Source organism: Paludisphaera mucosa, assembly GCF_029589435.1.
GTDB lineage: Bacteria > Planctomycetota > Planctomycetia > Isosphaerales > Isosphaeraceae > Paludisphaera > Paludisphaera mucosa.
The window spans coordinates 1-57,671 of sequence record NZ_JARRAG010000003.1 but is presented as its reverse complement, the minus strand read 5'-3'; the positions used below and the strand labels follow the sequence as shown (position 1 = coordinate 57,671).

The 57,671-nt window shown below is 70.6% G+C and carries 40 protein-coding genes; 22 read left to right on the top strand and 18 right to left on the bottom strand.

Translation table 11 applies throughout. From position 1 onward, the window contains the following. The first annotated feature begins 214 nt into the window (after positions 1-214). Positions 215-1,738 carry a replication initiator protein A gene (locus tag PZE19_RS30480; RefSeq protein WP_277864441.1) on the top strand — a complete coding sequence of 508 codons (1,524 nt, stop codon included), beginning with the start codon at positions 215-217 and terminating at the stop codon, positions 1,736-1,738. Between the two features lie 25 nt (positions 1,739-1,763). On the opposite strand, the gene PZE19_RS30475 is transcribed toward PZE19_RS30480, so the two are convergent. From PZE19_RS30475 to PZE19_RS30465, 3 genes are all read right to left on the bottom strand, one after another. After that, entirely contained in the window at positions 1,764-4,511 is a 2,748-nt protein-coding gene (locus tag PZE19_RS30475; protein ID WP_277864440.1) for a sigma-70 family RNA polymerase sigma factor, read from the bottom strand. Between the two features lie 402 nt (positions 4,512-4,913). After that, a complete protein-coding gene (locus tag PZE19_RS30470; protein ID WP_277864439.1) occupies positions 4,914-5,384 on the bottom strand; it encodes a hypothetical protein in 471 nt (156 codons plus the stop codon). 128 nt (positions 5,385-5,512) lie between these two features. Beyond that, positions 5,513-6,346 (bottom strand): ParA family protein, encoded by an 834-nt coding sequence (locus tag PZE19_RS30465; RefSeq protein WP_277864438.1) that lies wholly within the window; start codon positions 6,344-6,346, stop codon positions 5,513-5,515. Positions 6,347-8,117: 1,771 nt separating this feature from the next. On the opposite strand from PZE19_RS30465, the gene PZE19_RS30460 reads away from it, so the two are divergent. Next, positions 8,118-18,239: an Ig-like domain-containing protein gene (locus PZE19_RS30460; protein ID WP_277864437.1), complete on the top strand. Its 10,122-nt coding sequence runs from the start codon at positions 8,118-8,120 to the stop codon at positions 18,237-18,239. On the opposite strand, the gene PZE19_RS30455 is transcribed toward PZE19_RS30460, so the two are convergent. The 3 genes from PZE19_RS30455 to PZE19_RS30445 form a co-directional block, all read right to left on the bottom strand. Then, positions 18,175-19,596, bottom strand: a complete 1,422-nt coding sequence (locus tag PZE19_RS30455; RefSeq protein WP_277864436.1) for a hypothetical protein — start codon at positions 19,594-19,596, stop codon at positions 18,175-18,177. The two genes, PZE19_RS30460 and PZE19_RS30455, sit on opposite strands and share 65 nt — an antisense overlap. A gap of 133 nt (positions 19,597-19,729) precedes the next feature. Beyond that, positions 19,730-20,071, bottom strand: a complete 342-nt coding sequence (locus PZE19_RS30450) for a type II toxin-antitoxin system RelE/ParE family toxin (RefSeq protein WP_277864435.1) — start codon at positions 20,069-20,071, stop codon at positions 19,730-19,732. Next, positions 20,068-20,250, bottom strand: coding sequence for a ribbon-helix-helix domain-containing protein (locus PZE19_RS30445; RefSeq protein WP_277864434.1), 183 nt, complete (start codon positions 20,248-20,250; stop codon positions 20,068-20,070). The genes PZE19_RS30450 and PZE19_RS30445 overlap by 4 nt, the downstream gene beginning before the upstream one ends. A 291-nt stretch (positions 20,251-20,541) precedes the next feature. On the opposite strand from PZE19_RS30445, the gene PZE19_RS30440 reads away from it, so the two are divergent. The 4 genes from PZE19_RS30440 (at position 20,542) to PZE19_RS30425 (ending at position 22,649) form a co-directional block, all read left to right on the top strand. Beyond that, positions 20,542-20,781: a type II toxin-antitoxin system prevent-host-death family antitoxin gene (locus PZE19_RS30440; RefSeq protein ID WP_277864433.1), complete on the top strand. Its 240-nt coding sequence runs from the start codon at positions 20,542-20,544 to the stop codon at positions 20,779-20,781. Continuing rightward, entirely contained in the window at positions 20,778-21,218 is a 441-nt protein-coding gene (locus tag PZE19_RS30435) for a type II toxin-antitoxin system VapC family toxin (protein WP_277864432.1), read from the top strand. Before PZE19_RS30440 ends, PZE19_RS30435 begins: the two co-directional genes overlap by 4 nt. A gap of 3 nt (positions 21,219-21,221) precedes the next feature. Beyond that, positions 21,222-21,845 carry an alpha-ketoglutarate-dependent dioxygenase AlkB family protein gene (locus PZE19_RS30430; RefSeq protein ID WP_277864431.1) on the top strand — a complete coding sequence of 208 codons (624 nt, stop codon included), beginning with the start codon at positions 21,222-21,224 and terminating at the stop codon, positions 21,843-21,845. Between the two features lie 480 nt (positions 21,846-22,325). After that, positions 22,326-22,649 (top strand): hypothetical protein, encoded by a 324-nt coding sequence (locus tag PZE19_RS30425; protein WP_277864430.1) that lies wholly within the window; start codon positions 22,326-22,328, stop codon positions 22,647-22,649. 276 nt (positions 22,650-22,925) lie between these two features. On the opposite strand, the gene PZE19_RS30420 is transcribed toward PZE19_RS30425, so the two are convergent. The 3 genes from PZE19_RS30420 to PZE19_RS30410 form a co-directional block, all read right to left on the bottom strand. Next, positions 22,926-23,300, bottom strand: coding sequence for a tautomerase family protein (locus PZE19_RS30420; protein ID WP_277864429.1), 375 nt, complete (start codon positions 23,298-23,300; stop codon positions 22,926-22,928). Between the two features lie 264 nt (positions 23,301-23,564). Continuing rightward, on the bottom strand, positions 23,565-24,530 hold the full coding sequence (locus PZE19_RS30415; RefSeq protein ID WP_277864428.1) for a hypothetical protein: 966 nt from the start codon (positions 24,528-24,530) through the stop codon (positions 23,565-23,567). Positions 24,531-24,942: 412 nt separating this feature from the next. Then, complete coding sequence (locus PZE19_RS30410) at positions 24,943-26,604, bottom strand: hypothetical protein (RefSeq protein WP_277864427.1); 1,662 nt, start codon at positions 26,602-26,604, stop codon at positions 24,943-24,945. 190 nt (positions 26,605-26,794) lie between these two features. Between PZE19_RS30410 and PZE19_RS30405 the strand changes: the two genes are divergently transcribed. Both PZE19_RS30405 and PZE19_RS30400 read left to right on the top strand, forming a co-directional pair. Further along, on the top strand, positions 26,795-28,213 hold the full coding sequence (locus PZE19_RS30405; RefSeq protein ID WP_277858735.1) for an IS4 family transposase: 1,419 nt from the start codon (positions 26,795-26,797) through the stop codon (positions 28,211-28,213). 215 nt (positions 28,214-28,428) lie between these two features. Then, positions 28,429-29,043: a PEP-CTERM sorting domain-containing protein gene (locus PZE19_RS30400; protein WP_277864426.1), complete on the top strand. Its 615-nt coding sequence runs from the start codon at positions 28,429-28,431 to the stop codon at positions 29,041-29,043. A gap of 116 nt (positions 29,044-29,159) precedes the next feature. Here PZE19_RS30400 and PZE19_RS30395 read toward each other — a convergent pair whose 3' ends face one another. From PZE19_RS30395 to PZE19_RS30370, 6 genes are all read right to left on the bottom strand, one after another. Further along, complete coding sequence (locus PZE19_RS30395) at positions 29,160-29,609, bottom strand: phage holin family protein (protein WP_277864425.1); 450 nt, start codon at positions 29,607-29,609, stop codon at positions 29,160-29,162. Continuing rightward, positions 29,588-29,857, bottom strand: coding sequence for an ElaB/YgaM/YqjD family protein (locus PZE19_RS30390; protein ID WP_277864424.1), 270 nt, complete (start codon positions 29,855-29,857; stop codon positions 29,588-29,590). Before PZE19_RS30390 ends, PZE19_RS30395 begins: the two co-directional genes overlap by 22 nt. 39 nt (positions 29,858-29,896) lie before the next feature. Beyond that, positions 29,897-30,427, bottom strand: coding sequence for a hypothetical protein (locus PZE19_RS30385; protein WP_277864423.1), 531 nt, complete (start codon positions 30,425-30,427; stop codon positions 29,897-29,899). Continuing rightward, positions 30,424-30,900, bottom strand: coding sequence for a CBS domain-containing protein (locus tag PZE19_RS30380; protein ID WP_277864422.1), 477 nt, complete (start codon positions 30,898-30,900; stop codon positions 30,424-30,426). The genes PZE19_RS30385 and PZE19_RS30380 overlap by 4 nt, the downstream gene beginning before the upstream one ends. Before the next feature lie 97 nt (positions 30,901-30,997). Further along, positions 30,998-32,884: an AI-2E family transporter gene (locus tag PZE19_RS30375; protein ID WP_277864421.1), complete on the bottom strand. Its 1,887-nt coding sequence runs from the start codon at positions 32,882-32,884 to the stop codon at positions 30,998-31,000. 248 nt (positions 32,885-33,132) lie between these two features. Beyond that, on the bottom strand, positions 33,133-34,608 hold the full coding sequence (locus PZE19_RS30370; RefSeq protein WP_277864420.1) for a sigma-54-dependent transcriptional regulator: 1,476 nt from the start codon (positions 34,606-34,608) through the stop codon (positions 33,133-33,135). Positions 34,609-34,878: 270 nt separating this feature from the next. Between PZE19_RS30370 and PZE19_RS30365 the strand changes: the two genes are divergently transcribed. From PZE19_RS30365 to PZE19_RS30345, 5 genes are all read left to right on the top strand, one after another. After that, positions 34,879-36,015: a sensor histidine kinase gene (locus PZE19_RS30365; protein WP_277864419.1), complete on the top strand. Its 1,137-nt coding sequence runs from the start codon at positions 34,879-34,881 to the stop codon at positions 36,013-36,015. A gap of 90 nt (positions 36,016-36,105) precedes the next feature. Continuing rightward, positions 36,106-37,284 (top strand): hybrid sensor histidine kinase/response regulator, encoded by a 1,179-nt coding sequence (locus tag PZE19_RS30360; protein WP_277864418.1) that lies wholly within the window; start codon positions 36,106-36,108, stop codon positions 37,282-37,284. Positions 37,285-37,702: 418 nt separating this feature from the next. Beyond that, positions 37,703-38,143: an SMI1/KNR4 family protein gene (locus tag PZE19_RS30355; protein ID WP_277864417.1), complete on the top strand. Its 441-nt coding sequence runs from the start codon at positions 37,703-37,705 to the stop codon at positions 38,141-38,143. Positions 38,144-38,809: 666 nt separating this feature from the next. Next, on the top strand, positions 38,810-39,022 hold the full coding sequence (locus tag PZE19_RS30350) for a hypothetical protein (protein ID WP_277864416.1): 213 nt from the start codon (positions 38,810-38,812) through the stop codon (positions 39,020-39,022). A gap of 230 nt (positions 39,023-39,252) precedes the next feature. Next, complete coding sequence (locus tag PZE19_RS30345) at positions 39,253-40,185, top strand: leucine-rich repeat domain-containing protein (RefSeq protein WP_277864415.1); 933 nt, start codon at positions 39,253-39,255, stop codon at positions 40,183-40,185. A gap of 191 nt (positions 40,186-40,376) precedes the next feature. On the opposite strand, the gene PZE19_RS30340 is transcribed toward PZE19_RS30345, so the two are convergent. From PZE19_RS30340 to PZE19_RS30330, 3 genes are all read right to left on the bottom strand, one after another. Beyond that, positions 40,377-40,940: an SgcJ/EcaC family oxidoreductase gene (locus tag PZE19_RS30340; RefSeq protein WP_277864414.1), complete on the bottom strand. Its 564-nt coding sequence runs from the start codon at positions 40,938-40,940 to the stop codon at positions 40,377-40,379. 154 nt (positions 40,941-41,094) lie between these two features. Then, positions 41,095-41,454, bottom strand: a complete 360-nt coding sequence (locus tag PZE19_RS30335; protein ID WP_277864413.1) for a hypothetical protein — start codon at positions 41,452-41,454, stop codon at positions 41,095-41,097. 413 nt (positions 41,455-41,867) lie between these two features. Further along, positions 41,868-43,454 (bottom strand): PEP-CTERM sorting domain-containing protein, encoded by a 1,587-nt coding sequence (locus PZE19_RS30330; protein WP_277864412.1) that lies wholly within the window; start codon positions 43,452-43,454, stop codon positions 41,868-41,870. Between the two features lie 104 nt (positions 43,455-43,558). Here PZE19_RS30330 and PZE19_RS30325 point away from each other — a divergent pair, with 104 nt between their 5' ends. The 9 genes from PZE19_RS30325 to PZE19_RS30285 form a co-directional block, all read left to right on the top strand. Continuing rightward, entirely contained in the window at positions 43,559-44,377 is an 819-nt protein-coding gene (locus tag PZE19_RS30325; RefSeq protein WP_277864411.1) for a helix-turn-helix transcriptional regulator, read from the top strand. A 436-nt stretch (positions 44,378-44,813) separates the two neighbouring features. After that, on the top strand, positions 44,814-45,119 hold the full coding sequence (locus PZE19_RS30320; protein WP_277864410.1) for a type II secretion system protein: 306 nt from the start codon (positions 44,814-44,816) through the stop codon (positions 45,117-45,119). A gap of 320 nt (positions 45,120-45,439) precedes the next feature. Continuing rightward, positions 45,440-45,766, top strand: coding sequence for a hypothetical protein (locus PZE19_RS30315; protein ID WP_277864409.1), 327 nt, complete (start codon positions 45,440-45,442; stop codon positions 45,764-45,766). 232 nt (positions 45,767-45,998) lie between these two features. After that, positions 45,999-48,911 (top strand): protein kinase domain-containing protein, encoded by a 2,913-nt coding sequence (locus tag PZE19_RS30310; RefSeq protein WP_277864408.1) that lies wholly within the window; start codon positions 45,999-46,001, stop codon positions 48,909-48,911. Positions 48,912-48,950: 39 nt separating this feature from the next. Next, entirely contained in the window at positions 48,951-50,126 is a 1,176-nt protein-coding gene (locus PZE19_RS30305) for an HD-GYP domain-containing protein (protein ID WP_277864407.1), read from the top strand. Continuing rightward, positions 50,123-54,346, top strand: a complete 4,224-nt coding sequence (locus PZE19_RS30300) for a diguanylate cyclase (protein ID WP_277864406.1) — start codon at positions 50,123-50,125, stop codon at positions 54,344-54,346. The genes PZE19_RS30305 and PZE19_RS30300 overlap by 4 nt, the downstream gene beginning before the upstream one ends. A gap of 633 nt (positions 54,347-54,979) precedes the next feature. Further along, positions 54,980-55,642: a TetR/AcrR family transcriptional regulator gene (locus tag PZE19_RS30295; protein ID WP_277864405.1), complete on the top strand. Its 663-nt coding sequence runs from the start codon at positions 54,980-54,982 to the stop codon at positions 55,640-55,642. Positions 55,643-55,727: 85 nt separating this feature from the next. After that, positions 55,728-56,936 carry an FtsX-like permease family protein gene (locus tag PZE19_RS30290; protein ID WP_277864404.1) on the top strand — a complete coding sequence of 403 codons (1,209 nt, stop codon included), beginning with the start codon at positions 55,728-55,730 and terminating at the stop codon, positions 56,934-56,936. Positions 56,937-56,968: 32 nt separating this feature from the next. Further along, the coding region (locus PZE19_RS30285; RefSeq protein ID WP_277864403.1) for an ABC transporter ATP-binding protein at positions 56,969-57,671 on the top strand (703 nt) is incomplete at its 3' end.

Genomic DNA, 57,671 nt, shown 5'->3' with positions numbered 1-57,671 from the left:
ACCGATTAACCGGACATAGTTAGCCTCTGTAAGTTATTGATTGACAAGGTCTTGCAGCGCAGAGAATTTGTTTCTAGACTCTTGTAGAGACTAAAAGACAACACCACGGCGAAGCCGGCTTGATGTTGTGCTTCTCGATTTTCGACCAGGAAGACGGGGACCGGGACGGATCTCGATGCCAGAGCCTCTGGGGCCGAACGCCGGGAGCATCGGGATGAAAGAGCTGGAACTCTCGTTCGAGGACGCGGACGCCGCGGAGCCCCCGGCCGAGGAGGCGACGACGTCGGGCGACGCCGGCTGGAAGGACGAGCTGAACCTCGCCGAATTCCCGATCGCGGCCCTGACCGACCGGGTCCCCGACGGCCAGACGACCCTGGTCTTCGAGGATCGCCTGGAGCTGCGCGACAGCCCGCCGATCATCCGCCGGCTGACGATCATGGGGACGCACAAGCACGGCCTGCCGACCTCGCTCGACGACGAGGTCCTCGTCGGCCTGATCCAGGTCACCAAGCGTCGCAGCAACTTCACCGACGCCCGGGTGCCGTTCTCGCGGTACGAGCTGATCGAGCTGCTGGGCTGGCCCCAGAGCGGCCAGAGCTACCGCCGCATCGAGGAGGCGCTGCACCGCTGGGTCGGCGTCGTCCTGATGTACGAGAACGCCTGGTGGGACAACACGGCCAAGAGCTGGGTCGACGAGCAGTTCCACGTCCTGGACAACGTCACCCTCTACGACCGCGAGCGCTGGCGGAAGTCCTCGGCGCGGGCGAAGGTCGGCAAGGGGGGCGCGCGGGCGGAGAAGCCCCCCCTGCCCCTGTCGAGCTTCAAGTGGAACGAGGTCATGTTCCAGAGCTTCCAGAGCGGCAACCTCAAGCAGCTCGACCTGGAGCTGTACCTGAAGCTCCGGCTGCCGACGACCAAGCGGATGTACCGGTTCCTGGACAAGCGGTTCTACCGCCGCACCCGGCTCGACTTCGACCTGAGGACGCTCGCCTGCGAGCACATCGGCCTGAGCCGGTCCTACGCCCCGACCGAGCTGAAGCGGCGGCTCAAGCCGGCCCTCGAAGAGCTGGAGCAGCTCGGCTTTTTGGAGGTCCTCACGCCCGAGGAACGCTACTCGTACGTCAAGCGCGGGACCTGGCGGATCATCCTGATCCGGGGCCGTCGCGGCGGCCTGCCCGGGGCCGACGAGGAACTCGACCGCGAGCCGTCCGAGCTGGTCGACGCGCTGCGCAGCCGGGGGGTCACGGCCAAGGCCGCGCAGGAGCTGGTGGCCCAGCACCCGCCCGAGCGGATCCTCACCAAGATCGAGGTCTTCGACTGGCTGATCCGCAACGAGGACAAGCGGGTGGGCAAGAACGCCGCCGGCTACCTCGTGGCGTCGATCCGCTCCGACTACCAGGAGCCCAACGACTTCCGCTCGGCCGCCGCCACCGGGGCCGCCCGCCAGGCCGCCGAGGCCAGGCGCGAGGACGACGAGCGCAAGGCCGCCGCCACCCGCGCCGAGGCCGAGGCCGGCGTCCGCCACCAGGAGAACCTCAAGGCCGCTTGGGACCGGCTGCCGGCCGACCAGCGCGACGCGATCCTGGCGACCGTGAAGGCCGAGAACCCCGGCCTGAGCCGCTGGAAGAAGATGCTCGAGCCCCTCTGCCTGGCGGCGCTGGAGGCCCGCCTCCGCGACGGCAAGCTCGGGTCGAGCCAGTCCCTGCTCTTCCCCGCCGAGCCCGACCTCGCCTCCTAGGCCGCGCGACGCGGACGCCCGGCGGTCAATCCGGGCCGTCGGGAGGCCTGACGGACCGCGGGTCCCAGGCCAAGACGGTCGCGTCCCGGGTCCCGGAGAACAGCCGCCCGTCGGGGCCGACGGCCAGGGCGGTCGCACGTTCGCGCGGGCCCCGGATCTCCCCGAGCACCCGCCACGTCGCCGCGTCTCGGAGCTGGATCGCGCCGTCGGCGGTCGTGGTCGCGGCCGTCTTCCCGTCCGGGGCATACGCCGTCTCGTCGTCGTCGAACCAGCGGCCCGGCTCGCCGGGAAGCTCCCGGCCGCTCGCGACCTCCCAGAGCTTCACGGCCTGGCGCATTTCGAGGCCCCCCGCCGGCATCTGGTAAGCCACCGCCAGGACCTTGCCGTCGGGCGACGGGCGGGAACGCCAGACCCGCGCCCCCGGCTCCCCCGCCGCGGGGAACGACCGCACGACCCGACCCGTCGCCACGTCCCAGATGCGCACGCCCGCGTCCCGGCGATACCGATCGGCCGTCACCAGCGCCTTGCCGTCGGCGGTGAAGAACAGGTCCTGGGCTTCGCCTTCGAAGCCGCCGAATCGATCGACGAGCGTGCCGGCGGCCACGTCCAGCATCCGCAGCCGACTGCCGGCGCGCGCGCCGTTCGTCCGGCCGGCGTCGTGGAATACGACCGTCTCGTCGGTCATCGGCCACACCAGGAATCGCCCGTCCGGGCTGAGGGCGAAGCCGCGCCGCCAGCTCATCACCAGCCGATGCTGACGCTCTCCGGTCCGGGCGTCCCAGACGTGCCCGTCGCCCTCCTCCCCTCGCGAGACCACCCGCAGGCCGTCGGCCGTCACCGCGATCTGGGCGACCGGGCCGTCGCCGCCCTCCGGGACGAGCGACCGGCCCGTGGCGACGTCCCAGCGCCCGATCGCGCCGGCGACCGCCCCCGCGAGCGTCGTCCCGTCCGGTGCGAAGCGCAGGCCGATCGCCCCGCGATCGATCGCCAGCCGCTCCTCGCCGGTGGCGGCGTCGAACAGCCGGGTGGACGACCCGCCCGACGCGGCGAGCGTCTTGCCGTCCGGGGAGAAGGCCAGCGAACGGACGCTGGACGCGCCGGGGAACGGGACGTCCGGCCGCTCCTCGCCGGTGGCCGCCGCGATGCGTTTCACGAAGCCGTTCCTCGCCTCGACGCCGAAGGCGACGGTCGCGCCGTCGGGCGAGTACGCGACGCAGCGGACGGTCCCCTGACCCTTAGGCAGCGGGAGCGGGGCGAGTTCCCGGCCCGTGGCCACCTCCCATCGGCGGATGAACGGGTCGCCCTTCTCGTAATCGAACCCGCCCGCGACGAGGTGCCCGCCGTCCGGGGAGAGGGCCGCCGCGAACACCGCGCCGGGGGCCGGGAACGTGCGGACCACCTCGCGCCTGGCGAGGTCGATCAGGTGGAGCGCCTTGCCGTCGTCCGCCTTGACCACCACGTGGTTCCCGTCCGGGGCGAAGACAAGCAGGTCGCGGGAGGATCCGGAGAGGGCGGCGGGGTACGGGATGCGGGCCGACTCCTTGCCGTCGGCCATGTCATAGAAAGAGACCGATGGGCCGATCGCGACCGCGGCGGTCGTGGCCGCGAGCGTCTTCCCGTCGGGCGAGAACGCGACCGCTTCGACGTCGGTCACGCTCCGGTCGAAGGCCGATCGCACCCGACCCGTCGTCAGGTCGTAGGCGCGGACCGTGCCGTGGGCGAGAGTCCCGCTGGCGGCCACCGCCGTCTTGCCGTCGGGCGACGCCGCGAAGCTCGCGATCGTCGTCGTGTGGCGGAACCGAGGCGAGCCGAATCGCAGCGTCGCGCCGGCGGGGAGCGGGTCGTCGGGGGCGGGCGCCGCGACGGGGGCGGGTTGCACGGGGGTTGCTCCTCCAGTCCCGTCCGGCCGCCGGGCTGGGGGCGGGCCGATCGCAGGGAACGCGGCGTCGCCCGCAGCCGAGCGATGGACGAGGACGGTCGCCCCGGCGACGAACCCCAGGATCGAGGCCGCGGCGACGACCGCCCTGAGCTTGCTCACCAGCATGGCCCTCAGCACCCCCGCCGCGAGGGCGGCGACGCTCGGCGAGGCCGGACCCGCCGCCGACCGGGCCGCGAACGAGGTCGCGAGGCCCGCCGCCGCGGCGTCATCCGCGAGCGACGCGGCCAGGGTCCCCGCCGACAGGGCGACGCCCCGCCGGGCGAGCCGCCCTGCCAGGATCGCCCTGGCCCTCGACAGCCGTCCCGAGACCGTGCCGACGGGCCAGCCGAGGAGGCGCGCCGCCTCGTGATGGGCCTTGCCCTCCAGGTCGCAGAGGATGATCGGCATCCGGTACTTCTCGGGCAGGCGGCTCAGCTCGCGGTCCAGCACGGGCCCCAGCTCGTCCCGACCCTCGTCCGTCCTGGACTCGCGCTCGGGCATCACCGCCACCTGGCGTTCCCGGGCCCGCCGCCGACAGGCCGTCGCCTCGGCCCTCCGGGCGGTCTTGTACGCCACGGCGTAGAGCCAGCCGGCGACCCGCTCCCGATGGGCGATCGCGGCGGCCTTGCGGGCCAGGACGAGGAAGGTCGCCTGGAAGGCGTCCTCGGCGTCGTGGGCGTCGCGGAGGGTGCGGCGGCAGACGCCCCAGACCATCGGGCCGTGCCGCCCGACGAGCGCCTCGAACGCCGCCTCCTCACGATGGCAGGCGAACCGCTCCAGGAGACGCCCGTCCGAAAGCTCCCCCAGCGTCCCCGCGCCGAGGAGCATGAGGAGGTCGCGGCTGCCAGCCTTCATCGTCCCGGACTCCTTCGTCGTCGCCCGCCCCACCGACGTCATCGCCCTCTCAGTCTTCACTACGTCCTCGAAGTCCGCTCATACGAATTCCCGCGGAACCGCGAAAACGCGCACAGGCCCGAGGCGGTCGAGACGCGCCTGCCGGCCGACCGCAGGGCCGATCATGGATCGGAGGTCGTTCGCTCCCCCCTGCCCCGCCGGGTGATCCGGCGGCGGGCCCGTCGAGAATGCGGGCCGGAGATGGGGGTGCCGTGGGACGAGGAAGGGGGATGTCGAAGTTGCAACGAAAGGGAGGGTTGCGGCGGATGATCCCGCCGGGGGGCTCGGCGACGACGCGGGCGGCGATGGGGGAGCCGCCGTCGCGGAGCGACCCCCCTGCCCTTCCGGGGCGCAGAGCGGGCCTCAGGCGGCGTCGCCTTCCAGCTCGCGGTCGGCGACCGCCTCGACGCTCCGCCCCGATCGGCGGTCGCGCGAGTCGTACAGGACCATCGACGCGACGAGCGGGCGCAGCAGGTCGTTGACGACCTCCGAGCGGTCCTTGCCCATGTGGATCGCGTACAGCCAGAGCTTCTTGTCGACGTCTTCCTCGATGGCGAACATCCGCTGGACCCGCCGGGGCTTCACCGGCTTCGCCCGGCTGGCGCGCGCCCGCGCCGTCGAGGACGCCGGGGCGGGACGGCCCACCGGCTCCAGATCGCCCGCAGGGTCGGCGTCCATCGGCTCGGCCGCGGCCGACGCCGACGTCGGGGGTTCGGCCCCCGCGGCGGGGCCGCCGATCCGGCGTTCGAACTCGGCCTCGGTCATGCTGGGGCGGGTCAGCCCGGTCCGGTTCTCCGGTCCGGGGATGCCGCCGCGTCGCGTCGGGCTGCTCATGCTCCACCTCCCTCCCCCGTCGGGTCCGTCGAGCGCCGGGGTCGCCTGGAATCTCTCGGGCCTCCGCGGTCGCGCCGCGGACAACTACGGTCCATACATCGGTACCGGCCGCGCGCCGCGGCCGGCGGTCAGGAGGCTTCCCGGTACTCGGGCTCGCGGCCTTCGTCGCGATCGGCGGCCGTGTCGGCCCGGCCTTCGAGGAACGCCGAGGCCGCCGCGCGATAGGCGGTGGCCGCCGCGCCCAGGCGGTCGTAATGGATCAGCGGGACGCCCCGCGCGTAGGCCTCGCGGAACTTGACCGACGCCGGCACGACCAGGTCGTGCACGATCGGCCCGAAGTAGTTGCGGACCTCGGCCTCGATCTGCTTCGAGACCAGCGTGCGATCGACCCTCGTGATCAGCACCCCGGTGATCGCCAGCGGCCCGGCGTCGGTGAACTCCAGGCGGAACTCGCCGACCGTCCGCACCAGGTCCTCGAGCGCCCGCACGCCCGCGAGGGCGGCGACGCAGGGGTCGATGGGGATCAAGATCTCGGATACCGCATAAAGGATGGCGACGTTCAACGGCGTGAGCACCGGGCTGGTGTCGAAGATGACGACGTCGTAGCCGGCCAGGCCCTTGAGCAGCCGGCGGATCCGGAACTCGCGCCCCTGCCCCAGCCCCTGGACGCCCCCCATCTGATCCGAGCAGTTGCCCAGGCGCTGGCCCGGGGCCACCACGTCCAGGCCGGGGTACTCGGTGGCGACCGCGACGTCGGCGAGGCCCGAGCCCTCGAGCAGCGCGTCGGCCAGGCCGACCTCCGGGGCCCCTCGGGGGAAGAACCCGAGCGCCGCGTTCCCCGAGGGATCCGCGTCGACCAGCAGGACGCGGCGATCGAACTCGACGAGCGCCGCGGCCATGTTGATGGCCGTCGTGCTCTTGCCGACCCCGCCCTTGGCGTTGGTGACCGCGACGCTCCTCATGATCCCCCCTCCCCTGCCCCCGGACCGGCCGGGCGACGACGTCGCCAAAGCGGTGTCTTCCCTGGCTTTAACGGCGACGCCTTGCAACCTTGGTCCCTGGGTCGCTGGGATTCTATATCCCCAGCCGCCTGGACGCCTCGATCCCTTGGAGAATCGAAGCCTCGGCGACTCGACGTCTTGGTATATCGGCCGCTGGGAATGTCGACTTCTCGTTTCCTTGGGAACCTGACGCCTTGGCCCCTGCCCGACCCAGGTCCCCAGTCGCCAGGGTGGCTTGGCCCCGATGCGCCGAGGCGACTCGACGACGTTGGAACCCCGTCGCCCAGCATCCGAGTCGTCAAGCTCGAGGCGGAACCCAGCCTCCAAGAGACCGAGGCCCCCTCACGAACTTGAACCCTCGTCCGCTTGGTTCCTGGCGACCCTGGCGACGTGGCCCTGGCAGGACCTTGGAACCAGGGCGTCGAGGCCGTCGACGTCCCTTGGAGCCATGGTTTCGAGGGAGGCTCGAAACCCAGTCGCCGTCAGCTCCTCGTCGCCTTGGTCGCTTGGCTCCTTGACGGCCAGGCTTGCAAGCTCGCCAGGTTTATCGGTCTGTAGACGGCTTGTTCCCAAGGCGCTCTCGGGACCGAGGCGGCATCATCGCCTTGGTATCAAGAAGACCCCGCGAGCGAGGCGCCAGGTCCACCTTGGCGTCTGGGAAGCCTTGACGTCAGGGGGCCCAGGTCGTGGGGCGCCTTGGTTTCAATGTGCCAAGGCGCCCCCTGACGCTTGGCCGCTGGCGGGCCTCGGCGGCTTGAAGCCTTGAGACCGAGAAGCCTGGGGCGTCGTCCGGGTCTCGGGCCCGGGCGACGACGCGACGTCCAGGCCGCGCCGGGGCGTTCCATTCCAGACGACCCAGGGCCACCGGCGCCGAGGAGCCAAGGCGCCTGGTCGACCTGGGGACCTTGGCATCCAGGGGTCAAGCCATGTCGCGACCTGGGTCGATCGGTTCCTCGACACCCATTTCGCCAGGTCGCCAGGCGGCTGGGGATCAAGGGACCGGCGTCAGCTTGGCGCCTTGGTCCCTTGGTGAATGGTCGCTCGATGCGCCCTGGCGTATCGGCATCGAGCGAAATGGGCCGATCGACCGGATTGGTCCCAAGGATCCCGGGCGGCTGGGCGTCAAGGTGTGCAGGGAGCTGGGCGTCTTGGAAGAATCGCGACCTCGACCGAATTGGCGCCTTGAAACCTTGGCGCCTCGATGGCCAAGGTCATCGAGGAATCTTGATATCAAGTCGCTCTGACGGTCGGGGCGGGTCGACCGTCGGCCGCGCCGCCGCAAGCTCCCTCAATAAGGAGGAAGGACGGCCGCGCCTCGACCTTCAGCGGCCCCGGCGACGCCGGCCGTGGCGCGGGGCAGGGGGGGCGATGGGCTGTCTCCGGGATCGATGGGGTCTGGCTGCGAGAAGCGGGGAGGGCAGGGGAGGGGACGAAAATCGGAAAGTTCGGGACCGGAATCTTGACTTGGATGATGTGCACCATGGATGATGACAAGCATGCCCGATTCCGAACCGACCGAAGGGGTCGGGCGATCTCGGAGGGATAGGGGTGGGCGGGCGGAAAAAGGGGTCGTTTGGGAATTTGACACTGGTCGGTTGAGCCGGCATGTTTTCTCGATCCACCTCAGATTCGCTCCATGAGTCATTCGGAATGAGCCGGGCAATCCCTACCGTCGCCATAGCCGTTGCCGAGCGAAGGGCGAATCCTCAACGTGAGATTTGGAGACTTGGTCATGCGCACGGGTGCTTCGGACGTCCCCCCTCGTGGTCTTCGCAGCCGCCTTCGCCTGGACGCCCGGCTCCAGAAGGCCCGTAAGGCGCATCTCCGTCACGGCGTCCTGGAGTTCCTCGAGCCTCGGACGCTGATGGCGGTGCTGCCCGCGCCCCAGGTCGCCGGCGACGTGGCGGGGATCTCGACGACCGGCGGCAACGTGAGCAGCCCGCTGGTGGTGGTGGACCGCTACGACCCCAATCACCTGGCCTCGATCTGGGTGCGCAACGACCCCAGCCTGGCCCCGGGCAACGTGACCCTGGTCCAGGGCGCCTTTTCGAGCGACGGCGGACTCTCCTGGACGAACTTCGCCACGCTCGGCACGTCGATCGCGACCCCCCTGCAGGTCGACGCCGGGATCGCGCCCGGCCCCAACGGGTTCACGTTCTACACCCAGACGAACAACCCGCAGATCGCCTTCGACAACGCTCACAACCTGTACGTGCTGACCCAGCAGAGCAACGGGGCCAACACGTCGGGCGCCCTGCTGTTGAGGAAGTTCAACTTCTCCGGATCCAGCCCCTCCTTGGTCTCCGACCAGGTCGTCCGCCAGTACGTCACGGACGCGGTTTTCAACCCGACGCTGACGGTCGACGACAACCAGGCGCAGTTCGTCGACCCGACCAACGGCTTCGTGCAGACCGACCCCACCGCGGGCAACGTCTGGATCGGCTGGAGCACCAACGAGGCCGCGCCCACCGGCGACCTCTTCCTGCGGCCGGGGAGCACCTGGAACCCCAACTCGATCCAGGTGATCGTCTCGTCCGACGGCGGCGCCACGTTCAGCGGGGCCTCGAAGGTCAACGTGACCGGCGGCGAGAGCAGCTTCAACGCCTGGGGCCGATGGACCGGGCCGAACAGCCTCTTCGCCAACGCCACGCCCAAGATCGTCGTCGGCCAGGGCAAGGCCGCGGATCCCACGATCCCCGGGGCCGTCGGGGCGAACGCCGGCGGCGGGGCCGCGGTCGTCTGGGACAACTTCGGCCGCTTCGGCACCGACTTCGGCGACACCACGAGCGACGCGATCCAGGCGAACCAGCTCTCCAGCGGCTTCGCCTACGCCTTCAACGGCGCGACGGGGGACATCAACCAGGCGATCACCACGGCGAGCGGACCCTACACGACCCAGAACAGCTCGTTCGGCATCAACGTCCAGGTCGACCCCGCGCGGTTCAACAGCCTGTCGAAGCTGACCCTCAACATGACGGTCCAGCAGACCGACATGACCTGGCTTCAGGCGGTCCTGACCGGGCCGGCGACCGCCATCGACCCGGCGACCGGCCAGCCGATCAAGATCCTCATCTTCTCCAACGCGCAGGACGCCGCGGGCGTGACGCCCACCGGGCAGGTCCGCGGCGTCACGGGGGCCAACCTGGGGATCGTCGGCATGACCGGCAACCCGGCCTTCCCCTACGGCCTGATCGGCGGCACGTTCGACGACGACGCCGCGCGGAGCATCAACGACCGCAGCGGCGCGGCGGCCGGCTACACCAGCACCTACCGGACCGAGTCGATCGACCTGGGCCTGCCGTTCGGGGCCGACCCCGCCCTGCGCAGCCTGGAATACCTCAACAGCCTGGGGCTGACCGCCGGCCAGATCAACGGCGCCTGGACGCTGACCTTCACGGCCTTCCGCAACAACGGCACCAACCCGGGCCCCCGGCTCCTCGACCTGGGCCTGAGCGTCACCTCGGGCGCGGACGTCAACGGCCAGTCCGAGCAGGTCGCCACGACGCTCGTGCGGGGCAGCCAGAGCGGCGCGTACACCCGCGCCTCGGCCGCCGCCGGGCCCCAGGGCATCGGCCCCGCGGTCGACGCCGCGATCGACAACACGCTGGGCGACTTCAGCCCCTTCCAGGGGCGGATCTACGTCACCTTCGTCGGCTACCGCGACATCCGCACCAACGGCGTCATCAACCCGCTGGACAACACCGACATCTTCCTCGCGACCTCGGACGACGGCGGCGTGACCTGGGTCAACCAGGGCCTCGTCAACGACGACCAGGGCTCGGTCGACGGCTTCAGCGGCGCCAACCAGCTCACCAGCCAGGGCCAGATCGTGGGCCGGGCCCAGTTCCTGCCCCAGGCCGCGGTCGACCAGACGACCGGCACCCTCGTCCTGTCGTGGCGGGACGGCCGCGACGACTCGGCGCGGGCCCGCTCGGCGGTCTACGCGACGGCCAGCATCGACGGCGGCGGCTCGTTCAGCGCCCAGTCCTACGCCACCCCGACCCAGTCCTCGACCGACGCCATCACCGAATTGGAGGTGATCCTCAACCCGGCCGGCGACAACTTCAACAACGTCGACCCGGCGGCGTCGGCCTTCGGCTTCGGCTCGCAGATGGGCCTGACGGTCGGCTCGGGCCAGGTGTACTTCGCCTGGGCGGGCAACCAGAACGAGTCCCACCTCGACTCGACCCAGGCCATCCGCGGCGACACCTTCCAGGCCTTCGTCCAGCGGATGACGATCGCCGCCGGCCCGCGCGTCATCGGCAGCACCCAGGGCGTGGTCGGGCTGCCCGGCGACGCCGTCAACACGCTGAGGGCGGCCGACGGCAGCCCCGTGGCCAACGCGTTCGTGCTGACGTTCGACCGCCCGATCGACCCCGACCAGGTCCGCAATGCGGGCGACGCGACCTTCACGACCGACGACGTCTTCGTCTTCTTCCGGGGGACCGCCGTGGGCGTCGCCGCCACCCGGCTCCCGGTCCTGTCGGTCGTCCCGGTCCAGGGCAGCCGGGTCGGGCGGTTCGGCTACACCCAGTTCACGGTCACCTTCGACCCCTGGAACGGGGGCTCGCCGGGGGACTTCACCAACCTCGTCGGCACCTACAGCTACCTGCTCGGGCCCGCGATCACCGACCAGGTCCGCGTCGTCACCAGCGGCGGGACCCGCCGCGGCAACGCGATGGACGAGAACGCCAACGGCGTCGCCGGCGAGGACCCGATCGGCTCCGGCTACACCGGCACCACGCCCGGCGACGCCTACGCCACGCCCACGCCGTCCCTCCGGTTCCAGACCTGGGGGCCCACGGCGCGGGAGATCCTCCAGCCGCCGTTCGACACCACGACCCTGCCGCTGATCGTCCCCGGCGCCCACGTGATCGCCACCTCGGCCCCCGGGAGCACCGGGAGCGACAACCTGCTGCTCGACGGCACGACCAGCTCGCTCAACGTGCGGTTCGACCGCGACATCCAGGTGGGCAGCGTCACGGCGGCCGACGTGCTCCAGATCATGGGGCCGACCGGGTCGCTGATGGGCCCGCAGTACTTCGCCTCCGACAAGGTGGGCCAGGCGATCCCCGCGCCCACCTCGGCGACCACGCCGGGCATCCTGTCGTCCTCGCTGACCGTGCCCAGCTACGACGGCACGTTCACGGCGGCCGACGTCACGCTGACGCTCAACCTCACCTTCGCGCTCGACTCCAACCTGACGCTCGACCTGACCTCGCCGGCCGGCACCAAGCTGAACCTGTTCACCGGGGCCGGCGGCAACGCCGCCGGGGCGAACTTCGTCAACACGACCTTCTCCGACGCCGCCGCCACGACGATCGGCGCGGGCGTCGCCCCCTACACCGGGACGTTCCGCCCGGCCGGGGCCGGCGGCATGGCGGTCTTCGACGGCCAGTCGATCCAGGGGCAGTGGACGCTCACGGTCACGAACGTCCGGACCGGCGCGGTCGGCGTGCTCAACGACTGGTCGCTGAACGTCACGCCGGTGATCTCGGTGCGGGCCGTCAACCCGTCGGGGCTCTACGCCCGGGAATTCGCGGTCGACTTCCCCAAGCAGAGCCTGAGCGGCACCTACACGGTCCAGCTCGCCTCGGCGATCCTCGACCGCTACAACCAGGCGATCGACACCAACCTCAACGCCGGGCTCGACGTGCTCCGCGGCGAGGCGGCGAACGTCCCCACGACTTCGGTCACGTTCAACAGCGGGACGGTCAACCAGCCCCTGATCAACAACCGGATCACCTCGACGATCAACGTCACCGACAGCTTCCCGATCCAGGCCGTGAGCGCCACCTCGGGGATCACGGGCCTGCGGCTGCGGCTCAGCCTGGCGACGGCCAACGTGGCCCCGCTGACGGCCACGCTGACCAACGGGACGAAGACGGTCACGCTCTTCGCCAACCTGGTGCAGGGCCCCAACGGCGGCGGGTTCGTCGACGCCATCTTCGACGACGCGGCCCCGACGCCCATCAGCCAGAGCTCGCCGCCGTACTCGGGCGCGTCGTTCAACCCCCTGCGGTCGCTGCTCAACCCGACGAACGGCTTCCTCGACGCGCCGTCGGGCGGGACGTGGCAGCTGACGATCACCAGCACCGGCGGGGCCGCGGCCACGCTCAACAGCTGGTCGCTCCTCTTCGAGAAGCCGCTGCCGACCTCGGGCCTGGGCGAGCCGGTCGCCGACCGCACCGGCGGCAGCTTCCGGATCTTCCAGACCGACGCCTCCAACGCCCTCTCGCGGAACACCTGGACCTCGGTCGGCCCGGCCCCGGTCTCGGGCTCGAGCGGCCGCATCGGCGCCATGGCGCAGGACACGTCGGACCCCACCGGCAACACCTTCTTCATCGGCGGGGCCAGCGGCGGCGTCTGGAAGACGACCAACTTCCTCACCACCGACCCCCAGGGCCCGACCTACATCCCCCTGACCGACTTCGGCCCCAGCAACGGCCTGAACATCGGCGGGATCGCCGTCTTCGCCCGCAACAACGACCCCAACCAGTCGATCGTGATCGCCTCCACCGGCGAGGGCGACTCGGGCAGCCAGGGCGTCGGCTTCCTGATCTCCAAGGACGGCGGGGCCACCTGGCGGCTCTATGACAGCTCCACCAACGTCGACGCCGCCGGCGCCCCGCTGCCGATCGCCTCGACGGCCCGCGACCGGATCTTCGTGGGGACGACGACCTTCAAGGTCGTGGTCGACCCCAAGGCCACGCTCCAGAACCAGGTCATCATCTACGCCGCGGTGAGCGGGACCAACGGCGGCCTCTGGCGCAGCCTCGACACCGGCGACCACTGGCAGCTCATGAAGGCCGGCAACGCCACCGACGTCGTGCTCGACCCCACGAGCGACACCGGCGGCGGCACCGACCCCAACCTGCAGGTCCTCTACGCGGCCTTCCGGGGCGACGGCGTCTACATCAGCCCCAACCGCGGCCAGGTCTGGAACATCCTCGCCGGCGGCGTGGGCAACCCGCTGGTCGTCGACACGTTCGACCGCAGGAGCGTGGCCGTCGCCAACCCCGGCGTGAACCCCAACGGGGCCCACGGCCGGATCGCCCTGGTCAAGCCCGACCTCACCGGCGTCCCGCTCGCCGACCAGCTCTACGCCGGCTGGCTGTACGCCGCGGTCGCCAACACCGACGGCAGCCTCTTCGGCCTGTTCATGACCAAGGACTTCGGCGCGAACTGGGTGCAGGTCCGGATCCCGACCGAGCCCCCGCTCGGCAACTTCACCCCCTCGATCCCCAGCAACGACGTCACCCTCAACGACTACACGGTCACCAACGGCGACGGCAACTTCGCCCTGTCGCTGGCCGTCGACCCGACGAACCCCAACGTCGTCTACCTGGGCGGCTTCCACGCCCCCGCCACCGGCACCGGCATGATCCGGGTCGACGCCACCAAGATCTGGGACGCCTACAACCTGACCCTCTTCTCGTCGGTCTCGAAGGACGGCCTGACCGACTGGAGCTCGACCGGCCCGGTCACGATCGGCAACATCCTCGACGGCTTCGCGACCCAGGGCGACTTCCTGAACTACATCCGCGACCCCGGCAACCCGTTCAACGCCGACGCCACCCGGTTCGTCCGCAACCTGGTCCAGTTCACGAACAACGGCTTCGGGACCGAGTGGATCCCGTTCGACGCCCCCATCAGCGGGGGCGGGACCGCGCCGGACTACCACCGGCTGATCACGATGATCGACCCGACGTCCGGCCTCACCCGGCTGGTCTACGGCACCAACCGGGGCGTCTGGTCGGTGCTCGACGACGACGGCAAGCAGCTGATCGGGACCAGCGTGGGGACCACGCCGACCCCCGGCGGCGACCGCAACGGCAACCTCCAGATCACCCAGTTCTACTACGGCGCCGTCCAGCCCAACAACGTGGGCGCGGCCGTCAGCCGCGACCAGGCCCTCTTCTACGGCAGCAGCAACGACCAGGGCCAGTTCTCGGACGGGAACATCCTGAACAACGGCGACCTGCTCTGGTTCCCGACCTTCGAGGGGACCAGCTCGGGCGGCGTCGCCGTCGACCCCCAGGGCTTCGGGACGGTCTACCAGGCGTTCGCCCCGGGCTCGATGTCGGTCAACCAGGGGACGACCTTCTACCGGGTCAACCACATCGGCCGGACGTTCGGCCTGATCCAGTCGAGCAGCGGCAGCTCGGACGTCCCCGACCCCCAGTGGGGCCCCGGCCCCGGGGCGACCTTCGCGGTCAACTCGCTGTCCGGCCAGCAGATCATGATCAGCTCGTCGACCGGGCGGATCTTCTCGACCACGAACCAGGGCGGCACCTGGTTCGAGATCGGGGCCCCGACGGTCTTCGGCAGCCCGACGGGGTACAGCCAGGCCCTGGCCTACGGCGCCCCCGACCCGGCCGCGCCCGGCGGCATCGGCAACCTCGGCAACTTCATGTACGTCGGCACCAACACCGGCCGGGTCTTCCTCACGAGGACCGGCGGCGGCGGCACCCAGAACTCGTGGCAGGAGGCCTCGACGGGCCTCGACGGCTCGTCCGTGCTGCGGATCATCCCCAGCCCGGTCCGGGGCAGCCACGCCGCCTACGCCGTCACCTCGACGGGCGTCTTCTTCATCAGGGACTCGGTCGCGGCCGGGGCCTCGTGGGTCAACGTCACGGGCAACCTCCGCAACCTGTCGTACACGATCTTCGGGCAGAACTACAACCAGAACACCGACCCCAACGGCATCAAGCTCAGCCAGTCGCTGTCGCTCTCGGCGATGGTCGTCGACTGGCGGTACTCGATCCCCAACGCGACGGCCGACCCGGTCGGCGCGGGCCTGCACCCGGTCCTCTACGTCTCGGGCGACACGGGCGTCTTCCGCTCGCTCGACAACGGCGTGACCTGGAGCCTGTACCCCAACCAGGACGTCGACGGCGCCCCCATCCTGGGGGGCTACCTGCCCCGGACCGAGGCCACCGACCTCGACCTGTCGCTGGGGGCGATCAACCCCGCCACCGGCGTCCCCAACCTGCTGGGCCCGCTCGACCCCTACTCGGCGACGGCCCAGGGCGACCCCGACCTGCTGCTGGCCTCGACCTGGGGCCGGGGCATGTTCAGCATCAAGATGGCCCCGCTGACGATCCCCGGGACGGTGCGGGTCGCCGCGGCCGACACCAACGGCACGGCCCCCGACGGCACGCCGATCGTCACGACCTCCCAGTTCCGCGTCTCGGGCCTGAGCATGACGTCCGGGTTCAACAACGCGACCCGGATCACCATCTACGACCAGACCGACGGCAAGATCATCGGCGGCTTCGACATCGCCCGCCCGGGCACCGACCCGACCACCAACCCGCCGGGCACCAACGTCCCGGCCAACTGGACCGACAGCTTCGGCAACTTCACGATCCAGGTCGGAGCGGGCCTGCTCCCCAGCAACGGCCTGAAGGTCCTCAAGATCTACGCGACCGACGACGCCGGGGCGGTCGGCAACCCGATCACCCTGAGCATCACGGTCGACGCCGACGACCTGGGGAACTCGACGGTCCCCGCCGACCCCTCGCTGGCCCTGCGGGCCTCCGACAACACCGGCCTGGTGCCGGCGCAGAACTACACCAACCACCCCAACCCCGGGTTCGTCGGGACCACCACCGCCGGGGCCGCGGTCGAGCTGTACCTGCTGGGCGCCGGCGGCACGTTCGCCCCGTTCTCGCCGCCGGTCACCACCATCGCCGACGCCTCGGGCGGGTTCACGCTCCTCCTGCCCACGCTGGGCGACGGGACCTACACCGTCGTGGCCGTCGCCTCCAACGCGGCCGGCCTGGCGGCGCATCCCAGCCCGCAGGTGACGGTCCGCGTCAAGACCCAGGGTCCCACGGCGGCCCCGAGCCTGACGTTGAACCCGAACTACGACTCGGGGATCGTCGGCGACAACATCACCAACGTCCGCAAGCCGGTCTTCAACGGGACCGTCGGGGCGACGAACGCGGGGTCGATCATCCGGATCTACCAGGCCCCGCTCACCAACCCCGCCGGGCCGATCCTGGCCCAGACCACGGCCGACGCCTCGGGCAACTTCGCGGTGCAGCTCCCCCTGGCGCTGAACAACGGCCTGATCGGGCTGACCGCGACCGCCGTCGACCCCGCCGGCAACGTCGCGCCCGGCAGCAGCCCCACGCTGGCGATGACCATCGTGACGACCGGGCTGGACTACAGCGGCAGCGCCCTCGACCTGGGGGGCTCCTCGAGCCTCTCGCAGTCGCAGAGCATGCTCTACCTGCGCAACGACGGCGTCGGCTTCGGCCAGTGGTTCACCCACTACACGCCGCCGTCGTTCGTCCCCATCTGGTTCCCCAACGGGGCCAGCGTCGGCTCCGCGGGCGACATCCCGCTGGCCGGCGACTTCGACGCCGACGGCAAGAACGACCTGGCCGCCTTCCGCTCGGCGGACGCCAGCTGGGTCGTCTGGCGGTCGACCCAGGGGGGCCTGACCTTCAAGTTCGGGACGGGCGGCTCCAGCGTGCCGATCGTGGGCAACTTCGACGGCCCCGGGGCGACCCAGTACGGCGTCTACGACCTGGTCAACGGCACGACCGGCGTCTGGACCCTGACCACCCCGTCGGGCTCGATCCGCTCGTTCGGCTTCGGGGTCGCCGGCGACGTCCCCCTGGTCGGCGACTTCCTCGGGCTTGGCTACGACCAGCCCACCGTCTACCGCCCCAGCACCGGCCAGTTCCTGACCTACTCGCTGGCCGGCGGGACCTTCGACGTCGTCGCCACGCTCCCCGCCAACCAGATCCCGGTCCCCGGCAAGTACGACAACCTGTACTTCCACGACAACGGGCTGGCGTACAAGACGATCCCCGCGGTCTTCGACCCGACCCTGGGCGTCTTCACGATCGCCCGGCCGGCCGGATCGCAGTTCCCGACCCAGGTCGTCTTCCAGGGCGGCGACATCCCGGTGCCCGCCGACTACGCCGGCGTGGGCTGGGACCTGCCCGCCGTCTACCGCCCGACCACGGGCCAGTTCCTGGTGAAGATGGTGCAGACCCTGCCCAACGGGGCCGACGCCGAGGTCACCAGCTTCCCCGGGGCCGTCGGGGCCCCCGTCGTCCCGGTCGGCGCCCCGCTGGCCTACCGGACGCTGACCACCTCCAGCCTGATCGCCGGGGCGCTCCCCTCGGCCCAGACGAGGGGCTTCGCCTCGGCCTCGGCCACGGCCGGGCCCGCCCGGTCCGACGTCGCCGGCTCGACGACGACCACCACGACGTCGACCACGACCACGACCGGCGCCGCGACGACCGCCCCCGCGGCGACCGTCGCCCGCGCCGCGACCTCGGCCGCGACCCCGGTCAACCAGGAGACGGTCTCGACGCTGCCGTCGCTCTCGCTGTCCGGCTCGAACGCCTCGGGGGCCCGCCAGCCCTGGTTCGACGGGGCGGCCGCCCCGGGGACGAAGGTCGACCTGTACCTCGGCGGGACCGGCGTGATGGGGTCGAAGAAGGTCGGCACGGCCGTGGCCGACGCGGCCGGCCGCTACGCCTTCCAGCTCCCGGCGGGGGCCCGCAACGGCTCCTACACGCTGACCGCCCGGGCGGCCGGGGCCGACGGCTCGTCGACCCCCATCGCCGCCGCGACCTTCCAGCTCGCCCCCGCCGCCAAGGTCCGCACGCCCGTCCGGGGCCGGTTCGCCCGGGCGACCGGGGCCGCGATCCGGGCCAAGGCGACCCCCGCGGCGGCCTCGGCCGGCCCGCAGGCCGTCGCCCAGACGGTCGTCGCCGTCAACCCCGCGGCCGTCACGGCCGCCCCGCTGACCTCCGACGCCTTCAGCCGGGCGATCCAGTCGCTCGACGAGAGCCGCCTGGGGACGTCGCGGAAGCGGCCGGTCTGACCGCCGCCTCGTCCGATCCGACCCCCTGATCCCACAGGCCCGAGGGACGCCCGCCGCGTTCCCTCGGGCCTGTCTTTTGCTGCTCCCTCACCACCCGCAGCCGGATCGCGGCGAAGTCCGCGGCCGTGTGTTCCGGCTCGACCATCGGGGCCGGCGCGACCGGCCGTCGCCTGGCTTCGATTCGGCTTCCTTCGGGGATCGCGGGGACCGGTGAGGCGATCATAACACGATTCACCGAAACGGGTTCGGCCGCTGCTGGCTTGGGTTCGGTCGTCGTCGTTTTTTTCGCCGCCGCCGCCGGGGCCGGCTTCGGGATCGGGCTCGGCTTGGGGGCCGGCGTCGGCTTCGCCTTCGACTTCGGCTCGGGCTTGGCGGACTCCTTGCGGAGCTTGCTCAGGGTCTCGATGGTCTTGATCAGCTCGCGGCCCCGGACCGCCTGGTACCGCCGCAGCCGCTCGGAGCCGTCGCCGGCCGAGAACGAGGCCTGCTCGGCCGCCTCGGTCGCGTCCTCGCCCTCCACGACGTCGAGGTCGACGATCAGCGCTTCGAGGCGGTCGATCTCGCGCTGGGCGACGCCGCGCAGCAGCGCGACGGCCGCGTCGGCGTCGGCCGGCCGGGTGACCAGCTCGCGCCAGAGCCGCCAGGCGCTGAAGGCGGGATCCTCGTAGGGGGTCGTCTCCTGCACCTTCTTCCAGAACCGCACGCCCCAGCCTTCTTCGATGACTTCCCAGGCCAGGAAGATCTCGTTCAGCTCGGCGTCGTCGATCGCGTCGAACGGCTGTTTGCCCAGGAGCCGGACGAACTTGAACTGGTCCTGGTACGTCCACAGCTCGTCCGAGATGATCAGGCAGCGGACCTCGACCCAGCGGTCGAGCAGCCAGCGCGCGCCCTCGGGCGTCTCCTCGAGCGCGGCGACGAACGCGGCGGGGTCGTCGGCCCAGTCCGGCCCCGAGCCCGGCAGCAGCCGCTTGCCGGTCAGGTAGAGCAGCTTGCGGCCCAGCCCGCAGGCCTTCGCCGTGCCCCTCGCCCGCGAGTGCAGCAGCGCCTGGCGCACGCGTCGCGAGAGCAGGGCGGTCTCGTGCCGCTCGGCGCGGTCGAGCGACCAGGCGATCTTCGCCCCCCGGACGACCAGGTCGCGCTCGACGGCGTTGGTCGGCTTGTAGTCGTCGAGCCATTCCTGGATCCGCGCCTGCAGCTCCCCCGCATCCTCCTGCGGCAGGACCGGGTCGACCCTGCGGGCGCGGAACCCGTGCTTCAGGGCGTTGAGCCGCGACCGGGCCTTGCCGGCGTCGGTGCGAGGCCCGGTCGATTTCTTGGCGTTGGCGCGATTGGCCTGGATCTGGGCCTCGGTGGCCATGCGGAGCGTCTCCTCGGTGGGCGTCGATGGAAGCCTCTACCGAAGAACATGGATCGAGTTGCGCGAATTCGGAGCGCCCCGGGCCGGGAATCGCGCCAACGAACCCATCGACGGAGGCCGAGGGCCGGCTTCCTCAGGCGTCAATCGGGCTCGAGGGTTCAGGATTCGAGCAACGCGCCCAGGCCGCGGGCGGCGTGCAGCACGCGGACGATCTCGACGACGTCGTCGGCGACACGATGAAGGCCGGATGATTGCGGAATCCTTTGATCCGCCAGATCCGCAGGTCGGCCGGGCGTGGGTCGACCGATTCCCATCTCCGGCCCATGCCCGGCATCGGGGCGATCCGGGCGAACGCGACGTCGGCGGCCGCGAGGAAACGCAGGGCCAGGTCGATGTCCGCTTCCTCCATCAGATACGCCGCCTGGTCGTCGATGTCGCGGTCGGCGGCCGGGGCGACGCGATGGCTTCGCGTCATTGGGGGCGGGCGGTTCGATTCACCCGCTCGACGAGCCGCCGCTTCTTCTGCTCCCAATACTCGGCGGTGACGGCGATGGGCCGACCGGAATCCAGCCCTTCCAGCAGGGGGGCGTCGATGCGCTCTTCCGCCTCCCCCTCCTGGTCGGCACGGATCAACTCACGGATATATTCGCTCACGATGCTGTATCCGCCTTCATCCTCCCTCGTCCCACACGTCATGGCAATTCTTGTCAATCCATGGTCAAAACAAGAATGGATGGAGTTTCGAGCATTTTAGGTGGAAATAATCCCCTTTATCTCATCTTCGGAAGCTTTCGACGAGGTGGCGGGATTATGGCTACAAGTACTGGACATAAAGGGCGTCACGTCCGGTGATCGGGCGGGGGGCAGGGGGCTCATTCAGTGCTTGCCAAAATCACGTTGCCATGACAATATAGCTAGACTAGCTAGATTTAATGGAGGTGTTCGATGACCTGGAATCTCGCCGACGCGAAGAACCGCTTGTCAGAGGTCGTGAACCTCGCCCTCTCCGAAGGCCCGCAGACCATCACCCGGCGGAAAGACGCCGTGGTCGTCATCTCGGCCGAGACGTACGCGGAGCTGACCGGGCGGCGTCAGAGCTTCAAAGCCTTCCTCATGGGCGGGCCGTCCCTCGAGGGGCTCGGCCTGGAACGCGACAAGAGCCCCATGCGAGACGTCGAGCTGTGAAGGTGCTCCTCGATACCTGCACCATGGCCGAGTTGCGGAAGCCCAAGCCCCATGCGGCGGTGGTCGCGGCCGTCTCGGCGATTCTCGACGAGAGGCTTTTCCTGAGCGTCGTCTCGGTGGGCGAAATCGTCAAAGGCATCGGCCTGCTCGCGGCCGGGAAGAAGCGAAATGAGCTGACCGGGTGGCTCGCCGCCCTGGAGGGTCAGTTCTCCGAACGCATCCTTCCCATCGACGTCGAAACCGGCAGGATTTGGGGCGAGCTGACGGCACGCGCCCAGAAGAAGGGGCTCGTCGTGCATGCGGCCGACGGGCTCATCGCGGCCACCGCCCTTCGCCACGGCCTGCACGTCATGACCAGGAACGAGGGCGATTTCAAAGCGAGCGGTGCCCGCATCGTCAACCCGTGGCAGGACGGCTTGGGTCTTGTACGGAGGTAGGGAATGCCTGAATCCACGACCCACTCCGCTCGCCCGTCCCTGACGCTCGACGTCCCCGAGGCCGATGTCGTCCTCTACCCGTCCTTCTTCTCCACAGCCCAGGCCGACCGGCTCCTCCAGCAGCTCGTCGAGACGACGCGATGGCGGCAGGACTCGATGAAGATGTTCGGCGAGCTGAAGCCGTTGCCCCGCCTCACGGCATGGTACGGCGACGCAGGGGCTCGCTACGTCTACTCGGGCATCGTGAACGAGCCCCTGCCCTGGACGACGGCCCTCGTCGAGGTCAAGGACGCCGTGGAATCCGCTTCCGGCGTGGCCTTCAACGGCGTCCTCCTCAACCGCTATCGAGACGGCCGGGACGGCATGGGCTGGCACGCGGACGACGAGCCCGAGTTCGGCGAGGACCCCGTCATCGCCTCGGTCAGCTTCGGCGGGACGCGGAACTTCCAGCTCAAGCACAAGCGTCGGAAGGAGCTGAAGGCGAACGTCGAACTGACGCACGGCAGCCTCCTCGTCATGCGGGGCGGGACGCAGGCGAACTGGCTGCACCAGATTCCGAAGACGGCGAAGCCCGTGGGAGAGAGGTTGAACCTCACGTTTCGGCGTCTCGTAGTCCTGGACGAATGACTCGATTCGGACTCTGAAAACGCATTCTCCGAGACGGCCAGTCATGCAGGAAAAAGGGGTTGTCCTGCACAAACTCCCGGACTGCTCGGCCGGCGGAAGAGGGAATTATCTCCGGCAAACGAGCGTCCCGAAACCCGACGCGGTCGGCCGGTTTCGGGACTTTGATTTCGAGACGGGATGTCGGGCGAGCGTTCGGGGCCTGCGGCCTGGCCAGCCGGCCAAGTCTCAATAACGGGCGTTTTTGAGACGGTCTAGCCGGCCGTCGCGAGAGGCGGCATTGGCCCCGTGCAAGTTGGGGTATGCTCGTAACGTCAGTGCGGTTCACCACGCCGAATTTCGGGCATCATCGGGCTGCCTCGGCGGTCTGGTCTGTTGGCCTCGGATTTAAGTCACAATCAATACATCCACATCTGTAATTTCATGGATTTTATCAGGGGAGACACCGTGATAAACTGCACCTTTACGGGATGGTTCTGGCGGTTGACCATCACACTGGTCATCCCCCCTTTAGTCACACTCGCAACTTTCTTCACCGGGCTTGCCGTGGGATGGATAAGAACCGACTTCTACCAGCTTCGCTTCTTGGTCCAGATTTTGATGATGGGCCCGATTGCCATTGCGCTCGGCTCTCTTGCGACCACCATTTTGAGCCACTACCTTCTCGGGGCCTCCTGGAATCTGTCCCAGGATAACTCCGCTCCGAGACGGCTATGGGTGACCGTGGTGGTGCACATAGCGAACCTCGTGGCGATTTTCCTCGTCCTGTCGCAAGCCATTCAACGTTGGGGTGGGTGGGGCAGTTAGGGTCTGACCTGCCCGCATGCCCGGTGCCCCCTGCGGGGGGCCCATTCTCTGCTGTGAATATGGCGGATTCGTGCGGCACCGTATTTGGCACGCCCGGCGGCCCCTGCGACGCCACGGATGGGCGACAGGACCACGCGATGCCGAGATGGTCTGTGTCAAAAACGAGCGTTTTTGAGACAGCCTATAGGGCAGGATGAAGGGGTCATCCTGCACAAACTCGGGCGACTGAAGACGGGCTGCCAGGGCGAGCCGGATTGGGGGTTGAGGAACCGTCGGTCACCAAGGTTCGCCATTGCCGAACGACCAATCCTCGCGTCCGACGAACACCAAGCTGATGAAAACATCCTCACGTCGCACGCCGAGCCGTCGGTTCAGTTCGTCGGCCGTGTGCCGGAAGAAAGCAAGCTTCTGTTCTTTCGTATTTCCGACGGTGCTGGTCACCTGGATGTAGATGAGGTCCGGCGTTCGCTCGACGCCGAGAAAGTGCGGGTCGAAGACGAAGTTCTCCGGTGCGTGCTCGCCGATGACGATGAATCGGTCGCCCTCCGGTGCCTTCAGAGTCCCGACGATTCCCTCGTACACGACATCGGCCACGGTGGCTCGATAATCGGCAGGTTTCCCTTCAACCAGGTCGATGCGTGCAAACGGCATGAATTGGCGTCCTTGGATAGGGTCTGTCCGGGCTGCCTTCGAGTATAGCAGTGGCCGTCGAGTTCAATGGAACATAAAGGGCGTTACGCGATGCTGCGTGGAGACGGCGGCCATAGTGGCGGCGAAGAACTCCAGATACCGCTTACCCGCCCGTTCACTCGCGTCGCCGACGATGGCGGGCAGGATCGGCCCGTGGGCGTGCGATAAGCCGCCGTTCGGCTCGTGGGGAAACAGCGTCCGGCGCGGCGACGGGATGACGCCGGATCAACCCCCCTCGTAGAACCGCCCGAGCTGGTCGGCCCGCTTGCGGACGAGGTCCGACTTCATGGGCTCGTAGGCGAGGATCTCCCGGCCTTCCTTGCGGATCACGATGCGGTAGGGCTGGGCGAGGACCTGGGTCAGGTGGTGGAGGGCGAGGGATTCGGCGAGGTCGTCGTGCCAGTTGCTGCTGCCGTAGAGCGACGCGAAGGGCGTCCGGAGCAGGGCGGCGTAGACGGCTTCGGCCTGGTCGACGGGGAGCATCTCGCCTTCGCGGCGGAACGCGATGCGTTGCAGCAGCGGGTCGCGATAGGCGGGGCGGGGGGTCAGGCGGTCGCTCCAGACGCCCTCGGTGAACGGGGTGGCGGGCGGGGCGCCGGGGCGCGGGGAGGGCGTGAGGCCGAGGGTGGAGTCGACGACGTGCGTCCCCTCGTGGAGGAGGACGTAGACGATCGCGTCGAGCGTCCCGGCCTCGACGGTCACGCTCAGGGGCGAGCCGGCGGCGTCGAAGCAGGTCCGCTCCTTCTGGGTGAGCCACGTGGAGACGTCCTCGCCGAGGACGCCGGCCCGGATCGTGAGGTCGCACAGGCGGTAAGGCTCGTCCGGGTTCACCGTCGAGGTGAGCGCGGTGTTGGGCATGCCGTCGAGGAAGCTCACGGAACGCAGCCGCTCGCCCAGGATCCGCCGGTGCAGGGGGGGCAGGGCCGCGAACGCCGCCGACAGCTTGCGACGCTCCGCGTCGGTCAGGGCGTGCGCGGTCGGCGCGGGGCCGCCGAGTTCCCGGAACATCGCCAGGACCGTCGCGGGCGTCTCTCCGACTCGCGCATCGAGCGGCGACGCCGGGTCGAGCCCGTGGCGACGGAGCGCATCGGCCCGCTGCTCGGCCGTCGGAGCCTCGTCGACCCGACCCGTCGCGGGCGATCCGGCGACGATCGCGAGCAGACCGCCGATGACGAACGAGGTCCCGCGCACGGTGAATCCTCCTGAAGCGGCCCGCCCGCTCAAGCGTCCTGGATGCATCGGACGTTCACGCGCCGTCGCTTCGGAACGATGCTAGCCGCTGCGCGGCGGGGCTCGCAAGGGTGACGGGCGGGGCCGCGCGGCGTGTAGAATGCCGGTCGAGCCGACGTCCGTCGATCCTGCGGGAGGGGCCCTCTCGCGCAGGTCCGCCGCGACGCGGGTCCCGGAGGGCCGGCGAGAGATCGCCGTCGCCAGGGTCGGGCTCGTCGGCCTCCTGGCGCTCGTCGTCGCGGGGCGACTCGGAGGGGCTGCGGGCCGAGGGAGTTCGGGAAGAGCAAGGGGGCGCTGAGGCTTTCTCGAAGCGCCATGACCCTCATCCGGCCGTGCCGGCCACCTTCTCCCGGGGGGGAAGGGCGGGGTTTGCCTACTCGGCCTTCCGGGCCGCGGCGCGTGGTTCGAGCAGGCCGGAGAGCCAGTGCATGATGTTGAGGGCCATCTGGCGGTTGTCGAGGCCGGGGACGTTCATGCCGAACTTCTCGGCGCCGACGAGCTGGGCCGACAGCTCGGCGGCCTCGCCCATGACGACCACGCGGCCCTCGCCGAAGGCGAACGCCATCCCCTGCGCCCGTCCGGCGGCCGAGGCCGGCTTGCCGTCGGGGCCCTCGTCGGTCGCCGTCTCGCCGAGCTTGAGGATGGCGACGCCGCCGGCGGGGCCCTTGAGGGACTGGCCGGTGAACGTCTGGATGCGCCTGATCCGCTCGGAGTCGTCGCGGCCGCTCGTGATGGGGTGGTCGCCCAGGAGGTGGTTCTCGCGGGTGAAGACCAGGCTCGTCTCGCCCCCCTCGGAGTTCCGCGGGTCGGACGTGTAGCCCTTGCTCATATCGACCCCGAACCGCCCGGCCAGCGACTCGGCCGCCGAGCCGAACGGGGCGTGGTCGGTGACGAGCAGCAGCGAGCCGCCGGCGCGGACCCAGTCGCGCACGGCGTCGCACTCGGCCGCGGTGAACGCCGAGTCCGAAGCGCCGGGCGCGCCCATCCCCGCGGCCCCGAGCGCGTTGGCGATGATCAGGACGTCCCCCTTCGCCAGCAGCCCTTGGCTGAACTTCTCCTTGTTCGGGATGACGGCGTAGCCGTCGCTCGCGATCAGCTGGGCGAACGGCCTGTAACGCCCGTCGGCCGTGTGGAAGTTGTCGTGGGCCTCGTCGAACAGGACCCGCGGGTGCGTCGTGGTGTATGCGGGGCGGGCGACCTTCGCGTCGAAGTCCGGGTCGGCGCGCTGGCCGCCCCCGCCGCCGATATTCAGGACGGCCGCCACCATCTGGACGTCCTCCTCCGCCTCGTCGTCGGAGGATCGCATCTTGGAGAGGTCGAAAGCCGCGCCGAGCATCTCGCGGTAGGCCTTGCGCTGGTCCTCGGTCAGCACCTGCTCGATCCTCTCGATCGCCGAGGCCCAGGCCTTGCGGGCGTCGGCCCGGGCCTTCCGTTTGACCGCCTGGAATTCGGAAGCCTCGACCAGCTTGCGGATCGATTCGAGAGTCGGCGCGCCCGCCTTGGGATCGAGAACGATCGGGACGGCGGCCGCCCTGGCGATCTCCGACTCGCCTTCGCCGTCGATCGCCTTCACTCGCTCGATCTGGTCGTCGCCGAGCTTGAGCCGCGCCGCCACGCTCGGGCCGCCCAGGTCCAGCCGGAGGTTCCTGGACCCGCCGAAAGCGAACGGCCCCTGGGATTGGAGCTGGATCTGATCCAGCCGCTCGCGCTGCCCCGGCTCCAGTTTCGCCAGGAGGGCGGGCATCAACTCCTTGAGGACGGCCTCGCGGGCCGCCTGCATCTTCTGCCGGTCGGTCGTCCCGCGGATCGCCTGCCTCGCCTTCGCCATGAGGCGAGTCCGCGTTTCCTCCAGCGCCCGCTTCTGCGCGGGAGTAAGCTCCAATTCCTCCTGGACGGCCGGCATCTCGAGGAGGAGATCCTTGAATGCGGGATGCGGCGCGTCGCCGAATGCCCAAAGCTGATAGGCGGGCGGCTCCTGCGACCGCGCGGACATGCCGACGATCAGCCCGACGAACGTGACGAACACGCCTCGCATGGGATGCCTCCTCCGATCCGGGGTCCAAGTCGCGTTGCGAACGCTCCTGAACATTATCGAGCCCAGGCGGGTTGTAGACACGAATGGCACTTAGATTTTCACAAACGGTTCCCCCGCCGCAGGATAGGAAGCCACGGGCATTCTGGCTCTGATGAGGGCGTACAACCCTCACCGGCTCGGAGCCAGATTGATGTTCAACTACGCGCAGGGACGTCTTCGGCATCAGATCGACCTCCTCCGCCAACAGTTCGTCCAGGAAGGCGGACTCCCCTTCGCCGACGTCCTATCCGCCAGCGGCCTCGAGGAGGCCCTCCGTGAGATCGAGGCGACCTGGAATGACCGCATCTACGCCCCGTTGGTAACCCTCTGGGTGTTCATCGGACAGGTGCTCAACGCCGACCAGTCCTGCCGCGCCGCCGTCGCGCGGCTGATCGCCCACCGGGTCTCACAGGGGCTCGAGCCGTGCAGCTCCGAGACGGGGGCGTATTGCCAGGCGCGGAAGCGCCTGCCCGAGCGGTTCTTCGCCGCCGTGGCCCGCCTCGTGGGGCGGAACCTGGACGCGCGAGTCGACCCGCAGTGGCTTTGGAAGGGCCGCCGCGTCTGCCTGTTCGACGGCTCGACGGTCTCCATGCCCGACACCCCGGAGAACCGCCGGGAATACCCTCTGGCCTACAACCAAGTGCCCGGGACGAGCTTCGCCCCCGCCCGGATCGGGGCGATCATCTCGCTGTCCTGCGGCGCGATCCTCGACCTGGGCGTCTGCCGCTACGCCGGCAAGGGCCAGGGCGAGGTCAGCCTGCTGCGCCAGCTGTGGGACGTGCTCCGCCCCGGCGACGTGCTGCTGGGCGACCGCCTGATGTCGGGCTGGGTCGGAATGTACCTGCTCAAGCAACGCGGGGTCGACACCGTCAGCCGCCTGTCGGCGCACCGCCGGGCCGACTTCCGCAAGGGGACCCGCCTGGGCAAGGACGATCACGTGGTCGTGTGGAAGAAGCCGTCGTCGATCCGCTCGGTGGACCGGGCGACGTACAACGCGCTGCCCGAGGCGATCACCGTCCGCGAGGTTCGCTTCCGCGTAGTGCAGCCCGGGTTCCGGACGCGGTCGGTCGTCGTCGTGACGACCATCCTGGACCCCGGGCTGGCGAGTGCGGAGGAGCTGGCTTCGCTCTACCGGGCCAGGTGGAACAACGAGTTGGATTTGCGTTCGATCAAAATCACCTTGCAGATGGATGTTTTGCGGTGCAAGACGCCGGAGCTGGTGCGCAAGGAGATCTGGGCCCACGTCCTGGCGTACAACCTGATCCGCACGGTGATGGCACAGGCGGCGACCATCGAAAATGTGGAACCTCGCTCGATCAGCTTCAAAGCGACGCTCCAGGTTCTCGAAGCGTTCCGGCCGCTGATCGCCTACCGGGCGCACAGCGGTGCGGACGACCAAGAGGAACTCTACGAGCAACTGCTCGGGGCCATCGCCGTGCATCGCGTGGCCGACCGGCCCGACCGGTTCGAGCCCCGCATGACCAGGAAGGGGCCGAGAGGGTATGAGGAATTGAAGCGGCCGCGAAGGGAGATCAAACTCCATATGCTCAAACGAGCTAGCAAAATCTAAGTGCCATTCGTTGTAGACACCTTCACGCATGACGCTCAGGACGAAACTCGTCTCACTTGGAGGTAGCCTTGTAAAGGGGCGGTCGGTTTAGTTAATTATTTTATAGCATTAGGACTTATTTGAGCGAAATTTTACAGATTATTGGCGAGGAAACACGTAGGATCGCGGGACCCGTCGTGGGGAGCCTAGCGATGATTCAAATCAGGAGCTTTGATGTGAAGAAGTTCATAATTCGGGCCTTCGTCCTGGGGGTCGCCGCCTTCGGGACGCTGGGCGTCCAGGACGCTCGTGCGTCGTTCGTACCGGTTCTGACCAGCCCGGCTCCCGGCGGAAGCTCGTCCGTCTTCACCTACAGCCTGCTGTTCTCGAGCAACGGCGGGTCGGAGCAGCTCGTCGCGGGCAGCATGGTGACCCTTTACGATTTCGACGCCGGCGTCAACGATCCCAGTAGTGTGGTCGTGGCGCCCGCCGACTTCACAGTCACGATCCAGAACGTCGGCGTCACGCCCGTGCCCGGCAGCGGGACGATCACCCCGGTCGACTCGGCCGCGATCGCCAACATCAGCTTCACCTACACCGGCACCACCATCAGGACCGACGCCACGTTCGTCGTGACGATCACGCTCAACGGCAACTACACCACCCGACTGGGACAGTACGCGTCGCAGAACTCGTTTCCCGCCGCACCGGGCGGGACCAACACCCAGATCGACGCCGTGTTCTTGCCCACGGCGGCCGCCATCCCCGAGCCGACCAGCGTCGTCTTGCTCGGCCTGGGCGGCGTCCCCCTGTTCCTGCTGCGCCGGCGGATCGTGAAAGCCGCCGTCTGATCCACGTCATTGGATCGCCCGCGCCGTTGCGATGGCAACGACCGACGCCGCGAGGTCGCGTGATCCCGGGTGGGGTCGCGCGGCTCGCGGCGTGAGGTCGCTCGATCTATGGGAAATCAGCGTCCGCTGTAGGTCAGGGTGGTCTTGATCCAGGCGAGGTTGCGTTCGAGCTCCTCGGCGGATCGGCGGAAGGTGGTGAAGCTGGAGCCGAGGAGCTTGACGCACACCGCCGCCAGCAGGGCGACCACGACGAGCGCGCCCAGGCCCGTGAGCATGAGGGCGACGGCGGGCTTGAGGGCGAAGGCTTCGGCGAGCCAGAGGCCGAGCCCGCCCAGGATCGCCACGGAGCCGGCGAAGGCCAGGAGGATCGCCAGGGCCAGCCCGGCGAGGGCCGGGGCGGACTTGGCGAGGCTCTCCCTGGCGTCGGCGGCGACGAGCTTGGACTGCAGCGTCGCGAGCGTCGCCAGGTCGTTGCCGAACGAGCTGACGTTCTCGATCAGCCCGTTCGGCCGGCCGTTCGACGCCGCAGGGCGGGGGCCGTCGTTCAGGACCGCTTGATGAGCCATCCCAGGAGGACCCCCACGGCCAGGGAAACGCCGACGGCCTTCACGGGATTGGAGACGATGGCGTCTTCGAGCGACTGGCGGTACGGGCCGATGGCGTCCTCCATCTGCTCATACGCCTGGCGGGCCTGGCGGGAGGCGTCGTCGTAGCCGCGGCGGGCGGCCTCGCCGGCCTCGCCGAGGGCCTGTCGGGCGGTGTCGACCGGTTGCCGGGCGCTGTCGGCCCATCCGCCGAAACTCTGGGAACCCATGGGAATGCTCCTTTGCGTCGTCAAGGGGTGGCGGCGGTCTCAGACGCGGCGGGCGGCCCGTCGCGCGGTCTCGCCGTCGTACGGCTCGCCCGGCCTCCCCGAGGAGGACGGCGGCACGTATTCGCCGGGAGGCTTGAGGTTCAAGTTGAGCTGCTGCTTGAGCTGGTTCTCCAGCCACATCGCGGCGTAGGCCTGGACCGACTGGCCGACGAGAGGCCAGAGCAGGCCGACGCCCCAGCCCACCATGCGGCGGGCGAGGGAACGGGGCGGCTTCGCGGGCTTGGCCGGGGCCGGGGCCGTGAAGGCGGCCGTCGGCGGGATCAGGCCGGCGAGCGCCTGCGGCGACGCCTCGGCCAGGACCTGCTGCACGCGCTGGGCCGAGGTCTTGCGGCGGGGGACCACGAAGTACCCCACGGCGAGACCGACGCCGAGCGCGACGTAAGGGTGGTTGCGGATCACGGATCGCCAGTCCATGGCGTCGCCGACGTCGCTGACGACGTTGGAGACGTCGTGGTGCATCTCGTGGCGGATGAGCGCCATCTGGCGGCGGATTTCGTCGACGTCGGTCACGGCTTGGTCACCTCGGCGGGTACGTCATCGTCCTGGCCCGGGGCCTGAGTCTCGTCCAGCGGCAGTCGGCGGGCCAGCTCGGCCCAGAAGATCAAGCCCGCCAGGTTGCCCTCGGCGTCCACGGCGAGCGCCAGCCGCGCGCCGGCGGCGGACATCGTCTGCAAGACCTGGTCGACGTGGGCGTCGACCGGGATGGTGGGGAAGTCCTTGACCATGACCTCGGAGACCGGGCGGGCGGCCAGGTCGGGCGAGTCGGCCACAGCGAGCGCGACGTCGCGGTCGACCACGACGCCCACGGGCTTGCCGGCGTCGACCACCGCGACCGCGTCGCTGTCCTGCTCGCGGAAGATCATCACGGCCTCGGTGATCGTGCTGAACGGCGAGCAGGTCCGGCCGACGGGGCTCATCAAGTCGGCGGCGGTCAGATCCTCGGGCGTGACGACAGGGATCGGATCGGTCGAACCGGCGCTCATGATCGGGACTCCACAAGGTCGTGCGCGGCGAGGCTCGGGGGCCGCCTCGCGGCGGAGGCTCGCTCGATGTCGATCGTTAATGCAGATCCCGTGCCATTCAGCTCCGGCCCGCCGGGACGAGCGCCGGGGCCGCCGTCGTCGAGGGCGAGGGCAGGGGGGCGGCCGGGGTCGCGGCGGCCGGGGCGCGGTTGAGGATCAGGTCGCGGGCCGCCCCCAGCGAGACGACGACGCGGCTGGCCGAGGCCGGCCGGAGCCGCTCGATCACCTGGGTCATCTCGGACTTGGCGTCCCAGTAGCCGAAGACCACGGGCGTCTCCGGGGCCCGGGCGCGCATCCGCTTCGTCAGGTAGCGGGCGCGGGTCAGGCCGACGGGGGGGAGGTGCGAGATCAGGACCAGGGCCGGGTCGAGCCGGGCGATCTTGTCCGTGACGTTCAGCGAGGTGCCGCCGGCGGTGAGGATCGTCAGGCGGACGCCCGAGGGCCGCAGCAGCAGGTTGAGCATCCGCAGGACCAGGGTGTCGGCCCCGCCGCCGGTCGCCACGCCGACCATCGGCCGCAGCTCGGTCGCCAGCGGGCCCAGGGTCGGCAGGGGGTCGATCACGACCTTCGAAGCGGCGGCCGTCGCCTGCACGCCGGTCGGCGGGAGGGTCAGCACCAGGTCGTCGCGCTCGGCCACGTCGTCGAGCCAGTCGCGGACGACCCGCCAGATGAAGGCGACGTCCTTGTTGTCGACGTTCTCGCGGCTGCGGTCGTGTTCGGCGCGGGAGAGGGTCGGGATCAGGATGTGGTCGCAGACCTCCTCGAACGAGCCGGCCTTGAGGGCGTCGTCCAGCAGGGTCAGCGAGCCGTCGAGGTCGTGGCTCAGGACCCGCTGATACCAGCGCTGGTCGTCGCTCACCGAGACGTCGTGGCGGAGCAGGGTGCCCAGCACCTCCAGGCCCGGGATCAGCCGGCCGGCGACCGCCAGGCAGACGGTCATGGCGTTGGCCAGCAGCAGCCCCAGCGGGCCCCAGAGCCAGGCCCAGAACATCGCCGCGACCAGCAGGCCGATCGGCGAGATGCCCGTGCTCTTGCCGTAGAGCAGGGGCTCGACGCTGTTGACGACCGCCTCGGCGGCGGCGAAGAGCGCGAAGACGAGCACCGGCTGGGTCCAGCCCGGGTAGTGGGCGATCGAGATCAGGAACGGGAAGCTGAACGACAGGAGGGTCCCCAGGTAGGGGATGAACCGAAGGAGCGCCGCCAGGAACCCCCACAGGGCCGGCGACGGCAGGCCGATCGCCCAGGCGCCCAGGCCGATCGCCGCGCCGAAGCCGGCGTTCACCAGGGCCAGGGTGGTCAGGTAGCTGCTGAGCGACTTGCCGATCTCGGCCAACGTCTTGGTGGTCACGCCGAGCTGCCCCCGGCCGACGAGCTGGATGATCCGGTTGCTCAGGTCTTCGCGCTCGAACAGCAGGAAGACCACGAGCAGCAGCACGATGCCCCCCAGGGCGACGACCGACTCGAACGGCCCGAGATAGGTGTGCACCCGCTCCCAGAGGTCGTTGCCGCCGACGATCCGCACGGGCTGGGCGATCCGGTCGTCGGTCTTGGCCTCCTCCGACGCCAGCGAGTCCCCCAGGGCCGAGATGGACTTCATGATCTTGTCGACCGACGATTCCTCGCCCGGCCGCAGCATCGAGAGCTTGTTCTCGATGTTCTTCTGGTAGGTCGGCAGCTGCTTCGCCAGGCTGGCGAACTGGCCGCCGACGACGTAGGCCGTGGCCCCGGTCACCGCGACCATGACGATCAGGACCAGCGCCACGCTCGCGACCCGGGGGATCTTGTAGCGTTCCAGGCGGGCCACGATCGGGGCCAGCAGGAAGGTCACCATGATCGCCAGCGCGACCGGCTTGAGGACCGCGGCGGCGACGGACATCACGATGATGATCGTCCCGCCGATGAGGAGGGTGCGCAGGAGGCGCGTCGTGGCGACGTCGAGGTTCATGGCGGTCGGGCTCGCGGGCGTCGGGGGCCTCGAGGGTCGGCGCGGCGGGACGATCTCCGCCCCGCGCCCTCGCGATCCTTTTCCCTAAGCAAGCGCTGCGCCGGCCTTGCAGATTCGTGCCGCGAGCCCCCGCGCCGGGGTTTCCCGCCCCTGCGCACGCGTCTGCCCACGCGCGGGCGCGCGGCGATCCTCACACCCCTTCTCCCGGCGGGAGAAGGAGAACCCTTCGACGGCTTACCTCGCCCGCCTCACTTCGGCTTGTAGGCGGCGGTGTCGATCTTGTACTGGGCGATCTTGGCGGAGATGCTCCGCCGCGAGAGGCCGCTGATCTTGGCGCAGCGGCCGACGTGGCCCCGGCACTTCCGCAGGGCCTTGCGCAGGTAGCGTTCCTCGAAGGCGCCGGTCAGCTCGGAGAGCTGCTCGGTCAGGGGCCGGGCGAGGTCGACGTTGAGCGAGGCGCGGCGGCCCTCCTTGGGGACGACGTCGCGGGGCAGGTTCTCGGGCTTGATCTCGCCGTCGCGGGCCGTGACGCTGGCCCGCTCCAGGGCGTTCTCGAGCTGGCGGATGTTGCCCGGCCAGGCGTAGGCGAGCAGCCGCTTCATGGCGGTGTCGGAGATCGCCGCCGGGTTGTGGCCCGGCCGCGCGTACTTCTGGGCGAAGTAGGTGGCCAGGATCGGGATGTCTTCCTGGCGATGGCGGAGCGGGGGGAGGTCGATCTTCACGACGTTGAGGCGGTAGTAGAGGTCCTCGCGGAACTTCCCCTCCTTGACGGCGGCCTCCAACCCCTGGTTGGTGGCCCCGATCACGCGGACGTCGACCTCGATCGCCTGGTTGCCGCCCACGCGCTCGAACTTCCGCTCCTGCAGGACGCGGAGCAGCTTGACCTGCATCGACATGGGGATGTCGGCCACCTCGTCGAGGAACAGGGTGCCGCCGTGGGCGATCTCGAACCGGCCCTTGCGGAGGCCGGCGGCGCCGGTGAACGACCCCTTCTCGTGGCCGAACAGCTCGCTCTCCAGCAGGGCCTCCGACAGCGCGGCGCAGTGGACGGGGACGAACGGACCCTTGCGGTGCTCGGCGGAGGCCTGGTGGATGGCGCGGGCGATCTGCTCCTTGCCGGTGCCGGTCTCGCCCTCGATCAGGACGGTGGTGGTGGTGTCGGCGATGTTGTTGATCAGCTCGAAGATGTCGTACATCTTCGGGCACTTGCTCAGGACGTTGAGGAAGCGGTGCCGCTCGCCGATCTGGACCCGAAGCGCGGCCAGCTCGTCCTGGAGCGAGCGCTCGCGGAGGGCGCGCTCGATGAGCAGGCAGAGGTGCTGGGGGTCGGGCGGCTTGGTGAGGAAGTCGTAGGCGCCCATCCGCATGGCGTGGACGGCGTCGCCGATGCTGCCGTGGCCGGTGGTGACGATCACGGTGACCGGCAGGCGGCGGGCCTGGATCTCGGCCATCAGCTTGAGGCCGTCGACCTTGGGCATGCGGAGGTCGGTGACGACGATGCTGTAGGGCTTCTTGTCGAGCATCGTCAGCGCCTCGGCGCCGTCGACGGCGAGGTCGACCTCGATGTTCAGCGCCAGGTTCAGGAGCTGCTGGAACGAGGTGCGCGTGTCCTCGTCGTCCTCGACGAGGAGCATCCGCCGGACCGGCTCGACGCCCGGGGCCGTCGGGGTCGCGTCCTCGCGGACGCCGTTGTTCTTGGGCTCGTTCTCGCCGGCTGGTGTCACCCGCTTCGCTCCCGGATCGCTCGGCGGCCGGCCCGGCGTCGCCCCGGCGGCTCGCGCCATCGCCTGGGGGCGTCTGCTGCGGCCGTCCGCGCGACTCGCCTCATCTTATCACAGGCGTCCCGGGGGCGTCAGGCCCCGCCTACGCACTTTGCGTCCCCCGTGACACGGGCCGCGGAATAAGGTTTGCTAGTCCGATAGTTTCCGAGGCCCCGCGGGGACCTCGCGTCTCACGGCCCGCGACCTTTCAGGAAGACGACGGACGGGACGGCGATGAAGACCGAGATCCAGACCGACGCCGACCCCGCCTACGCCCTGGCCGAGGCGCTGCCGCACATCGTGTTCGAGGCCCTCGCCGACGGCCGTCCCGCCTACTGCAGCCGCCGCTGGAACGAGTACACCGGCCTGCCGGCCGACGCCGACCTCGCCGAGGGCTGGGCCGACCGCGTCCACCCCGACGACCGCGAGCGCCTCGGCCGCGCCTGGCGCGACGCCCTGGCCGCGGGCGCCCCCGTCGAGGCCGAGTGCCGCCTGCGGGCCGGCGACGGCCGCCACCGCTGGTTCCTGGTCCGCGCGCTCCCCCGCCGCGACGCCGACGGCGCGGTGGCGTCGTGGGTCGGCTCCTGCACCGACGTCGACGACCTGAAGGCCGCCCAGGCCGGGGCCGTCGACCGCCTGGTCCGCGAGCGGACCGCCGAGCTGAGGCGCAGCAACGACGACCTGGAGCGGTTCGCGGCGACCGCCTCGCACGACCTGCAGGAGCCCCTGCGCAAGGTGCAGGCCTTCGGCGACCGGCTCGCGGACCGCTGCGGGCCCATGCTCGACGACCGGGGCCGCGAGGACCTGCGGCGGATCGTCCGGGCCGCCGGCCGGATGCGGGGCCTGATCGTCGACCTGCTGGACCTCGCGCGGGTCGGCCTCGAGGCCCGGTCGTTCGCGGCCGTCGACCTCGCCGCCGTCGCCGCCGAGGTGGTCTCCGACCTGGAAGTCGCGATCCGCGAGAGCGGCGGCCGGGTCGAGGTCGGCCCCCTGCCGACCATCCAGGCCGACCCCGTGCAGATGCGTCAGCTCTTCCAGAACCTGATCGGCAACGCCCTGAAGTTCCACCGCCCCGGCGAGCCCCCCTCGGTCCGCGTGGCCGCCCGCCAGGTCGCCGCGGCCTGGGAGCTGGAGGTGGCCGACCAGGGGGTGGGCTTCGACGCCGAGCACCACGAGCGGATCTTCGAGCCCTTCCAGCGGCTCCACGGCCGCAACGCTTATGAAGGCGCGGGGATGGGCCTGGCGATCTGCCGGCGGATCGTCGACCGCCACGCGGGCACGATCGCCGCGACCAGCGCCCCCGGCGCGGGGACCACGTTCCGGGTCGCCCTGCCGGCCCACGTCTCGGAGTCGGGGACGGCCCGGCCATGATCGACCCGCCGACGCCGAGCCCGATCTCGATCGACGCCGCCGGGCCGCCCCCGCCGCGTCGCGACCCCCAAGGATCGGAGGGAGGCTCGGATGCCTGACAGGCCGATACGGCTGATGCTGATCGACGACGACGAGGAGGACTACATCCTCGCGCGCGACCTGCTGGCGGAGATCGCCGACAGCCGGTTCGAACTCGAATGGCTGGCCGACGCCGACCGCGCCGTCGACGTCATCTGCGAGGGCCGCCACGACCTCTACCTGGTCGACTACGGCCTGGGCCCGCGCGACGGACTGGGCGTCATCCGCGAGGCCGTGGCCCGGGGCGCGGCCGCGCCGATGATCCTGCTGACCGGCCTCGACGAGCGCGCCATCGACCTCGACGCCATGCGCGCCGGCGCCGCCGACTTCCTGGAGAAGTGGCGGCTCAACGCGACCCTTTTGGAGCGTTCCATCCGCTACAGCCTCCAGGAGAAGGAGCACGCCGAGGAGCTGGAGCGCCGGGTCCAGGCGCGCACCGCCGAGCTGGCCCGCGCCAACGAGGCCCTCCGCGACGTCGACCGCCGCAAGAACGAGTACCTCTCGCTGCTGGCCCACGAGCTGCGCAACCCGCTGGTCCCCATCCGCAACGCCCTGGAGATCATGCGGCTGGCCGGCGACGACCCCTCCGTGGTCGAGACCAGCCGCGCCATGATCGAGCGCCAGGTCAAGCACATCGTCCGGCTGATCGACGACCTCATGGTCGTGGCGCGACTCTCGCGCGGCCTGATCAAGCTCAAGTACGAGTCGGTCCCGGTGGACCGGATGGTGACGACGGCCACCGAGAACGTCCGCTCGTTCATCGCCAAGGCCCGCCACGAGCTGGCCGTCACGCTCCCCGCCGAGCCCCTGATTTTGCAGGCCGACTCCGAGCGGGTGTCGCAGGTCCTCTACAACCTGCTGCACAACGCCGCCAAGTACACCAAGGCGGGGGGGCACATCCGCCTCGACGTCGAGCGCGACGGCGAGGGCGAGGGCGTCGTCTTCCGGGTGATCGACGACGGGCCGGGGATCCCCGAGGACATGCTGGAGGCCGTCTTCGACATCTTCACCCAGGTGAAGCGCGACGACGAGGGGGGGATCGCCAGCGGCCTGGGCGTCGGCCTCTGGCTGGTCAAGCGGCTCGTGGAGCTGCACGGCGGCAAGGTCGAGGCCCGCAGCGGCGGCGGCCGCCAGGGCTGCGAGTTCGTCGTCTGGCTCCCCACCGCCCCCGTCGACTCCGAGGCCGCCTGACGACCGCTCGTCGCTGCGTCGCCCCGGCACAGCCCTCGCGATCAGCTCACTTTCGCGCCCGCGAACATGATAGCCAAGATCCGACGCTCGAGCAGTTGGGCTTTCAGCCTCGGACAGGGCGCGGATTCGGGCCCTCGAAACTGGGTCCGATAATGGGGATTATACTATTTCATATTTCGTGCACGCTCAGAGTGTGGTTTAGTGGCCGTCACGGTCGACCTTCAAGGAAAATCATGTCCCCCGACTGTCGGCTGAGGAGAAGCGGCCCTGGTCCGAGCCATTTCGGGTCCATACTAGCCAGAGAAGGGTCCGAGACGTTTGGTGACGACAGGTTTCTGCGGCCGAACAGGTTGCATCGAATCGGCGAGCCGGTTCGTGGCTCGTGCGACTGAGAATGTCCTTGGGTGAGGGCGACGAGATGACCGAAGCGGAGCTTTCGGAGATCGAGGAGCGGTTGGGAGTCGATCTGCCTGCAGATTACCGCAGACTCCTGCTTGGCTACCCGCCGGACTTGGAATCTGCGAAGACGGACCTCGGTTGGAAGCAGGAGTCGCCTTCCGAGCGTCAACTGGTCAACGACGCCGACCGGCTGGTCGAGCTGAACGAGGATGTCCGGCGGCCGGGCACTCCCTGGACCGACGACGACGGCCCCTGGCCTGGTCGCTATTTCGTCATCGGCGACGACGAGTGCGGCAACTACTGGTGCATAGACCTCGGCGGCTCGGGGTCCGAGGTCTGGTTCTACGACCACGACCTGGGCGGTTTCGAGCAGCATTTCGGCTCGCTTGAAGAGTTCGCGGGCGAGCTCCTGCGTGACGTCGAGGCGTGGAATGAAGAGCATCGCCGGAACGAATCCTGACACGAGGACCGGCGACCGGGACGCGCGAAATTTAGAAGCCGCTTGCTCGGCGGAACCCTCGACCATCACGGCGGGGGCCGCCGATGGAGGGCGGAATAATCGGACATGGCGAAATTTTTTCACATCTTCGAACATAAGCGCCATTATCGGACGCTGAAGCCCGCTCCCACTTCCACCCTTCCGCGTGGCTTTTCGCCGACCGTCGAGGCGTCCGGAAGTGGCCGTCCAGCCCGCGTCCACGCTCGATGACGCGTAACCGTTACAAGACATAAAGGGCGTTATGTCCGGTAATCGGACCGGGGCGGGGACGGTCTTGAGGTGGGGACCATCAGCGACTCTTCGGGGCGATGGTCGGTTCGGACTGGGCCTTGGAGACTCGCGTCCCGGCCGCGTGTCGCAACTCGTCCATCCGGGCGAATTCTCGGACCATGATTCTGCGACGGGAAATGGAGCGAGTTCCATCAAGACTCTGCCTGCTCGGCGGGCTCGATTTGGCTGTCTCGAAAACGGGCGTTTTTGAGACAGCCTGGCCGGTCGCCGGGACGGCAAGACTGTCAGGAAAAAGTCCCCGCAAGGGGCGTAATCGTCGGCGGTTTTCCGATATCATGAAGGTTCCACTCGGCGGGCCGGTTTACTGAGCTTTTGCTTTAGGCGGAGGGTCGGAGGATGGTGGTTCCATCGAATGCTGGCCGGACCATCCCGGCGTGGTTCATGATGGCGTTCTGGTTCCTGATGGTGGCGGTCACCGCCTGGGCCGCCATCAAAGAGCTCGCGACGGATGACCCCTGGCTCGCCGCAACGGCGTTGCCGGTGCTCCTGACGTGGTACCAGCTGCGTGGCGAGTTCTTCCCACGCCGTTCGGTCGAGGGCCCCGCCTAACCCGGACTTAAGAAGCCGAGTTGGTGAGTCTCAAAAACGAGCGTTTTTGAGACAGTGGCCGAAGGGCATTCCTCGACCTGGTGGGCCAAGGGAAAGGGAATTATCTCCGGCAAAACGCGGCAGTCCGGGACGTGACTTCGGGGCCCTGCCCGGCGAGAATGGCGGGACCCGTACCCGTCCCTGGCCCCGGGCAAGCGGGGGGATGGTGCGGGTCCGTGGGAGTTGCGAGGATGGACGCCACACCGCCGCCGGACGCCGACACGAAGGCCCCTCACCGCCGCCGGAGGGGGCTCAGCCTCCGCGTCCTGATGGTCGTAATCCTCGGCCTCGGACTCTGGCTGGGGTGGCGTGTCAACCTGGCCCGGCAGCAGCGTGAAGCCGTCGCGACCATCAAGGCCTTGGGCGGCGAGGTCGCCTACGATTGGGAGTTCGACGCCCAGGGGCGGCGAAACGGCCGGTCGCCCGACGCCCCCGGCTGGCTCCGGCGGGCCATCGATGACGAGTTCTTCCAGCAGGTCGTCCGGGTCGGGCTCGTCAAGGTCGGGCCGGACGGCATGCCGGCCAAGGTCGACGGGGCTCCCGTCGACCTGGCATCGGCCCTGGGCAAGCTCCCGAGGCTGAAGGAACTCTCGCTCATGGGGACCCAGGCGACGGACCGGGTCATGGCGGCCATCGGCGACCTCGGGGAGCTTGAGTCGCTCTCCATCGAGACGTTCTTCAACTGGGACCCGGTCGTGACCGACGCCGGGGTGGCGAAGCTGGTCGGCCTCTCGAAGCTCAAGAAGCTCCACATCCTCAATGCCAAGCTCGGGGACGAGAGCCTGAGGCATGTGAGCGTCCTGCCCCGGCTGGAGGTCGTATCCCTCCAGGGGAGCCGCTTCACCGACCGGGGCCTCGCCCACCTGAGCGGCATGACTCAGGTCAAGGATCTGCTCGTCGACATGGGCGCCGAGAAATGGGGCGACGCGGGGCTGGCCCACCTGCGGGGGCTGAAGGGCCTCGAGACCCTGGGCCTGCAGTACACCGATGTGAGCGATTCGGGCCTGATGGAGCTGGTGGGGCTGCCCGACCTCACGACGGTGTTCGTCGCCGGGAGCCGCGTCACCGAGGAAGGGAAGAAGCGGTTCCGAGAACGGATGCCGAAGGTCACGACCCTCCGATGAGCCGGCGGCGAGTGATAGGAGGGCCCTCGGCCTCACGTGCCGATATGCAACATAAATTCGCGTTCTGCGACGTACGCCGCGGACGGCGAATAGGACTTATCTCCGGCAGAACCGGGAGCAAAAGGCCTTCTCCGAGCGAAGCCGATGGGTGGGCTCGCGGCGGTCGGGATGGGGGCCGGTCAGGTGTCCTCCTACTTGCGGGGGTTCTTGACCGGGTCGTTCTTCGCGGCGTCCTCGTCCACCACGACGTTGTGGCCGTGGGCAATCTTCCAGCCCTCCGGCCCCTTCACGAGCACATAGGTGAGCCGGTCTCGGGCCTTGGGCCGGACTTCGCCATCGGGTGTCGTGAAGCTATCCGCCGTCTCTGTCGCCACAACGACGGCCACGCTGGGGGCGATGTACCGAGTCTCGACGGCATCCAGTTGGTGGCTGTTGTCCTTGAAGATGGTCTGATGAAATGCGGTGGTAGCGGCCATGATTTCATCGCGGCCGTGCCAGTGCATGCCGACGATGTTGACCCACTCCGCATCATCGCGGAAGAGCTTGGCGAGGGCCTCCATGTCGTGGGCGTTCCACGCCTCCGTGAACCCCGCGACCACCTTGCGGACGGCCTGGTCGTCGTCCTTCGAAAGGCCCTTCGCCCCGGGCTGCGGCGAGCCCTCGTTGGGCGTCTGCGCCGCAACGCCTGATGCCGGGGCGAGGGCCGTCACGAGAAGCGTCAGAAGCAATGCGGGGGTCGCGCCAGTCGTCTTCATGGCTGCCTTTCTATTTTCGCGGGGTTTGACGTGGGACCCCGAATCATCCCCGCCCACACGTGCGGAGTCCAGAGCCGTCCTCAGACCCCAAAAAACCGGGCGAAACATAAAGACCGCTTATCGGACCCAAGGGACCGACGATATTCCAGATTATTCAAGGCTCGGCGTCGTCTCGCCGACGGCTTGCTTCTCGGGCCCCCCGCATCGCTCCGAAGACCCCGTAGACGGCGATCAACCCGAGAGAATAGGCGACGAGCGATATGGATGCGGCTTGCTTCCACGCGGGCCCGCCCCGGCCCAGGATCGAGCCCAGGAAGCCCGCGATGGAGACGAAGCCGACGACGCCGCCCGCGATGATCCCCGCGACGCGGAGGTCGCGATCGCGCCCGCAGGCCAGCACGCCCGTCACGGGGCCCCCCAGGATGACCGTGGCGAGGATCGTCGGCTCCGGCCATCCGACGACCAGCCCCATCCAGACCGCCACGGCGGCCACGACGATCATCATCGATCGCAAGCTGAATCGCGGCCTTGGCCCCACGCTTCGTCCTCCCAGCGACCGCTCTCGACATAAGCGATCTATTATCGGACGCACGATTCCGATCGCTCGGACTCCCCTCCGAGGGCCTCTTCGACCCTCGCTTTCCAGGGGTCGCGCCCGGTGCGAAGCCGCCGTGGTCGGATGCTCGGATCGACCTTCCGGCCATGGGCGAGGATTCGAACTCCGGCCGCGTCGTCGGAGATCCGACGGCGACGGAGCGAAAAACGAGGACCCTCGCCGGGACCGGCGTTCAGGGGGATGATGGAGGGGCCGCAGGCGGGGGCGTGGAGAAGCGCCGACGTTCGAACGCTCCCGATCGACGCATCCGTCAGTCGATCGGACGTCGTCGATGAGCCTCCGTCAAGTTCCTCCCGACGATCTTCCGCCCCTTACGTCCGCCGAGTCCCGGCTCGGGCGGCCCGACCGCGCCACACGCCGCCGAGGGCCGACGCGACCAGGCCCATCGCCGAGAGCATCGAACCGGACGGCTCGGGGACCGTGCGGACGCCGGTGAAGGAGGAATCGATGCCCGCGAAGTCGGGCGGGGCGTCGCTGACGGCCAGGTGGACGTCCGTGAATCGTCCGCCGACCGGGATGAGCCCCCCTTCGAAGCGGATCTCCTTGCCGTCGGCCGAGACGGTGATGCTGCTGAAGATGTCCGACGAGCCGACCAGGCCGTCGCCGTCCGCGTCGCCCCAGATCGCGTCGACCGGTCCGCGGACGACGGCGCCCGGATCATCCGTGACGGCGGCCGTGCCGATCAGCCGGAGGGTGAACCCGGTGATGGCGTACCCGGTGTTGTTCCAGACGTGGAACTCGTCGAGGAACGGATCCCGCGGGTCGCCCGACGCGTAGGTGACGATCTCCCCCGGCTCGTCGGCGGTGAAGTAGGCGACGCCGCCGATCAGGTAGCCCGGGTCGTAGAGCGGGAAGTTGTCGTCGGCCCCGCCGAAGCCGGCGACCCGGTTGAACACCGGCTCCAGGATGAGGGCGGCGCGCGCGGGCGGGGAGAGGGACGAGGCCAGCGCGATCGCCGCGATCGCGAGGCCTAGGCGGAGCAGGCTCGAGGCGGGCGGGTTCATGGTCCTTCCTCCGGCCGGGTCGGTCGGGGGATGCATCGGGCGAGCGGGTCGGTCGACGACGGACGCCTCGGTCCGGGCTCGGGCGGCCCGGCCCCGCCGACGCCGGGCGTACCACGCCAGCCCGGCCGCGCCGGCCGACATCAGCCCGGCGCCCGACGGTTCCGGGACCGCCGCCGGGGCGACCGACGCACCGGTGATCTGGTAGACCAACTGGGTATAGACGTAGAGGTTCGGGCCGTCCCCGCTCGGGTCGCCGTTGGCCACGGCGAGGTAGACCCTCAACTCCCGCCCGTCGAAGTCGAGGTAGGTCGCCCCGTCCAGCGGGATCGACACGTCTCCCAGGGGGCGGGAGCCGTCCGCGAAAGTCGCCGCGATTTCGCCGAAGGCGAGCCGGTTCGGCCCGTAGAGCTCGGGCGGGGCGTCCAGCCCGGCGAGCCCGTCCGGGACGGCGTAGAAGGATACGTCGTTCGCCCGCTGAGGCGGGCTGCCCGGCCGGCCCTGCCTTCGGAAGTTCTCCACGTCCAGCTCGTACAGCCCGCCGCCGAGCCGGTGGACCACGCCCCCCGCCGCGTCGAGCAGGACCAGCGCGAGCGGGGCGGGCGGGTGGTACTCGAAGTTCGCGACGCCGGAATACTCGTCCACCGGCGGGACCTCGGGGACGCGGAACGTCGCCCGGAACGACCCACCCCCCAGTCGGGTCAGGTCGAACAGCGGCGGCAGGTCGTCCTCGAATTGGTCGGCGCCGTCCCACCGCGACGAGGAGTAGTCGGAGTCGTCGAAGGCGCCGGTGAAGGTGATGAGATGATCCGCGGCGGCCGGGGCCGGGGCGAGGACGGCCGCGAGGAGTGCGGCGAGCGGGATCATCCGGCGTGGCGGGGATGCGGGCGACGGCATGACACGATCTCCGAGTTCGAATGGTGGTGGCTGGCTGCCTCGACCATCCACGTCTATACTCTCGGCACCTTCCTTCACAATTCATCTAAACAGAGGATGCGCCCATGGGCGAATCGGCCCTCCCGCGGCTGGGCGAAGTGCGACGCGCCCTCCGGGTGGTCGGCGAGTGCCGGGACCTCGGGCATGATCCGGGGGAGTGGAGGCGGCACGCCTGCCTGGGCATCTCCAGGCTGCTCGGGGCCCGGATCGTCTCGGGCATGGAGTGCCGGTGGCGGCGGCCGGCCGGCCCGATCGTCCCGGTCGACTTCATCCAGGTCGGGATGACCCGGGACGAGCACGACCGCTACTTCGACCCGTTCTGCCGGCAGGCCGCCCCGGACGACGACGTCCTGTTCGCGGCGCTGAAGGCGGCCGACCCGGAACCCCACCTCGTCCGGACCCGCCGGCAGGACGTCGCCGACGACGCCTGGTATCGCTGCCGGATGTACGTCGAGTACCACGAGCCCGTCGGGATCGACGACTGCGCCGTGTCCGTGTGGGAGCTGCCCGGCGGCCGGGTGGACCTGGTCGGGCTGCACCGGGACGCCGGCGACCGCGACTTCTCGGGCCGGCAGATGGCGTTGCTCCGGCTCTTCCACGCCGAGCTGGGCCGGCTGATCGGCCCGACGCTGACGTCGCCGGACGACCCGCTCAGCCCGACCCGGCTGCCGCCGCGCCTGCGGCAGACGCTGTCCTGCCTGCTGGAGGGGGACGGCGAGCGGCAGGTGGCCGCGCGGTTGGGCCTGAGCCGCCCGACCGTCCATCAGTACGTGACCGCCTTATATCGCCGCTACGGCGTCGAGAGCCGGGCCGAGCTCCTCGCCCGGTTCATCCGCCGCCCTCCCCTCCCCGGCGGCGACGCCCCCGGAGGATCGATGGATTAAGGCGACGCAACCCCCATTATCGGACGTCGCCGCGGCGGGTCAGAAGGCGCGGACCATGCGACGCGGCCGGGGGCGGCCATTACGTTTCCCTCGTCAAATCGAATCCGCCCGTCGGAGCAATGGGTCGACGCTGCCGGCGATCAAAGGCTCCCTCATTCAGGGAGATTGATCTCCTCGCCGCCCGCTTTGGCGATGAACGGCCTAGGCGGGCCGCCCGAGGGGCGGATCGAAGGTCGAAACAATCGACGCATTTCAACGTCTGCAAACATTACGCCCATTATCGGGCCCCGGCGCGAGGGCCGAGTCGGCGACTCCTTTCGCCCCCGGCTCAGGACGCGCTCGCACTCCGCGGACGCCGGAAATACGATGACGAGAACCTCCCCCGCGTCTCGCGCCTCCAGGAGCCGAATGATCGCCGAACCCATGGGATACAACCATGCGGGCGAAGTGGCGGCGCGCGTTCACCCTCGTCGAGCTGCTGGTCGTCGTATTCATCGTCGCGATCCTCTTGGCCCTGATCCCGCCGGCCGTCCAGGCGGCCCGCGAAGCCGCCCGTCGGGCCCGATGCGCCAACGACCTGAGGCAGGTCGGCCTGGCCGTCCACGGCTATCACGCTGCCAACGACGTGATCGTGCCCGGGCGCATCGTGGTGCTCGGCGCCCCGCCGGGCACGCCCCTCGTCGCGGACACCGGGCGGCCTGAGGATCAGGCGACGCCCTGGACCGTGCTCCTGCCGCCCTAACTGGAACAGGGCCCCCTCGCCGACGCCTACAACTACGACGTCGGCTCGATCGGCCGACGGGGGCTGGGCCTGACGCTCAACTCGACCGTGACGTCGACCTCGCTCGGCGTTTACCAATGCCCGGGCGACGCCCCTCGGACGTTCGTCGCGCCGGCCGTGCTGCCGGGGGCCCGGGAGGCGGCGGCCGAGCAGGCGCGGGGGAACTACGGCGTCAACTGGGGCGACGACATCTACGGCCAGCTGGCCGGCCTCCGCGGGGACGGCCTGTACGACTGGCGGCCGTCCCCTTCGGCCAGGCCGGCGACGTCCGGTTCGCGGCGGTGCGGGACGGACTGGACGACGCCGCGTTCGTCTCGGAGCTGCTCCAAGGGCGGGCCTCCGACATGCGGGGGGCGGCCTGGCTGAGCTATCCGGGATGCAACTCGTACATGAGCAGCCTCACGCCCAACGGGTCGACGAATCGCGCGATGGGCTACGAACGCGACGTGCTCCATCACCCGTCGGCCTGCGTCGACGAGCCCGGTCGAGGGCTGGCCTGCGAGGGCGACCCGGACGGCGTCCTGTCGAGATGGTCGCCGCCGCCGCCCGGAGGGCCGGAGAAGCCCCCGGCCCGGGCCGGGGGGCCGTCGCCCGGGGGTGGAATGTAGGATCTCCGCCACCCCTGTTTCGCGGAGGCCACGACGTGCATCGGCGACCTCGCCGGGCGCGTTTCCCGGCACTGGGACGGGGGGCGGCTTCGTCCGTGAGCTAAGACTTCCTGATAGAGGGATCCTAAGAACATACGCACTCGACCGCGCCGGGAGAGGCGGGATGCGATGACGAGCCGCACGACGACGGTGCGGCGGCCGCCGAGTCGATGGGCCCTCTCCGGAGCCGGACATGGACATCCCCAGTTGGCCGGCGGGCTTCGAGGGCGTGGCTCGCGATGCAGGCCCGATCCCGCCGCCGTCGACGCGCGACCGGCCGCGACGTCGCACGCCGGCGATGCGCCGGACGCCGACGGAGACGGCCTCGTGGATCGGATCGCAGGCCGATCCCCCGCAACGAGCCGGGAGCGGGCCGCACCGCCGGATCGCCGGGCCGGTCCGGATGCCGGAGGCGGGCGAGGCGTTCCTGGGCTTCCGGCTGGTCGCCGAGCTGGGCCGGGGCAGCTTCGCGCGGGTCTTCCTGGCGAACCAGGGGGAGCTGGCCGACCGGCCGGTCGTCCTGAAGGTCGCCTGCGCGCTGGAGGGCGAGACCTGGACCCTGGCCCGGCTCCAGCACACGCACGTCGTGCCGATCTACTCGGTCCACCGGTCCGAGCGGCTCCAGGCGTTCTGCATGCCCTACCTCGGGCCGACGACGCTCGCCGACGTGCTCGCCGACGTCGCCGGGCGCGACGAGCCGCCGGGCTCGGGGAGGGACCTGCTGGAGACCTTGCAGGCGCGGAGCCGGGCCCGATTCGAAGCGGCCGAGGCGACGTCGCGCGAGGCCGGGCCCGCGTCGGAGGGGGCCGCGGCCCCGCCCCCCCGGCCGCCCCAGGAGCGGGCGGCGAGCGGCATGGCCCAGGTCACCCGCCGGATGCTGGAAGGCATGAGCTACATCGAAGCGGCCCTATGGATCCTCTCCTGCCTGGCCGACGGCCTGGGCCACGCCCACGAGCGAGGGATCCTGCACCGCGACCTGAAGCCCGCGAACGTCCTGATCACCGACGAGGGGCAGCCGCTGCTGCTGGACTTCAACCTCTCGCAGGACGAGTCGACGACGGGACGTCCCCGGGCCGTCGGGGGGACGCTCCCGTACATGAGCCCGGAGCACCTCGACGCCTTCCGCGGGGCCGACCGCCGGGTGGACGCGCGCAGCGACCTCTATTCGCTCGGCGTGATCCTCTACGAGCTGCTGACCGGCCGGCCCCCCTTCGCCGGGCGGGCGGGGATGCCGGCCCCCGAGCTGGTCGCCCGCATGATCGAGGATCGGACGGGCCCGCCGCCGGACCCTCGGCCCTGGAACCACGCCGTCTCGCCGGCCGTGGCGTCGATCGTGCGCCACTGCCTGGAGCCGGATCCCGACCGCCGCTACCAGACGGCCGGGGAGCTGCGCGAGGACCTCCGCCGGCAGATCGAGCACCGCCCGCTGCGGTACGCCGCCGACGCGTCGCCCCGGGAGCGGCTGGGCAAATGGGCGCGCCGCCATCCTCGGCTGACCTCGCCGGGCACTCTGGCGGCCCTCGCCGTGACGTTGGCGGTGGCCCTGGCCGGCGGCCTGGGGTTGGGGGCGCACCGGGCGGGGATGCGGGAGCGGGCTCGCGAGGCGCGGGCGCGGTTCGCCCGGGACTTCGACGAGGCGCGGTCGGCCCTGAACTCGTCCGGCGTCGACGCCTCGCGCCGACGCGAGGGGATCGACGCGTGCCGTCGGGCGCTGGGGCTCGGCCCGGGCGGAGGGGGCCCGTCGCGGGACGTCGCGGACCCGGGCTCCTACCTCGACCTCGACGCGCGGGGACGATGGACGCAGGATCGGGGCGAGGCCTTCTGGCTGCTGGCGCAGGCGACCTGGCTGGAGGCGGCCGAGCGCGGCGACGACGAACGGGCCGAGGCCGAGGTCCGCCGGGCGCTGGCCTGGAACCGCGAGGCCGAGGCCTGCCACCCGGACGGCGGCGTCCCGGCGGCGCTCTGGTCGCAGCGGGCCGAGCTGCTCGCCCGGCTCGGCCGCGCCGGGGAGGCCCGGGCCTTCGCGGCCCGAGCGGCCGCGGCGCCGCCGCTCACGGCCCGCGACCATTATCTGGCCGCCGTCGACCACGCCGTCCGCGGCCGGTTCGAGGCGGCGTTGGGGCCGCTCCGCGAGGCGACGCGGCTCGACCCGGGGCTCTGGTGGCCCTGGTCCCTCCGGGGCGTCTGCCACGATCGGCTCGGACAGGACGTCGACGCGTTGGGCTGCTACCAGGCCTGCATCGCCCTGCGCCCGGCCGACCCCTGGCCGCACTTCAACCGCGGCCTCGTCCACCTCCGCCGCCGCGAGCCCGCCCGCGCCCTGGCCGACTTCGACGAGGCCCTCCGGCAGGCTCCCGGGCGGCCCGACGTCCTCCTGGACCGCGCCCTGGCGCTGCACCAACTGGGCCGGTACGGCGAGGCGGTCCGGGACGTCGACCTCGCCCTCGAACGCGGGGCCGGCCCGGCCCGGGCCGTCTTCATGAGGGCCCGGATCCGCGGCGACGCCGGCGACGCCGAGGGGGCGAGGCGCGACCGCGAGCTGGGGATGACTTTCCGGCCGACCGACGAGCCGGGCTGGATCGCCCGCGGCCTGGCCCGGGCCGACTCGGACCCCGACGGGGCGCTGGAGGACTTCCGGCAGGCGCTCCGCCTGGACCCCCGATCGCTCGCCGCCTTGCAGAACTCGGCCCACGTCCTCTCCCGGACGCCGGAGCGGGCCGAGGAGGCGATCCGGCTGCTGGGGCGGGCCCTGGAGGCGTTCCCCGACTACGTGCCGGCCCGGAGCGGGAGGGGCGTCCTGCTGGCCCGCCTGGGGCGGCGCGAGGAGGCCCTCGCCGACGCCGAGGGGGCCCTCTCGCGAGACTCCTCGCCGGCGACGCTGTACCAGCTCGCGGGCGTCTACGCCCAGACGTCGCGACGGGAGCCCGGCGACGCCGCGGCCGCCCTGGGACTCCTCTCCCGCGCCCTCCGCGGCGGGTTCGGCTGGGACCTCGTCGCCGTGGACCCGGACCTCGACCCGATCCGCGCCCGCCCCGAGTTCGCACGCTGGCAGCGGGCGGCGTCGCCCCCCGGGCCGGCCGTCTCCCCCTCGCTCGGGAAACGATGACCTAGGATCAAGATGTTCAGAAACGTCAGGGGTGACCCCATGAGATTCACCGTCGTCGCGTCGCCTAGTATCCCGAGCGACGGCCTCCAGGGGGCCTGGGACACACTCGACCGCTACGCCCAGGCCCTCCAGGCCGAGGTCGAGACGGCCGGCCAGATCCGCCTCAGCCTGGAGGCGGTGCGCGAGGGGACCCGGTCCGACCTGGTGCTCTGGCACCCGGGGACGGGGTCCGAGCCCCCGCTGCACGCCGGCCGGGCCGAGGCCGCGCCCGAGCGGATCGCGCGGATCGCGCGCTCGCTGCCGCTCGACGGGGCCGATTCCCGCCTGCTCCGCGGGGTGGGGATCCCGGGGCCCGCGCCGGGGGACCCGGAGGCCCCGGCGCACGTCGCCATGCTGCGCGTCAGCCGGACGCTCGGCAGCTGGATCGTCGCGATCCGGTTCGAGCCGGCCCGCCCCTTCCGGCCCGTCGACCTGAAGGTCGTCAGCCTGGCCCGGCGGCTGCTGCTGAACCACCGCTACCACCTGCACGTGTACGAGCGGTTGCGGGAGTCCCTCTTCGGCCTGGTCCACTGCCTGACGGCGGCCATCGACGCCAAGGACCCCCACACCTGCGGCCACAGCGAGCGGGTCGCGCGGATCGGCCAGCGGATCGGCGTGCAGATGGGACTCCCCGGGCCCCTGCTCAACGACCTCTACCTGGCGGGCCTGCTCCACGACATCGGCAAGATCGGCGTCCGGGACGACATCCTCAAGAAGGCGGGACCGTTGACGACCGAGGAGTTCGCGCACGTCCAGGCCCACCCCGTCATCGGGGAACGGCTCGTCTCCAGCATCCACCAGCTCGCCCACCTGCGGCCCGGGATCCGCAATCACCACGAGCGGTACGACGGCCAGGGGTATCCCGACAAGCTCGCCGGGGAGGCGATCCCGCTGATGGCCCGGGTCCTGGCGGTGGCCGACTCGTGCGACGCGATGATGTCGGACCGGCCTTATCGGCCCGGGCTCCCCGCCGCCCGGATCGAGCGGATCATGGCCGACGGCTCGGGGACGCAGTGGGATCCGGCCGTCGTCCGGGCGTTCATGGCATGCCGCCGCGATCTCTACTCGACGCTCCAGCAAGGCCTGGGCGAGTCGGTCGAGGCGGCGGTCGAGCACACCCTGGGCGTCGGCATGGCCGGCGCGTCCGTCGTGTCGGCGAGGGGAGGCGTCCGATGAAGCGGAATCGCCATGCTCGCCGCCGCTCGCGGCCCCGGGCGGATCGGCTCGAGTCCCGCGACGTCCCGGCCGCGTTCGGCAACGCCTGGCCCATGCCGATGGCCATGTCGATCAGCTTCGTCCCCGACGGGACCCTGATCGGTCCCTACGCCAGCGACCTCCAGGAGGCCGCCCCGGCGGCCTGGGGCCCCGACTGGCAGCTCAAGATCCTGGGCGCCTTCCAGACGTGGGCCTCCCACACCGGCATGAACTTCTCGCTCAACCCCGACGGGGGCCAGCCGCTGGGGAGCCCGGGGTTCGCGACGACCTCGGCCCAGTTCGGCGACGTCCGCGTGGCGGCCCACCCGATGCCGCTCGACGTGGTCGCCTACTCGATCCCCTTCGACGGCTCGGCGGGCACCTGGTCCGGCGACCTGATCCTTAACAGCGCCTACGCCGGGACGACCCCGGGCGTGCCGGCCGTCGACCTCTACTCGGTCGTGCTCCACGAGGCCGGCAACCTCCTGGGGTTCCCCGACAGCGAGGACCCGCGCTCGCCCCTCTTCGACTTCTACCGGGACCGGAATTCCGAGCTGCAGCCGGACGACGTCCGGGCCCTCCGGGAACTCTACGGCTCCCGCCCGCCCGACCGCTACGAGGGCCCGGCCGGCAACGACTCCCCCGCCACGGCGACCCCGATCGTCGTCGGCCCCTGGGGGCCGGCCGAGGCCGTCCTGGCCGACCTGGGCCCCGGCGACGTCGACGTCTTCCGCGTCACGGCGCCCGAGGGGGCGGCGCACCTGCAGTTCCGCGTGATGACCCGGTGGATCAGCCTCATGACCTCGCAGGTGACCGTCCGCGACGACCGGGGCCGGGTCGTGGGCTCCGCCGCCTCCGCCGGGCCCAAGGCCGGCTGGGTCGACGTGGACGTCGTCGGGCCGGCCGCCGGCCGCGACTACTTCGTGGAGGTGCGGGGGGCGCGGGGCGACGCGTTCGACGTCGGCTCCTACGCCCTGGTGGTCGACTCGGCCGCCGGGGCGTTCGAGGCGCTCGATCGGCTCAAGCTCGAGGAGCTCGGGTCGATGTACTTCATGTCCCATTTCGAGAACGGCCTGCCGAGCACCACGGCCGACTGGGCGCCCTTGCTGGACATCCTCTACCGGACCCCGCCCCAGGGACACCCCGCGGCCTACACCGAGGCCCTCGGCCGGGTGGTCGACGCATCGCTGGCCTCCCTCGGGGGGGCGCCCTTCAATTACGACGCCTTCCTGAAGCTCGGCGAGCAGGTCACCCAGTCCTACCCCGATACGCTCCTCGAGCCCGGCATGATCCCCGCCCTGCTGTCGGCGCTCGACGAGCGGGGGGCGCTCAACGGCCTGATGCGCGACCTGTGGGTCCGGACCGACCTCCGGGGATTCCTGAAAGAGATGCTCACGTCGGGATCCCTCGACCAGGCGTTCGAGGGCATGCTGGCCTCGGGCGACCTGTACGACCTCGCCCGCGAGCTCTGGGCCTCGCCCGAAGTCCGCGGCGAGCTGCTGGGCCTCATCGACTCCGGGGGCCTGGACCCCCTGCTGTTCCGTCTGCAAGAGACCGGGAGCCTCGACGACCTGATCTCCAAGGTGCTCCCCGATGTGGATCCGGGGCCGTCCGACGCGGCCGGCCTCCGCCGGATCGCGAGCGACCTGCTCGCGCGCTTCGACCAATGGGGGGCCGACGACGAGGTGCTGGGGGAGTTCCTCCAGGGCCTGACGGGCGAGAGGGGGGCCTCGGCCGAGTTCCGGAAGCTCCTCGGGTCGGGGGCGTTGGACGAGTTGGGCCAGGCGATGCTCGGATCGCGCCCCCTGAGCCACCTGACCGCGGCCTTCCTGTCGGCCGCGTGGCGGCACGATCCGACGGTCATGGCCGTCCTGTACCGGGCCTTCACCCCGACCCCGAACCCCGACTTCGCGACGGCCCGGGAGCTGCTGCCCTACTCCAACTCGCCCGACGTCCGGGGCCGCCACCTGGTCGCGATGGCGACCACGGACGACGCCAGGACGACCACCGTCAGCAAGGTCGTGGTCCCCACGTTCGGCGGCCGGGCGCCGGCGACGATGCTCGTCACGGCGCGGGAGATCATGGCCGCCGCGACCCGGCCCTTGCTGAAGGTCTACGACGGCGATGGTCGGGCGGTCGACTTCGAGGTGCTGGACGCCGGCCCCGACGACTACATCGTCCAGGTCCGGAACCCCGTCGCCGGCGCGACCTACTACATCCAGCTCACGCAGGGCGGCGTGGGCGGCGGCTCGGTCCCGTCGACCTATCTCCTGGACGCCTACTTCGGCGACGAACGCGTCGACCTCGAGCCGGTCGCGGCCGGGGACGTAGACGCCGGGAACCAGGTCCGGGCGACCTACGTGGCGTCCGAGACCCAGATCGTCCACTGGCTCCTCTCGGCGCGCGGGGCGGGGCCGGGCTCGGGCTCGATCCGACTCCAGGTCGTGGACGAGTCGGGCGCGGTCGTCTACGGCGCGACGGCCCGCGTGGGCGAGGACGTCGGGGTCGTCGTCCACCTCCCCGTCGGGGCCTATACGCTCCTCGTGGCGGGCCTCCCCGGCGAGGGAGGCACGGCTTCGGCCCTGAGCTATGAACTGCGAGGCAACATCTTGAGCGATTCGATCAACCCCTACCCCGCGGACGCGTCGTTACGCCCGGTCGACGCGATCGCGGCGACGGCCGAATCGGCCGAGCCTCGGGGCGCGCGGGCCGCCGGCGGCGTCGGGATCGCGACGATCGGGCCGATCAGCGCCCCCCACCTCAACAGCTTCGGGGCGGAGGGGCCCGCCGTGGCCGGCCTGGTGTCGGTCGCCCGCGGCCTCGGGGCCGCCCTGGCCGCCGCGCCCCCGACGGGCCTCGACCCCGCCGCGAGGTCGGACGTCGCGGGGCGGGGAACGGAACCGGCCCGCGCCGGCGAAGCGCCGAAGCCCGACGACGCGCCCCGGGCGAGGCCGGCGGCCGGGGTCGCGAGCGTCGTCCCCGCCGCGCCGGCGCGGCGGGGACGCGATCCAGCCGTCCCGCCGACCGCCGACTCCGAGACCGCCGTCTTCGACGCGCTCGAGGCCGTCGCGAGGCTCCCCCACGACCTGGCGGTCGAGGCCATCGACGGCGCCAGGGAGATGGCCGGGGGGGGGCCCGCGGAGCTGGCGGCGGCGATCGGCCTCTTCGCCGGCGGGGCGAGCCGCCTCGTCGTCCACCGCCGCTCGCGCGGGCCGGCGCCGCGCGGGCCCGTCGCCTCGTTCCGCGGCGAGCGGCGGCGATCCGGGCGATCCGACCCCCTCCTGCCCCGGCGCGTGCTGATCGTCCGGTCGTCGTCGCGGAGGGGGGCCGACCTCGCCTTCCGGCGCTGGCTGGAGGCCGACGGGGTCGAGGTCCACGAGGCGACGGGCCGGACCTGGGAGGCGTGGCCGAGCCCGGGCCCGGACGTCATCCTGCTGGAGCACGGACCCGGAACGACGACGGGCGCGGACCTGCTCTTCCGGATCGGCCAGTCGCCCTCGACCGCGACGACGCCCATCATCGTCTTCTCCGACGCCGCCTCCGGCGAGATCGCCGCGGCGGCGGCGGCGGAGGGGCTCGACCTCGGCGCCGCCGACGTCCTGCCGCGGTCGATCACCCCGGAGGAGTTCCGCGCCCGCCTCCGCAGGGCGATGCGGGATCGCCGCCAGGTCGAGAGGCTGGAACACGAGGCGGCGAGCGACGGGCTGACCGGGCTGTCCAACCGAGCGGCCTTGCAGGCCCGGTTGGACGGCGCGTGGGCCGACTGCCGACGCGCCGGGAGGCCCCTGGGCCTGCTTGTGGCCGATCTCGACCACTTCAAGCGCGTGAACGACACCTGCGGCCACCCCGCCGGCGACCAGGTCCTGCGACGGGTGGCGGCCGCGCTGGCCGACGAGGTCGGCGCCGCGGGCTTCGCGGCCCGCTACGGGGGCGAGGAGTTCGTCGTCGTCGCCCCGGGATGCGACCGCGCCGGCTTGATGCGGATCGCCGAGCGGCTCCGCCGCCGCATCGGCGGCCTGAGGCTCGACGATCTCCGCCTCCCCTGCCGCGTCACGATCAGCGTCGGCGCAGCCTGGGCCCGCACCCTGGATCCATCGGGTTCCCAGCAGCTCCTGACCCAGGCGGACCGGGCCCTTTACGAGGCCAAAGCCGCCGGTCGCGACGCCGTACGCATGGCCGACGGTGTCGCCGTCCCAGGGTAAAGCCGTTCCTGCGCTTCCTCGCGGCGGTGGGCGCGAGGTCACGTCGCCGTCCGCGCTCGCAGATCGCCGACGCCAAGATCGGAGGCGGCCGGCGGCGGGGTTCCGCATCGCTGAGAAAAGGGCGGAACTTCGCCTTGGCGCGTGGGTCCGATTAATAGGGTTGATGAATCCCTCGTTCGCAGGGCTTGAGCGTTCCGGCGCATTCTCCACGAGCGGCAAAGCCGTACGGCCGCGAACAGAAGAGCCGTCAACGGACCCAGCGGCGAGCGTCCGATCCCACCCCCCTTTCCAGTTCCGAGGGCCGGGACCACCAAGAGTCCGATCTTGGGGATGATGGTTCCAGGCGTCCGGTCGTGCGGATCGCGCCGTCATCATCGCCTCCGACCGGCCGCGCCTTCTCCTCGTAGGCGTCGGGCCAGGCGGCCCCGGCGCGACGAGGTCGAATCGCGCGAGGACGCTGGGCTCCCTCGAAAACGCTCGGCTCCCTCGAAGGAGGACCTCTCCGCCGCATCCCTCCTCGGCGGGCGGGTCGCCCCGTGCGCACTTCCGTAACAGTATGTAAACCCCGCTTCCATCCTTGGTCCGTCCGGTCTATCTTTAGACTGAATGGTCTAAACGAGGGGGGGCGAACACATGACCGAACGAGTCGACGTCGGGTCCATCCGCCGGGCCCAGGTCGTGGAGGCGGCGTGTCGGGTGATCCACCGCAAGGGAATCCAGGGCGCCTCGCTCGCGGAGATCGAGCAGGAGGCCGAAGTCAGCCGCGGGGTCCTGACGTACCACTTCCCGTCCAAGGAGGCCATCATCCTCGCCGTCTTCGACGCGACGATCGCCCGGATGGAGGCGGGGGCCGACGCGGACCTGGCGGCGGCGAAGTCCGGCTGGGAGCGGCTGGAGACGGTCCTCGACTTCGTGCTGAACCGCAAGCCGGCGAACGACGAGTTCGACTATCTGAACTACACCTTCCTGGCCCAGATGTCCCATCGCGAGGACTTCCGGACCCGGCTGGCCGCCGTGAACGCCGACATCCGACGCCGCATCGCCGAGGACCTGTCCGAGGAGGCCGGGCGGGCCGGGCTCGGGCCCGGCGAGGTGCGGGCGCTCGCCGCCGTGGTCCACGCGGCGATGAGCGGCCTGATCATGCAGCTGAACGTCGACCCCGGGGCGATCGACCGGGCGGCGGCGCACCGCGCCCTGAGGGCGATGATCCTCGGGATCCTGGGTCGCGACGGGGCGGAGCCCAGGGGGGCCGGGCGTCCGCGAGCCCGGCGGCGGGTCGAGAAGCCGGGCGGGTGAACGATGCGTCCGCCGGCGCGGCGCCGGTCGGTCGATCGGGCGGGGGTCTCGGGGTTCACGGGTCGCGAAAGGCCGAGGTGGCGTCATGTGGCGGATCGCGCTGAAGATGCTGATGGGCGACACGGCGAAGTTCTGCGGGATCCTCCTGGGCCTGACCTTCGCGGCGCTGCTGATCATGCAGCAGGGGGCGATCTTCTGCGGCCTGATGCGGCGCACCGCCGGCCAGATCAACGGCGTCTCGGGCGTCGACCTCTGGGTGATGGACCCCAACGTCCGGCACATCGACGACGTCAAGGCGATGATGGAGAGCAACCTCCACCGCGTCCGCGGCGTCGAGGGGGTGGAGTGGGCCGTCCCGCTCTACAAGGGTTCGGGCCGGGCCAAGCTGAACACGACCGACGCCCGCGGCGAGCCGGTCACGATCATCGAGTCCGTGGTCCTCCTCGGCCTCGACGACACCACGCTGGTGGGGGCGCCGACGCCCGGAGACGTCATCGCCGGCGACCTCCTCGACCTGCGGACGCCCGACGCGATCGTCATCGACAAGATGCAGCTCCCCAAGTACTACCCCGGCGAGCCGTGGGAGGACCTGGAGGCGCTGGGGGACGCCTTCTACGACCGGTTCCTCGGCCGCGAGATGGAGATGAACGACCACCGCGCGACGATCGTGGGCGTCTGCAAGGCCGCCCCCACCTTCGGCTCGAACGCGGTCGTCTACACGACGTACGGCCGCGCCAAGCAGTTCGTCGCCCAGGAGCGCAAGGTCCTCAGCTTCATCCTGGTCCGGACGGACCGCTCGTGGAAGGCCGAGGACGTCGCGGCCGCCATCCGCTCCAAGACCGGCCTCGGCGCCTACAGCTCGCAGGAGTTCGCCCGCAAGACGATCCTCTTCTTCCTCATGAACACGGGCATCGTGATCAACTTCGGGATCACCTCGCTGCTCGGCCTGTTCGTCGGGACGGCGATCGCCGGGCAGACCTTCTATCTCTTCACGGTGGACAACCTGAAGCAGTTCGGCGCGCTCAAGGCGATGGGCGCGACCAACGCGCGGATCGTCGGGATGATCCTCCTCCAGGCGGCCGTCGTGGGACTGATCGGATACGGCCTGGGCGTCGGCGTCTCGACCTTCGTGGCCGATCGGGCGAACGCCGGGGGCGGCGAGATCCAGTTCTACGTCTGGTGGCCGCTCCTGCCGGCCACCGCGGCGGTGGTCGTCTTCATCTGCATCTTCTCCAGCCTGCTGTGCATCCGTCGCGTGATGGTGCTGGAGCCGGCGGTCGTCTTCCGGGCCTGAGGTCGGGCCCCCTTCGAGAGCGAGGTCCCCGAATGACGCAGATCCTGGAAGCCGCGACCGCGGTCGAGCCCCCGGGCGACGGGGCGGGCCTGGCCGTGAGGGTCCGCGGCCTGACCAAGCATTTCGGCTCCGGGTCCCAGCGGGTCGCCGCGCTGCGAGGGGTCGATTGGGACGTGTACGCCGGCCAATTGTCGATGATCGTGGGCCCCTCCGGCTGCGGCAAGACGACGCTGCTGTCGGTCGTCGCCGGAGTCCTGGACGGCGACGAAGGGGAGGTGTCGGTCTTCGGCCGCGACCTGGGGTCGATGAGCGATCGCGTCAAGACCCGGTTCCGCGCCGAGAGCATCGGCTTCGTCTTCCAGCAGTACAACCTCCTGCCGTCGCTCACGGCCGCCGAGAACGCGGCGACGCCCCTGGTCCTGTCGGGCCGGCCGTGGGCCGGGGCCGTGCGTCGGGGCCGCGAGGTCCTGGAGGCGCTCGGGATGGCCGGACGGTCCGAGAGCCTGCCCCGTCAGCTCTCCGGCGGCCAGCAGCAGCGGGTCGCGATCGCCCGGGCCCTCGTCCACGAGCCGGCCCTCCTGGTCTGCGACGAGCCCACCGCGGCCCTCGACCACGAGACCGGCCGCACGGTGATGGAGCTGCTGCGCGAGGCGGTCGTCCGCCCCGGCCGCGCCGTCGTCGTGGTGACGCACGACGACCGGATCTTCCACTACGGCGACCGCATCGTCCACATGG

Excerpts from the sequence above, each read along its gene's own strand:
- PZE19_RS30480 (WP_277864441.1), top strand. The coding sequence starts at position 215 with ATGAAAGAGCTGGAACTCTCGTTCGAGGACGCGGACGCCGCGGAGCCC.
- PZE19_RS30475 (WP_277864440.1), bottom strand. The coding sequence starts at position 4,511 with ATGAAGGCTGGCAGCCGCGACCTCCTCATGCTCCTCGGCGCGGGGACG.
- PZE19_RS30470 (WP_277864439.1), bottom strand. The coding sequence starts at position 5,384 with ATGAGCAGCCCGACGCGACGCGGCGGCATCCCCGGACCGGAGAACCGG.
- PZE19_RS30465 (WP_277864438.1), bottom strand. The coding sequence starts at position 6,346 with ATGAGGAGCGTCGCGGTCACCAACGCCAAGGGCGGGGTCGGCAAGAGC.
- PZE19_RS30460 (WP_277864437.1), top strand. The coding sequence starts at position 8,118 with ATGCGCACGGGTGCTTCGGACGTCCCCCCTCGTGGTCTTCGCAGCCGC.
- PZE19_RS30455 (WP_277864436.1), bottom strand. The coding sequence starts at position 19,596 with ATGGCCACCGAGGCCCAGATCCAGGCCAATCGCGCCAACGCCAAGAAA.
- PZE19_RS30450 (WP_277864435.1), bottom strand. The coding sequence starts at position 20,071 with ATGACGCGAAGCCATCGCGTCGCCCCGGCCGCCGACCGCGACATCGAC.
- PZE19_RS30440 (WP_277864433.1), top strand. The coding sequence starts at position 20,542 with ATGACCTGGAATCTCGCCGACGCGAAGAACCGCTTGTCAGAGGTCGTG.
- PZE19_RS30430 (WP_277864431.1), top strand. The coding sequence starts at position 21,222 with ATGCCTGAATCCACGACCCACTCCGCTCGCCCGTCCCTGACGCTCGAC.
- PZE19_RS30420 (WP_277864429.1), bottom strand. The coding sequence starts at position 23,300 with ATGCCGTTTGCACGCATCGACCTGGTTGAAGGGAAACCTGCCGATTAT.
- PZE19_RS30410 (WP_277864427.1), bottom strand. The coding sequence starts at position 26,604 with ATGCGAGGCGTGTTCGTCACGTTCGTCGGGCTGATCGTCGGCATGTCC.
- PZE19_RS30405 (WP_277858735.1), top strand. The coding sequence starts at position 26,795 with ATGTTCAACTACGCGCAGGGACGTCTTCGGCATCAGATCGACCTCCTC.
- PZE19_RS30395 (WP_277864425.1), bottom strand. The coding sequence starts at position 29,609 with ATGGCTCATCAAGCGGTCCTGAACGACGGCCCCCGCCCTGCGGCGTCG.
- PZE19_RS30390 (WP_277864424.1), bottom strand. The coding sequence starts at position 29,857 with ATGGGTTCCCAGAGTTTCGGCGGATGGGCCGACAGCGCCCGGCAACCG.
- PZE19_RS30380 (WP_277864422.1), bottom strand. The coding sequence starts at position 30,900 with ATGAGCGCCGGTTCGACCGATCCGATCCCTGTCGTCACGCCCGAGGAT.
- PZE19_RS30375 (WP_277864421.1), bottom strand. The coding sequence starts at position 32,884 with ATGAACCTCGACGTCGCCACGACGCGCCTCCTGCGCACCCTCCTCATC.
- PZE19_RS30365 (WP_277864419.1), top strand. The coding sequence starts at position 34,879 with ATGAAGACCGAGATCCAGACCGACGCCGACCCCGCCTACGCCCTGGCC.
- PZE19_RS30360 (WP_277864418.1), top strand. The coding sequence starts at position 36,106 with ATGCCTGACAGGCCGATACGGCTGATGCTGATCGACGACGACGAGGAG.
- PZE19_RS30355 (WP_277864417.1), top strand. The coding sequence starts at position 37,703 with ATGACCGAAGCGGAGCTTTCGGAGATCGAGGAGCGGTTGGGAGTCGAT.
- PZE19_RS30350 (WP_277864416.1), top strand. The coding sequence starts at position 38,810 with ATGGTGGTTCCATCGAATGCTGGCCGGACCATCCCGGCGTGGTTCATG.
- PZE19_RS30345 (WP_277864415.1), top strand. The coding sequence starts at position 39,253 with ATGGACGCCACACCGCCGCCGGACGCCGACACGAAGGCCCCTCACCGC.
- PZE19_RS30340 (WP_277864414.1), bottom strand. The coding sequence starts at position 40,940 with ATGAAGACGACTGGCGCGACCCCCGCATTGCTTCTGACGCTTCTCGTG.
- PZE19_RS30330 (WP_277864412.1), bottom strand. The coding sequence starts at position 43,454 with ATGCCGTCGCCCGCATCCCCGCCACGCCGGATGATCCCGCTCGCCGCA.
- PZE19_RS30325 (WP_277864411.1), top strand. The coding sequence starts at position 43,559 with ATGGGCGAATCGGCCCTCCCGCGGCTGGGCGAAGTGCGACGCGCCCTC.
- PZE19_RS30320 (WP_277864410.1), top strand. The coding sequence starts at position 44,814 with ATGCGGGCGAAGTGGCGGCGCGCGTTCACCCTCGTCGAGCTGCTGGTC.
- PZE19_RS30310 (WP_277864408.1), top strand. The coding sequence starts at position 45,999 with ATGGACATCCCCAGTTGGCCGGCGGGCTTCGAGGGCGTGGCTCGCGAT.
- PZE19_RS30305 (WP_277864407.1), top strand. The coding sequence starts at position 48,951 with ATGAGATTCACCGTCGTCGCGTCGCCTAGTATCCCGAGCGACGGCCTC.
- PZE19_RS30300 (WP_277864406.1), top strand. The coding sequence starts at position 50,123 with ATGAAGCGGAATCGCCATGCTCGCCGCCGCTCGCGGCCCCGGGCGGAT.
- PZE19_RS30295 (WP_277864405.1), top strand. The coding sequence starts at position 54,980 with ATGACCGAACGAGTCGACGTCGGGTCCATCCGCCGGGCCCAGGTCGTG.
- PZE19_RS30290 (WP_277864404.1), top strand. The coding sequence starts at position 55,728 with ATGTGGCGGATCGCGCTGAAGATGCTGATGGGCGACACGGCGAAGTTC.